The organism is Halolactibacillus miurensis (assembly GCF_900116255.1).
In the GTDB taxonomy this organism is placed as follows: Bacteria; Bacillota; Bacilli; order Bacillales; family Amphibacillaceae; genus Halolactibacillus; species Halolactibacillus miurensis.
Window position 1 is genome coordinate 1 of sequence record NZ_FPAI01000018.1, and the last position, 57671, is coordinate 57671.

The following is a 57671-nucleotide window of genomic DNA, read 5'->3' on the forward strand; positions in this document are numbered from 1 at the left end:
GCGCGTTACGGTAAGATGACCATTTCGGGACGGAAAGACGCCAAATCAGGTAACTTTGTCTTTCATTATCACCCAGAGACGCATACCCTTACCTTTAAAGCGATCGACCAATGCGTCATTCGTCTCACTGACGTTTTTTTTTCTTATGGTCAAGATCTTGTCAATCGTGCCATTCAAACACAAATGAACCTGAAAGATAAGAAAAAGTACGGGAAGCCTATTGGATGGTCGCTTGAGGACCATGTTGACTACTATATCGTTAAATGCTTAATTGATGTGCCGGCTACACCCTATCTGAATACCTCAACATCAACGGGTATGGTTGGTGTTGATTTGAATGTGAATCATCTCGCTGTCGCCAATGTCAACGACATTGGTCAATGTGTGGATGCCTTTACTCTTCCGTTTAACTTAGAGGGTAAAACCAGTGGACAGGCAACGAAAATAATAGAAGCAGAAGTTATTGCCCTTGTTGACTATGCTGTTAAACATCATAAACCACTCGCCATCGAAAGATTGGATACGACGCGGTCCAAAGTGTCGCGTCCTTATGGACATAGGAAAGCCAATCGTCGAATGAGTCAGTTTGCTTATCAAAAGATGATACTAGCAATCAAGTCAAGAGCCGAAAAAATGGGGGTTGCTGTCTACGTTGTTAATCCTGCTTATACCAGTCAAATTGGCAAGATGAAATATATGAAGCGACTCGGTGTGTCCATTCACATGGCAGCCGCTTATGTCATTGCCCGACGGGCAATGGGTTTTAAAGAAATACTCCCACCGATGTTGTATTCACTTGTTCCAGAGCAGAAACAAGGTCTACATCATTGGGCGCAATGGGCGTATATGATGCGTACCCTATCTTTTGTTAGAACCCATGCGTTCTACCAGACAGAACGATTCGACCAAAGCAAGTTGTGTTCCTGGGACACACTATTTCCCCAACATGCTTTAACAGATGTTGAGAAAATAGGTTTGCAGCGGTTGGAGAGTAGAAAAACCTATGCTTAGTTGAATGAGCATAGGTCGCCTTTAGGGTGTCCTTATGGAATCCCCTTTCTCAAACATTCGTTAGAATGTTAGGTGGGGGTAGTTCAATGGTTCGATATTTTCCGGCAATTGAAGGGTCAATTCCCTGCAAAACAATGGCATGTATATCTTTAATTGTTCGTTGATTCATAGGAGTATCTTCATTAACTAACGCACCTAAGCACTCCAGTGCCTCTCTATGGTTATTTGCTTCGGCATGTTCACGAAAACTATTCCCAGCAATCGTCACACCATCTTCTAATACGGTTTTTGTTTCATAAAGCGTTAATGTATTACCTTCAATCGCATTAGAATGATACGTATTTTTAATATGGCAGTCTTGTCTAAGATTTTCCGCAACGGATCCCGGTAAGGGTCTAATGGCATCTAATTTATCTTTTAAGGCCGTGGCTTTAGTTAATAAATCTTGTATATTTACCATACGTTTATCCCTCCTACCATTGACATTTTTTGAAGTAATGGATTTCTATACATTGATATGAGAAATGAATATGAGCCCGACTTATGATCACTGAATCATTAACTTTCATGTTCATTATTCTTAATATGTTCCACGGTGCTACTAACTTGATCGTCAAACCCTAAGTTCTTTAATAGCTGTTCACAATAGTCTTGTCCTGCCCCAAATGTGTCTATCAAACGTTCTTTTAATCCTTTATCATATTCCTTTAATCCCGTGATATAAAAATCCCTATGTTGATCAAGAATAATAGAGGGCATTATATTGTTTTTCAAACATTCCTTAAATACGATCAATCGCCCTACCCGTCCATTACCATCAGCAAAAGGATGGATCTGTTCAAACCTCACATGAAAATCAACAACGTCTTCTAAACCGATACGTTCTCGTTCATGATAACACTTTAATAAGCCTTCTATTTCACTCTCTACATCCTTTGGATCTGTTGTGTTAATTTGGTTAAATGCGCCAATAACATTTTTATTTGTCTTAAAATCACCTACTGGCGTTAAGGGATTTTTCTCATCAGATGTATGACTTTTTAATATATAGTGCAGGTGCTTAATCATATCCTTATCTATATCTTCATGTGCATGGTCTAGTATATAATCAAACGCCGTAAAGTGATTCATCGTTTCATTAATATCATCTAAAGAAATACTTTCACCATTTTCCGAATAGATCTTTTCTTCATCAAATAAGTGCTGCGTTTGTTCTTCGCTCAACTGACTACCTTCTATTTTGTTTGAGTTAAACGCCATATTGATTTGAAATAACCAGTAAACGCCCCGCACTTTACCCATTCGCTCGTATTTCATGTGATTAATTAGATCCATCATTCCACTCCTTCGATGATTTGTCTCTCCCACTATTATACCTTATAATCATTGAAATCATAATGTATTCATACCTTATCTCTTATCCTCACAAAACAAAAAATCTAGAACACACGAGGGGGCACCCCGGATATGTTCTAGTTTTTATATTTATCATTCTAAAATTAATTGCGATTTATTCCCACTCAATCGTCGCAGGTGGCTTAGACGTAATGTCATACACGACGCGGTTAATGTGATCAACTTCATTCACGATACGTGTTGAAATCTTCTCTAATACATCCCACGGAATCCGGGCCCAATCTGAAGTCATCCCATCAATAGAGGTTACCGCACGGATACCAATTGTGTAATCATACGTACGTTGGTCACCCATGACACCCACACTACGGATATCGGGTAAGACAGTGAAGTATTGCCAAATATCACGGTCAAGACCAGCTAATTTAATTTCGTCACGTAAAATTGCATCAGATTCACGGACGATTTCTAATTTTTCTTCTGTAATTTCACCTAAGACACGAATACCAAGACCTGGTCCTGGGAATGGTTGACGCCAGACAACCGCTTCTGGTACACCAAGTTCAAGACCTAATTCGCGTACTTCATCTTTAAAGAGCGTACTTAATGGTTCAATGAGTTCAAACTGCATATCTTCAGGTAATCCACCTACGTTGTGGTGTGATTTAATCGTTTGTGCGGTTTCTGTACCAGATTCAACAATATCCGTATACAGTGTCCCTTGCGCTAAGTAATCCATATCTTTTAAACGTTCTGCTTCATCATCAAAGACATAAATAAACTCATTACCGATAATTTTACGTTTTTGTTCTGGGTCACTGATGCCTTTTAATTTTGATAAGAAACGTTCTTTTGCATCAATGCGGATAATGTTCATATGGAACCCATCACGGAATGTCTCCATGACCATGTCGCCTTCATCTTTACGCAGGAGACCGTGATCGACAAAAATACACGTCAGTTGATCGCCAATCGCTTTATGAATCAGCGCAGCAACAACAGATGAATCAACGCCACCACTAAGGGCACATAATACTTTCTTGTCGCCGACTGTTTCTCTAATCTTTTCAATTTCTTGTTCAACAAAGTTCGCCATCGTCCAGTTACCTTGACAATCACTAATATTGAAGACAAAGTTTCTTAATAAATCATTACCATAGATAGAATTTCTTACTTCTGGATGGAACTGAACGCCGTAGATCTCTTTTGATTCATGACGCATCGCCGCAATCGGTGTTGATGGGTTTTCTGCCTCAACAGTAAAACCTGCTGGTGCCGCGACAACTTTATCACTGTGGCTCATCCAAACCGTTTGCGTATCTGGTGTACCAAGGAACAGTTTAGCCCCTTCATTGACCGTAATATCTGCCTTACCATATTCACGGTGTGTTGAACGTTCGACTTGACCACCAAAATGTTTCGTAATTAACTGCATACCATAACAGATGCCCATAACTGGAATACCTAAATCAAAGATATCCGGGTTTAACTGAAAGCTATTGTCATCATAAACACTGTGTGGGCCACCTGAAAGAATAATCCCTTTCGGGTTCATCGCTTTAATTTCTTCTGTTGTCAGACGGTGTGAGTGAAGTTCACTATACACGCCAAACTCACGAATACGGCGAGTAATCAATTGATTATACTGACTACCATAGTCTAATACAAGAATCATTTCATTGTTTAATTCCAAATCGTCACGCTCCCCTTATTGTTTGTCTGTAAAAAAATAACCTCTGTCTATAAAGACAGAGGCAGAATAATAGCAACACTTATCCTGCCTCTATAGTCAGGAGTTTTAAGGACTCCCGGTAGAAACTCTCGAACCATATTATCGAGGATATACAGAGGTTAACGGCATTAATAATGTTTCTATTCTATCAGTGCTCTTATAGTCGGTCAAGATAGAATTGACTTTAAGACGAATAGATAGAATTTTTCGATAGCTTGAATCGTTCCTTGATCCGTTAATGCCCCGTAAAGAAAGTCTTCATATACATGAAATAACTCACTAAATTTGTTTGTTTCATAGCGTCGATCAAGCCTTTGACCATACAGGGTTAATGTCTCACCACTAAAACGCGGACGTTTACTTAATCTCAATAACCAAAACAAACGTTTCATCGCCATCATGACGTCTTTTTCGGTTGTGATTGGTAAGTAATGTTTCGTCATCATAAACAGGAGTACCCGGCGCCAAAAAACAGCCAGGCATATCACCCCTACACTACTTAATATACCAAAGACAATGACTACCATGCGCCAATCGACGGCAGTATTTGCCTTGTTTTGAGTCGTTTCTTCTACTGCGACTTCCTCATCACTTTGTTCAGGCTCCTGTTCTGTTTCAGGTGTGTCTGTCTCTTCTTCAAGGTCTTGCTCACTATCCAGTGGTTGATCATCTTCTGTCGTTTCTGATTCATCAACCATGACTTGACGTGGTGAACTAAAACCAACCGTCGGCTCAAACGGCATCCAGCCAATATCTTCAAAGTACACTTCTACCCAGCTATGGGCATTATTTTGTCTCACTTCATAATAACCTTCACTATTTTCTGTCCCCGTATTAAACCCCTTTACCCATCGGGCAGGAATACCGACAGATCGTAACATCACGACCATGGACGTTGAGAAATTATCACAATAACCGACGCGACTTTCAAATAAGAATTGATCGACATAGTCTTCTCCAGGTTCTGGTGGTTCTACTTCCGTTGTTTGATAGAGGAAACCACTCTGTTTAAAATAACGTTCCATCCGCTGAGCAATGCGGTAAGGATTTGTTTCTTCTCCCTTAATCTCATCCGCTAGCTGATGAACGCGATCAGGCACAGCATTTGGTAATTGAATGTACACTGGATCTATCTCCCAGTAAGGCATCTCTAGCTGATCAAGAATGACTTGTTCATAAACTGGCGGTTCATAAAATATATTAACCCGTTGATTATTAGTAGTGTCAATGGCGTCAAATAAACCGATACGCTGATCGTATAAATACTCTCGGTCGTCGTATGTTAATCCTGCTAAGTTGTAAGGATAAGCGATGCGATTGAAATTTGTTCCTTCGTTATAATACACCTCGGCCATTTGCATACCTAATGCACTTTGTTCGTTACGATACGGCAGGTAAGTAGGCTCTTCAGCTCTTTCCCACCCCGTACCGGTATAGACTTCCTTCGCGTCTACACGCCAGTAATTAGGCTCTTCAATCGATGCGGTAAATACAAGCGCATCATTGTCTGCAAGACTACCACCTAACACAGAATCATCTTCACCGTAACCGATCCGTCGATTCGTCTCACCATCTGAAAAGCCCTTTGTTAGAAACGGTACAGGATCAGGCCAACTTGGTTCTTTTACTGGCAAGTCATCAGATAGAGCGATAAATAAAGCAAACATTAAAACCAGTGGAAAGAGAAGCCGGAGGAAAAAGTGTCCGCCAGTAAAAGTTAGACGCTCTTGTACCATTTTCTTTCTATGACTGTTCAACACAAGTATACTCACTACAAGAACAATCGTAATCAAGATCATTGGTTGTAACTGATAGGGCGTAAACGTATCCATGACTGTTAAATAGATCAATGTGAGCGCAGTAAAAACAAAGACGCGCTGCCGTTTCACTAACCAGTAATCCATAAGATAGCTGATTGTCATAATTAAAAGCAAGACGAGAAGCATCTCACCCAGCGGCGTCACAGCATCAAAATCTCTCGAGATTAAAGCATCGAGATTAACTTGAAGTACGTGATAAATCTCTTCAAACCATTCTTTTGTAAAAATTGCCTTTGCTACATATAAATAGTCCAGAACAAATAAAGCGGCAACTACTTTAAAGAAAAGCGACAGCCATGTGGGTAACCTCAACAAACTTAATAAAAAAATAACCGCACTAAATAAGACAAGGACCTCACCAAAAGCAACGACCTCAAGTGAGATGAGTGGGTGCAACCATAATAAATACATTAGGAATCCGGTGACATACACCATACCCCCAAATATACTATCCCAAAGGCGGCTATTATTAGGTCTCATGTCGATCACCTCCAAACACCATGTCTGGTGTAAGATGGTAAGAGATTATTCCTGACGGGGGCTGTTCAGTTGTTGACGTTAATATCAGTAGACCGTTTTGCTTTTTTAGTTGATACACCAAAGCTTCTGGTAAATTGTTTGACTCACGACTTGAGATAACAACAGGGGTCACCCCTTTTTTTAAAACAACGTGCGATGCATCATAATGAGAGACATCTAGTTGTGCAAGCTTTTGTAGTTTTTGCTTGGCGGGTAGTGATTGATCAAATGACCGTTCATGAAACGATGCTAAATTGACGTAAAAAGATCGCTTATGGATATCAAATAAGCGCATAAAACTATACAAGATCGCAACCGCCCATTCATCATCACGAAGATTAGCGTGAGGATCTAAAAAAAACATCACTTTTTCTTCTGGTTTAGGATCAAATTGTTTAGTGAAAAGCGTGTCTTGTTTTGAACTTTTTTTCCAATCAATTTGACTGATTTTATCGCCACTCACATATTCTCTTACCCCAGCCATATCTTCACGCCGTTTATGATAAGGGTGCAATTTCTTCGTTACCGCTTGAAATGCCCAGTTCATGCTACTTTTCTCAGCAGGGATAAGGATAGGGTAGCTATAGATCGCTTGATTAACCTCGATCTGGGTTGCTTTCTTTGTGAATAGAAACATATCTTCAACGGTGACATTGACCCCTTCTAGGATATGCTTTCCTCTAGGAAGTTGATGTAACGTAAAGGTCAGCTTTGTTTCACGCTTGAAACTGACTAGAACTGTTCGCGTTGGTTTCTCTGTCCGCGTTGGCCACGTCTCATCAAGAAAAGCCTTTACGCCGGTAAACGTTGTGTTTAACGAGTGTGGCAACGAAAGTTCAACAGTTAAAAACATCAGGGGGAGTGGCAATGGTCGTTTTAATTTGACCGTAACAACAGCACTCTCGCCTGCTTCTAATTCATCGTCATCAACGGTTAACGTCGCTCTTATCTGGTTGATGGGGTACAGCATCATAATAAAAAGATACACTAATATACCACACACCGCATAAAATAACGTATAGCTCACCGCCCCACCTTGAAACATCGCATAGCTATAAAACAGAAAACCAATCAACAACAGTTGGACGGTCTTAAAGATATAACAGCGTCGCCTCATACCCGGTCATCCTCAACCGGAATATCAACTTGACTCATGATCTCTGTAATGACGTGTTCAACGGTAAGTTGTTGATACATCGCTTCATCCGTTAACAACATCCGGTGACAAAAGACCGCGGGCACCAGTGTCATCACATCATCTGGTGTCACATAGTCACGTCCCATTAAATAAGCATATGCTTTCGTCGCTTTTAATAAATTAATGCCTCCCCTTGGGCTCACACCAAGGGCGACTTGATTGGCTTTTCGTGTCGCTCTTACTAATTCTAAAATATAACGTTTAACGATGTCGGACACATGAACTTTTTCTACTTCTTTTCTAATATTCAACACATCTTCTTGCGAAAGAATAGCAACCAATTGGTTAAGCGGTTGGTTTGTTTCATTCATCGACAACAATAACAATTCTTCCTCAAATGTCGGGTATCCCATATTGACCTTCATTAAGAACCGGTCTAGTTGTGCTTCTGGTAAAGGATAAGTGCCTTCATATTCTACCGGATTTTGTGTAGCCATAACAAAGAATGGTTCATCAATTGACATCGTTGTACCATCAATCGTCACACTATGCTCTTCCATTGCTTCAAGTAAGGCCGCTTGTGTTTTAGGACTCGTACGGTTGATCTCATCGGCAAGAACAATATGACTCATGACAGGTCCTTTCATGTAGGTAAACGCGCCTGTTTTCGGCTGATATATAGACACACCTAACACATCACTCGGTAGTAAGTCAGGGGTAAACTGAATTCTTGAAAAATCACATCCGAGTGTTTTCGCCAGTGCTCTCACAAGCATCGTTTTACCAACACCTGGTACATCTTCAATAAGTAAATGTCCGCCACTTAAAAGACTCGTAAGGCTCATCATAATCATGTCACGTTTCCCTACAATCACCGTTTCTATTTGATCGATACATTTGGTTAGTTGTTCATGGTATGTCGTCATCGAGATTCCTCCATCTATAGTTAATGAGTAAATATTTATATAAAAATAGCCTGCACATAGTCATTTGCGATAGAGTGATTATCGCTACTATCTCCCTCTATATTACAGAAAGACAGCAGTTATTGGAAGTTTTTCAACTGAATTTGAAGAAAAATCTACCCAGTGCTGTGAAAGTGATTCATACGTTCTTCAGTATACGGTTATTCTTGGAGATTTAAACGCTCGCATCACGCAAAAAAATAGAAATAGACGATGGATTGAACCACCGCCTATTTCTATTTTTTTTGCTCATGCTTATTCATCTATTTTTCACTTGAACCCACTAGCCAATAATCATTTTTGCCTCTGGATACTTATACATATCTTTTGTCGGCTTCCCGCGAATGATAAAGAGGAAGGAGAAAATCCCGATTCGGCCAACAAACATCATAATCATAATGACGATTTTACCAATCATCGATAACTCACTGGTAATGCCTAGGCTAAGACCCGTTGTACCAAAAGCAGAGAATACCTCAAACGCAATAGCCGTATTAGAAAACGGCTCAGTGATCGACATCACAAAGATGGCCATCATACACAGCATAAAAGCAGTTGTTATAACGATAAAACTTCTTAAGACATCTTGTCTTGAAATTTCACGTTTAAACACTTTGATATTAGTATGACCTTTGGCATAATGAAAAATCGACAGTAACATAATCGCAAAAGTGGTTGTTCTGACACCACCGCCAACGCTACTAGGTGAGGCGCCTATAAACATAAGTAACGATAACACCATCCACGTCGGTGATTGAAACTCACTCACATCCATCGTACTGAGTCCACCGTTACGCGTCGTAATCGACTGAAACAGGCTGTAAAAGAACGCGTCAACCCCTGAGACATCTTGAAAGAAGTGCGTCCGCTCAATCAAGTAAATCATACCAGCACCGAAGATCACCAATAAGAAAAACGTTGTGGTTGTTAGTTTAGTGAATGTTGAAAATCGAAACACCTTCCGACGTTCTTTCCCTCTTAATGCCCATTGTTGTAGTTCGATGAGTACTGGAAAACCAATCGCACCAAGAACGAGTAACACCATATTAATAATTTGAACATAATAATCACCCGCAAATGGAATGAGAGAGTTACCGGTAATATCAAACCCTGCGTTCGTCGTTGCACTAACTGCCGCAAAGAACCCTTGTACCCATGCTTCTTGCCACGTATCGAAGTAAGCTAAATAGCGTAAACTGAGTAAAATGGTTCCAATCACTTCAATAATTATCACGGTTCTTAAAATAGTTAACATTAACTGGACAAGCCCTGATAAGGTTGAACGGTTTTGATCAACTGAAATGAGTTGGCGTTCTCTAATACCAATTTTTTTACCGAGTAAAATATAAATCGTCGTACCTAAAGTCATAATGCCGATCCCGCCAAACTGTAAGATAAACGCAAAGGCAAAATAACCAATCGTATTATACGTCTCACTTACGGAAACGACAGATAAACCGGTCACACTAATGGCACTAATTGAAGTAAAAAGCGTATCAAGTAAACTTACATTAACTCCCGGCATTAAAAATGGAGGAAACAGTAAGATGGCTGTTGATATAAGAATTGCTGATAAATAGTATAAAACGATTAACTGCACCGTCGATAGTTGTTTAAAGGTCTTTAACGGTATTTTAAAAAGGGCCATCGTCTGACCTCCTAAAGCATTTTTGCAAATCAATTATAGTCTAACACAATCGCATAAGAATCGTTAGTGAAAAAAAGTTTTTCTATTATTCCGTCTGATTACAGTAACATTAATATTTCCATTGATTTCTTCATAGTTTCATGACATAATTTTTGGTAACAGGAGGTTTTTTAACTTATGATTAACGAAGAAAATATTCATCTATTTCAAGCAGCACTCAATCATACACATGTCGGTCTCGTTATTACAGACCCATCTTTAGATAATCATCCCATTATTTTTGTCAATGAAGGCTTCACCCAGCTCACCGGCTATAGCGCTGAGGAAACTATCGGGAGAAACTGCAAGTTCCTTCAAGGAAGCGAGACGAGTGAAAGAACCACCCAGGCAGTTAGAGAGGCCATACAAAACCGCGAATCTATTACGGTACAAATCTACAACTATACGAAATCGGATCAAGGGTTCTGGAATGAACTGACGATTGATCCAATGTGGGTAGAAGAACAAGGCGAAGAGAAACTTTACTTTATCGGTATCCAAAAAGATGTGACTGAACTAAAAGAAAAAGAACGCCTGTTACAAGCCGCCTTAGACGAAATGGAACACTTATCGACACCGATTGTCCCGATTACGCGTGAAATTTCTGTCTTACCGTTAATCGGCACGATTACCCAATCTCGGTTAGAACAACTGACCAATACCATCTCAAGTTACTTAACCACATCCAAGAATGATTACCTCATTCTTGACTTGTCTGGCTTATTTGAAGTAGATACCTATGTTGCTGCCTCATTGCTGAAACTTCACGATCTTACAAAACTCGTCGGGACACAACTTGTCTTAACTGGTATCCGCCCGGAACTAGCCATTAAAACACTTGATTTTGGTGACCACCTTAAAGGGTTGACAACTTATCTTACAGTAAAAGACGCGATTAAATCTTTAAAAATTTAATACGTGAAACAGTAATGAGCGAATAGATATTACATCTACTCGCTCATTATTATTCGTCCTTAAGTAACCTATTATTTCTTAGTAAACCATTCCGTGATTATCTTCATTTGTAACACACTTATCCAACTAAACTTAAAGTGTTGTCCGATGAAGTTATTCATAACGGCAAACTTTAGGTGGCAGACCTGTAGCTTCTTCATTGCAGGTGTCTCGATACGATTTAACTCTAACATGTGTTTTCTTTTGACCAATGTCTGAGAGCGACTAAACCGATGAAGATAATCTAGTCTTAATACACCCTCACGTATGGCATAACCTTTTAATCGATATTCAAGATAATAGAAGACTCCTCGACCTATTAATAGACTAACCACAGCTAAAATCAACCACCAACGCACATAAAAAAAGAAGCCAATGATGCTTGGAATGAGTATAAGCAGTGAAAAGCGGACCATTCGGTAAAAATAACTGATGGCATCCGTTCTTTCGAGCTTAACATCTTTCATGTCATATTCAGGTACACATTGTTTTAAAAATGTATTCACTTCACGACGCCTAAGCAGTGGATACAACAATAATCTCCCTTCAGATTTAGCGTCAAATTCACCGCCCGCAAAATCAACATAACAGCCAGACCAACCAAAGGGCATCCGGAACAGGTTTTGTTTAAACGTGATGGCTTGGATCCGGTTAATATGTAATTGCGTCTCTTTTTTCTCAATCAGGCCATGTTTGACGACTAGATAATCACCTTCACGGTGCAAAGAAAACTGACCATACTTTAATAGAAAACTGATGACACCAACAGCAATCATCATCGTAATATATACCGATACAAGCACAATCCAAACAACCATCGATTGCTTTAACACCCATGATTCTGACGCTTGATAGATATCTTCTGGGAGATAGTTGCTTAATTCAGGGGGGATAACAGCCGCAATGGCTAATAAGGTCCCGATTCTCCCCGTTGTCACACCCGCGGCAAGTAAGCGGTAAATACTACTATGCCAATCATCTTTTTTATCGCCCTCCATTAGATGTGACGGTGTAAAGTCAGTGACATTGCCCAGTGGTAAATCATTCGTGAATTGATACTTTAATCGCCTCGCAAGTTCAAGATCAATCGCTTTTAATTCCCCGTCAACATTGACATCACTACCGGCTGTTTCTATTTTTAAGTTGGCGAGATTGAATACTTGATGAAAAATATGTTGATTCACATGCATTGAATGGATATTTTTTGTTTTAATGGTTCGGTCATGACGCACAATAATACCTTGGGTGATTTGTAACGCATCCGGATGAATCATGTAACGGAACCGGTGCCACTTAAACCAACTTATCCCGGCAAATACTAGTATGATCACTAAGATAAATATCAGGACAAAGATAACAGAGGAAGTATGAAACCGTTCCGGCAACAACGTATTAATATCAGATGAGCCTATGAAAATAACACCAGAAATCACCAACCAAACACTGTCTTTCATTAACTTAAGAAAAAATAACAATATCGCCAACGGATGCAGCTTATGTTGTTCATTCATCTTCTATCACCCTTGCACGCACGGCAATGTCATTTCTCAACCGATCCGCTTCTTCACTCGGTAAAGCCGGAATCTCATGTGTCGTTGCGGCCGTTGATATCGTGACCGTCATCAAGTTATATTTTTTCAAGATCGGTCCTTGTTTTGTATCGACATGTTGAATGCGAGTCATAGGCACAAGCGTCCGCGTCACAATGATGAGTCCACGCTGAATATAAATCTCATCTTCTAAAATCTCATAGCGAAACCGTTTAAAGCGAATTTTCGGTATAATAATAACATGAAGTATTAGCTCAATTAAGGGCACACTTGCAGCTATGCCAACAATAAACCGCGGCCAGTCAAATCTAAATACAAGATAAGTTATTGATGCTGCAATAATCATCAGTATCATAAACATGATCATGCCCGCAATACGCCATACGGTGATGGCCTCTTTCGCTAGCTGATATTTTGGTGGTTGTCTCATAATCTCTATCACTCCTTGTTGGTGTTTATCCTTACAAATATACAATGGATTCCCATCACCATATTACTATAATTCAGGCACCATGCAACCTATTCTTATTTTTTGATTCTGCTTTTTAACCTATGTAAAAAAAGCAACCGACGTCTCGGTTGCTTTCTCCCTATCATTTTTAGCTCATCTGAGTCTTGATGGATTATGCCCACCACATATCGGCTGGTTGGTCATAAATCAACACAGATTTTAAGTTCTCAACCGCACGCATAAACCCTTCATCAATCGACATAATGGGATCCTCATGTTCAATACTTACCACATGATCATAGCCATACGTACGTAAGGCGCTAATAATATCACTCCATACTTTTACCGAGTGACCATAGCCTACTGAGCGGAATGTCCAAGCACGTGATTGTACTTCGCTATACGGCTGCATATCAGTTAAACCGTACATATTCACATGTTCTTGGTCAATATACGTATCTTTTGCGTGGAAGTGATGAATCGCATTGGCTTTTCCAAGAATCTTAATTGCTGCCACGGGATCAATCCCTTGCCACCACAAGTGACTTGGATCAAGGTTTGCTCCAATCGCGTTACCTGTTTGTTCACGTAATTTTAGCATCGTATGTGGCGTATGGACTAAGAAACCAGCATGCAGTTCTAAACCAATTTTGACATTGTTTTCTTCGGCAATTGTGTTAATTTCTTTCCAGTATGGGACAAGTTTTTCTTCCCATTGCCACTTGAGTACGGTACTGTATTCTTCTGGCCACGGTGTTACTGGCCAGTTTGGATACTTACCATCTTCCGAATCCCCCGGCGTACCAGAGAACGTATTGACGACCGGAATGTTTAATAACCCCGCAAGTTTAATTGTTTTGACTAACGTTTCATGCGAGTCTTTTCTAAAAGCCGCGTCTGGTGAGACGGGGTTCCCGTGGCAACTAAGGGCACTGATCGTTAAACCACGTGATGTTACCTTTTCTAAAAAGGCTTGTCTTTCTGCTTCACTATTTAGTAACGCATCGAGTTTTAAGTGCGCATCACCTGGATAGCCACCTGTACCAATTTCAACCGCATCTAACCCAGCATTTTTCACATAATCTAACATCTCTTCGAGATTTTTATCCGCAAATAATACGGTAAAGACACCTAATTTCATTCTATTCGCTCCTTTTCATTCACTTTTCATACGCATCGCACCGATTCTAATCAAACACGATCTGATTATTTAGTTTAATTTAATCGTTCGACCTGTTTGACTTGATTCCATCGCCGCTAGAATGATGTCTAATGACTTCTTACCTTCCACACCATCGATTAAAGGTTTTGTATTCGTTCTCACCGATTCAACAAAGTGACTAACGACACCTGTAGCTGTTTGTTGACCTTCTTCATTCGATTGGATTTTTCCAATTTCATAGTTAACTTTACTGCCATCCGTATACGTGGCAATCAAGCTATAATTTGGATCATCTTCAAGACGTAACACACCTTTTTCCCCGTAAATAACAGTGGCATTACTTTCGTTCACTTTATATGCCCAACTCGCTGTTAATGTGCCAATCACTCCTGAAGTACTCTTTAAGAGACACACAGCGTTATCATCTACCGTAATATTATCTTTCGCATTCGTTTCAACCATCGCTGATACATCGGTAAACTCTTCACCTAGAATATAGCGAATAAGGTCAGCTTTATGGACGCCTAAATCTCCCATCGCACCAATTACCGCGTCTTCTTTTCTAAAGAACCATGAATCTTTACCGTCAACACTCCAACCTTCTGGACCACCATGCCCAAACGTCGTACGGAAGCTATATACTTTTCCAATCGCTCCTTCTGCGATCAGTTCTTTTGCCTTTTTATGCGAGCGAACAAACCGTTGATTGTGAGCAATCATTAATGTTTTACCGCTCTTCTCACTTGCTTCAATCATCGCTTCTGCTTCTTCTTTCGTTGTTGCCATCGGTTTTTCACATAACACATGAGCGCCACTTTCAAGCGCCGCAATCGAGACTGGTGCATGCAGGGCATTTGGTAAACACACACTGACAAGATCAATTGTTTCATTCTTTAATAGTTCCTTATAATCGGTATAAACTGTACCGCCGTATACTTCCTTTACCGCCTCTGCACGTGAGGCAACGATATCACATAATGCCACAATTTCGACTTCGTCATTCTGATGATACTCTGGAAGGTGACGATGTTTACTAATACTCCCACAACCAATGACTGCTACTTTTAATTTACTCATATTCAAATCACTCCTTCATATTTTAAAAACGTCATACTTGTTTGAATGGCTTCAAATGGATCGCCTTCGGTTTGATCTTGTTCAACAATCCAAAAATCAGGTGTTGCTGTCGTTAAGATAGTAGATAAGTCTGTCCGACCGGTACCTAACGGTGCAAAGGTTGCTCGTTCATCTTTGGTCATATCTTTTAAATGAACCAATTCGAGTTGGTCTTTATATTTGTTGATCCACTCAATCGGATCTTCATTCGCTTTTTGAATCCAATAGACATCTAACTCTAGTTTTAGCCCATTGACTGTTCTTAGTAAGTATTCGAGAACGTTCTCACCGTCATTATAAGGTTCTAACTCAAAATCATGGTGATGATACAGTAAGTCCATGCCATGTGATTGAAGTTCCAGTTGAATCGACTGTAAGACTGATGGTAAATCTTGATAAAATTCATGGGTTCGGTCTTCTGGTAAGATAAACGGACAAACCACGCGGGTATTCCCTAATAATTTTTGTTCGTCAATGACTTTATCTAAATGATTAATCAAGTCTGTTAGCGGGACGTGGCTCCCCGCGACTTCTAAATCTAAGTCATCAAGCGTTTCTTTTACTTCCTCTACCGTTAAATTACCATAACCGGCAAGTTCGACGCCTTGAAAGCCGATGGCTTTCACTCGTTCTAATGTCTGTTTCATATCTCGTTCACACGCTTCACGTAAAGTGAAGAGTTGGATTGCTACTGGTATCATATCCTCATCCCTTCTTTGAAATAGATTCTAGTGGCTCGCTGTTACCATATGTCGGCTGATTTGTGTCCGTTACGTTCAACCATTGAACGGCATTTTTAATGACGGTTTGGATCTCTTTATTATGGTACGTCGGATACGTCTCATGACCTGGTCTAAAATAAAAGACTTTCCCACGTCCACGTTTATATGTCGCCCCGCTTCTAAAGACTTCCCCGCCTTCAAACCAACTCACAAAGACTAATTCATCGGGGGCTGGAATATCAAAATGCTCCCCGTACATTTCTTCTTTTTCAAGCTCAATATAACTCCCTAACCCAGAAACGATTGGGTGAGTCGGATCAATCACCCATAGACGTTCTTTATCATCCGCTTCACGCCATTTTAAATCACAACTGGTTCCCATAAGCTTTTTAAAGATTTTGGAGAAGTGACCTGAGTGAAGGACTAATAAGCCCATGCCATCTAATACACGTTGTTGAATCTTTTCTACCCACTCATCCTTTACTTCATCGTGAGCAAGGTGTCCCCACCAAATTAATACATCCGTTTGATTTAATAAATGATCGGATAACCCATGGTTTTCTTCATCCAATGTGGCCGTTGTGACCTCGTGACCTGCCTCTGTCAAAAAGCTTTTAATTGCCCCGTGAATACCTTCCGGGTAAATCTCACTGACTTTTGGATTTTTTTGTTCGTGTCTATTTTCATTCCAAACTAAGACTTTCATCCTAATAGCCTCCCTTTTATCTTTTCTCATGTTATATGATACAAATGACTGTTTTTAGAAATTTACACGTTGTCTTTCTTTTCCTGATTGATACACCGCATTGATCATTTGTTGCGTCTTCAATGCTTCTTCAGCTGGGATGTATAATTCTTTGGCTTTTCCTTGGAGCACATCATAATAATTATTGATCTGTTTTACGTGACTGACACCCCAATACCCTTTCACACCAGAATCATACGTGAATGTTTCAAGGGGGTTATGATCCGCAATAAAAGTACGTCCATCATGTAAAGTTACCGTTGCTTTATCCGCAACCATCTTCGCCACACCTTTTTCACAGTGCAATTCAATTTCAACGGGGGCGTCATACGTATAGTAATTAATCGCATGGAAGGCTGTTACAACACCATTTTTATAAGCGATAACGCCTTCAGCCGCATCTTCCACCTCAATGATTTCATGCGCACGGTTACTGATTGAGGCATCAACATACTTTAATTCACTATCAACGAACCAGCGCATTAAATCCATTGTATGAATCGCTTGGTCAATAATGACACCGCCGCCTTCTTTATCCCATGTTCCTTTCCAATCACTGTTTTGATAGTATGCATCCGATCGGTCCCATGTGACTTGTAATTTACCAGACTTCACGGCACCTAATTCACCTGAAGTCAACATATTCTTGATTAATTGTGAACCTGGGTTGTAACGATTTTGGAAAATAACACCGAGCGTGACGCCGTTTTCCTTTGCACCGTCGATCATGGCTTTGGCATCTTCATAATTGATCGCCATCGGCTTTTCTGTCATCACATGAATCTTTCTTTTTGTCGCAGCTAATGTTGCTGGTGCGTGTAAATAGTGCGGCAAGCAAATATGCACAACGTCAAGCTGTTCAGCATCCATCATTTCTTCGTAATCATCATATGCTTTTGTATTTAATTGCTTCGCTTTTTCATCCGCACGGTCTTTTTTCACGTCACACACCGCGACAAGTTCTGCATCGTCTCTTTCCATGACACTCGCTGCGTGCATCGGGAAAATGTTCCCGCATCCAATGATACCTACTTTTAATGTTTTCATTAGTATTCGCTCCTTTTTATTAAACGTTTTCATTATCTGATTTCACTTACGTTTTATTTGATTAACTTTATCTTACCGTCTCTTTCTCTTTTTTCATATAGATGATATGATGAATTCATATCCTATCTTGCTACAAATGGAGGAATCTTTTTATGCACATTGATCACTGTAGTTACTCATCACACACAGATGGTTACCACGACTTGCGTCGTGACGGTTTTGATCACTTTTTAATTCGCGTCCAAACTGAAGGAAAAGGTGAAACAACGATTCGTAAGAATACGTACCAACTAGAACAAGGATCCATCATCTTCGTCCCGCCCAACACGCACTATGAACTCACGATTGAACCGAATCAATTAAGCGGGGATTATCATTTGCTTGTTACGGGGGATTGGTTACAGCGTTGGTGGGAAAAGCTTGACCGACCGGATTTTGCTGCGCTATCATCAACCGATACGATTGTCACATTGTGGCGCTTATTATCAACGGAAAATTTACGTCCGAGTCATGAACAAAATCACGACTTGAACACGCATCTATTTAAAAGCATCATGTTGATGATTGAACAAGAAATAAAGGCGCGTCACTCGATTCAGCGGCCATTTATTGTGACACGGATGATGCGTTATATAGAAGAACATGCGCTTGAACCGCTGACACTTGAAGATGTCGCGTCGGCAGTCGATTTAAGCGTATCCCGTGCCAGTCATTTATTTAAAGACCATACGGATAAGACGATGATCCAGTACGCTCAACACATCAAATTAGAAGCGGCCATCAATCAAATGAAATATACGAATATGACCCTCGAGCAAATTGCTTTTACGTGTGGCTTCGGAAACTATCCTTACTTTCATCGCCTTTTCACCAGGGAATATCAACTATCACCGAGTAAATACCGGAAAAGCCATTAAAAAAGACATGGAGTAAGGTTAAGCCCGCTCCATGTCTTTTTATCTTTTTATCTTTTCTTCATCACATTCCTTTACTTCACCGCTCCATCTGCCACACCTTTAATGATATGTTTTTGGGCAAAGAAGTAAATAAGAATGACCGGAATAATCGCAAGCGTTAAACCAGCCAGCGCTAGATGCCACTGCTTCGTATATTGTCCGAAGAAGAAGAACATGCGTAGTGGGATCGTTGCGTAAGCTTGACTTAAGACAAGCGACGGCAAGAGATAATCATTCCAAATCCAAATGACGTTTAAAATCATCACGGTCATCGTAATTGGCTTAAGCATCGGGAAAATAATTTTCCAGAAGATTGTCCAACGTGAGGCGCCATCAATCATCGCTGCTTCATCAAGCGATACCGGAATCCCTTTCACTGCTCCGTGGTAGAGGAAAATAGATAAACTCGAACCAAAGCCAAGATACATAAAGATTAAACCTGATGTATTCAGCATGTTAACCTTACCGAAAATAGAGATTAACGGAATCATCACCGATTGAAACGGAATCAACATCGCCGCGACAAAAATCAAGAAGATCCCGCCACTAAGTCTGCTTTTATTTCTTGAAAGGGCGTAAGCTGCCATCGATGAAAAGATGATGATAATCAGAATGCTGGATACGGAGACGATTAATGAGTTGGTTAGCGCATTAAGAAAATCTAAATCAATATAAGCCTGTTTAAAGTTATCGAGTGTGAAAGCCTCAGGTAAAGCAAGCACATTATTAAAGATGTCAAACTTTGTCTTAAAAGCATTCACAATCATGAGATAAAACGGTGAGAGCCATATAAGCGCAATCGTGAGACCGATGATTGTGAGCCACATTTTATAACGTTTCTTTTTCTGATGCATTACATGTCAACCTCCCGTTTTTTATTCCAGTACACTTGTGTTACCGCAACGGCCGCGACTAAAATAAAGAAAATCACCGCTTTTGATTGCGCAAAGGCCATTTCATAACGCGAAAAAGCTGTTTGATATATTTCCATCGCCAACATTTCAGTGGAACCATAAGGTCCACCGTTCGTAAGGGCTAGGTTTTGGTCATATAATTTAAAGGCATTCGACAGTGTTAAAAAGAGACTGACTGTAAATGCTGGTGCCACAAGTGGAAACTTAATGCGCCAGAACCGTTGGAAAACACTGGCCCCATCAATTTCAGCTGCTTCTAATAATTCCTCAGGCACACTTTGTAAATACGAAATATAGATAATCATTATGTAGCCGGCATATTGCCAAACATTTAAAATCACAAGACCCCAAAAACCAGTCTCTGTGGTGGCAAGCCAACCTTGTAAAAACTCCAGGTCCAGTAATCGACCAACCGCATCAAAACCACTTTTAAAAATAAACTGCCAAATGAAACCTAAAATCAAGCCACCGATTAAGTTCGGCATAAAGAAAATTGTCCGAAGACCATTATTAATTTTCATCTTTTGCGTCACGAGTACGGCGAGACCTAGACCAATAATATTCACTAAAATAATCGACACAATGGCAAATTTAATTGTAAACCAAATTGCATCGGTGAAACTTTCATCTTGAAACACCTTGATATAATTTTCAAACCCTAAAAATGTCGTCGCTGTTAAGCCGTTCCAATCGGTGAATGTATAATAAAAGCCATACAAGAATGGATAAAAAACAACGACAGATAGTGCAAATAATGCCGGCAATATAAAGAGCCAAAACGATATATTTTTATTTGTCATGAGCTGATCCTCCCTTTTAAACCTAAGCGACTGGCATATTTTTTCAATATGTCAGTCGCTTAGCCATATCATTATTGTCTAGAGCTTGCCCAGCTTTCTTTCGCGACTTCTAACGCTTCATCAAACGTTGTGTCACCTGCTAAATATTTTTGGAATTCTGTTGCTAATACATCTTCATTCCAACCTACAGGTGTCGCCATAAATGTCCAACCAATCGTTTTCCCATCCACTGAATAGCTGTAAACATCTTGTGATAATGGATCAGCAATACGACTGGCATCATAACCATCGTATGCTGGAATAAATTTAAATTCATCTAATACAAAGTCTTTACCTGTGTCAGATGTATACATCCAGTCAAGGAAAGCTTTTGCGGCTTGGATTTCTTCATCCGAAGCATTTTGATTCACAACCCAGTATTGTGGCACACCTACAGGTAAGTGACCTTCATAATCCCCTTCAAATGGCATCGCCATCATACCAATACCATTTTTCGCGAAATCTTCATCCATTTGTTCAACCGTTGGATAAATCCAGTTACCTTGTTGAATCACCGCAACTTTACCGGTTGAGAATAATTGCTCAACTTGCATAGAGTAATCTAAACTAAGTACCGGTTGAACAGAGTACTCATTTTGTAGATCTAACATACGTTTCATTTGATCTGCATATTCAAATGAGATTGACTCTGCTTCAAATGCCGTTAAAATATCATTGTTAAATTCCGGAGCAATATAATTGTTAGCTAAGTGGTTACCCATGACCCATAGCTCTGAAGCAGGTAAAGCGACAACTGCTTCTAAACCTAATTCGTCTTTTTGTTCATCAATTTGTTTAAATGCGGCTTCTAATGCATCAAATGTTGTGAGTGTTGACGCATCAATACCCACAGCATCAAAGATTTCTTTATTATAAATAAGACCATAACCTTCTTGTGCAAATGGTAAACCGTAAACAGCACCATCTTCCTCTACGCCATTTAGTGTGCCATCTAAAGCAAGGGAAGCTGCCTCAGTATCAGATAAATCCGTTAAGTACTCACGATATTCATCTAACTCTGTCGGGCCACCAATGTTAAAGATGACAGGCTCATTACCTGATGCCATTTGTGCCTTAAGTGAGGCCGCGTAATCATTCCCACCACCGACTGTTTGGACACTTAAATTCACATCTTCATTTTCGTTCATGTACAATTGCACTAATTCTTCAAATTGATCTTTGAATTCTACTTTGAACTGAAAGATATCAACATTGACTTTATCGGTTGAATCATCACCTGAATCAGATCCTGAACCAGTGCCTGTTTCATTTCCCCCATTACCTTCATCAACCGTGTCTGATGCGCATGCTGTTAATACCAACATAAATGCCACCAAACCAACCAATAACAGTTTCCAATTTCCTTTCATGTGAACACACTCCTCTTATATTGTTCGCCAAGAAACCGCTTGCACAGATATGTAAAAAAATATCCCTCTCAAAATATTACCTGCGCAAATTTGCACAGCGATACTTTTTCACTAAAGAAATATTCTATGCGCTTTAAATGCAAGCGATTGCATTAACGTTAACCATATTATAACACCACACTTTTGTTATGTAAACGTTTTCTTTATAAGTTTTTACGACAGCATTTTTATATAGCTCTTGTTGTCATGACGATACACTTACAGCCCCATTGAATTTAACTCGTTTCATCCGCTAGAATTTCCCCAAAAGAAAAACACGCTCAAATTAATGAGCGTGCTTCTCTTTTGTGTCTCCCTTTATACGCTAGGAGACGTTTGCGGAAAATTTGTTGGTTTCCTATTCAATTGTCGAGGTGCGTGTAGCATTTACTGCTGACGTACTAACCCGTCACAATTGAAGGCTTCTTTTAACTGTCTTACCCTATTCTGTGGGTTGAACATGTTTGCGATTCAATCCGCAACATTACCTTGACAGTTTTCACGTGCACTTTCACGAAAATGAGTCTTCTTTTGTCTACGATGTCTCATTAGTAAATCTTTTTCACCTAATGATATGTCATCACAATCTGACGAGTCTTTTGACGCCAGTATGGTCAAATTTTCCGCCAAGGCTGTGCAGATCGCATCTCATTCTAAATGTTTCTTTACACATTTAGCTGTTATGTCTATTCTGTATGCCATCATAGAAATAACAATAGATGCATTTGCCTTGTACTAATCTATTCCCGCTTTAAGTTTCAATAAACCTTTTTTACCTCTTTTTTTAAAATTTATGATGTGACTTTATAATTCAAGAAAATTATTTTCAAATCTGATTAAAAAGGTCGGAAAATCCCTTGAGATTGGTATTTTTGTTCGTATTTTTTTGTGAAGTAAGCCAATAGGCGTGTTAGGCAATGTATTTGCATTGATTAACACGCCTATTGGCATATTTTCTTATTTGTTGATATTTAGTTCTTTTGCTGCCTCACCAAATGCTACTTCTTGTTCACTGATGACACTGCCCTCTCTTGTTGTCATATCATAGTGACCTTCAACCAGTTGATAAAAGACGAGGTAATTCTCACCCTCCTTAACGTAAGCGGGCAATTCCAGTATTGTCTTTTTTTCGAATTCAAACGTAACATCATCAGTCAAATTAATTTGGTTTAGAATATTCGCATCTAAAACGTTAAAATATTTATGGTTTTCCGAAATATTGTCAACTTGTAAATAGACAACAAAATCTGATTGAGCCATTAAATAGTCAATGGTTGGATTCTTTACTGTACTGTTTGTTCTATTTTCCGATGGTCGTTCACGAAGTGGATGTGGCGCGTCAATGAATTCCGATTGAGCGATTTCTTTTATTAGTTCAGGTAGGGGTAAATCATTTTCTAACTGTGGATTATTGTGCGTCACTTTATTATCTTCTGTAATGAAGAAATGTCCTTCACCTACTAAGGCGTGGAGTGGCGCCGGATAAAGGTTGCTTACATTTCGAGATAAAAACATTAAACGTTCTTGTCCCTCACTCAGAATCCCATTAACAGTATAAAGATTAATATGCGTATCTGAATGTCCTCTGAGTTGATCTTTAACTTCCACTACAGCCTCGTCAAATCCATTATCCATATACGAAACATCAACCACACGACCAGTCACAATCACATCAGAATGTAGGACATAATCATCAATGGTCTCAAACTCCATTATAAACTGTGCAGCATCTGGGGAATGACTAGAATCAGCCACATTTTCTGCTGTTTCCATCTCTCTAGGCACTGTTGATTCATCACCTCCGGTCTTATCTGTGGTTTCCATTATGAAAAAAGCTATCAGACCTACAGTGGCAAGAACCATGATCGTTTTTTTAAATGTCATGATTAAACCTCCTTATTTTAATATGCATAAATCGGACTTAAGTGCTGGATATTCCTATTTGTAAGAATGGTTCTTGTAGAATTTGTCGGAGACATGATGTCTGTTGATGAACCGGAATGCCCAAACCATCCTAAAGCATGTCCAAGCTCACGGGTAATCGCATTGCGATATTGATTAGTCGAATGACCAGGCCTGTATGTTCAGACGATATGCCGGAGAATTGGCTCAGTAAACCTTGAAGACTTCCACCATACATTTTAAGTGTGGCATTATTGATGTTAGTTGTGGTACCGATTGTAATATTAGCTCTTCCCCACTGATTCCTAGCATGATTTACATGACTTAAAAGCGCACTTGTAGTGAAATCTTGGCTATCTTGTATCCCTAAAACTCTGTATCCAGTTAATGGTGCAGTTCTCCACCTACCAATCGTATGATTCGTTGCAGAATACCAATGACCTAGCGACCCTAATTGCGAAGCACTAACAGCGTACTGGTTACTAAAGAAGATGGAAAATACAAGTATAGCAAGAACAATTTTTTAAAATGAAATACCTTCCATTATTATTTTTTAGACTGATAAATCTATCATGTGAATATAATCTAGATGTACACAGAATCAATTAAGCGCTTACAAAATTTTATAAAAAGTATATAACACGTTATTTAAATTAAAATAATTGTCAATTATGATTATAACACTTACTTACAATTATGCATGCGTTTTTCTAACATTACTATTTTATGCGCAACTAAACGAAACAGAGCGTTTGCGTGCTTTAAGTGACCAATTCTTTTCTCAGAATCTTCGAAAAGAGACGGATCTTGGGTCAATCAGTTTTTTTGCAATGAGGATATCGATTTAATAAAGGGGAAAGAGCTATTTTGCTCTTTCCCCTTTTTGTCTTATTCAATTAAGCCCTAATTATTCTGTTCGAAGAGCAACAACAGGATCTTTCTTCGCTGCCATGCGTGATGGTATGACACCTGCAACTAATGTAAGAATCATACTACCTACAATTAATACTGTTGCAGCTGTTGGCGCAAGTGAAGCAACATTCGCTGTATCCGTCACTTGTTCAATCAGTTGATTAATAGGGATAATCAAGAGATAACTTAATCCCACCCCGAGTGAACCAGAGATAAAGCCAACAATTAGTGTTTCAGCATTAAAGACACGAGAGATATCTTTTTTACGCGCACCGACACTGCGTAAAATACCAATCTCTTTCGTTCTTTCAATAACAGATACGTAAGTAATAATGCCAATCATAATCGTTGAGACAACTAAAGAAATAGCCGCAAAACCAACAAGCACGTAAGTGACTGTATTAATCAAATCGGTCATAATATTACCAATTAATTCTGCTAAATCATTATAAATGATTTGTTCCTCTTCTGGTAAGCCTTCATTGTAATCGTCTAAATAAGCCTTGATATCGTCCTTGGCTTCAAAATTCTTCGGATAAATATCAATCCCTACCGGACGTGACACCGCTCCTAAGTAAATCAAGGCTGTCTCTTTTGCATAATCATCTTGGAATGCTTGATTCGTTAAAACATTCACGTCGCTCTCTTCTTGAGCTTGAGCAATTTCAGAGTCATTTGCTTGTTCAAGTAAATAATCTGTTAAGGCACGGGTATACACAAAGCCTTCATCAAAGATACCTGATTCTTCTCCTTCTTTTAGCCGGAGAATACCTGTAACCGTTAATGTTTTACCTGCGTCTTCATTATAGACATCTTCATATCGGGTTGGCGCAATCTCTCTAAAGATTGGGCCTTCTTCAACATAAAAACTATCATTTGGAATAACTTTTAATACATCTTGGCCAATAAAATCAGTGAGTGCATAATCCGCTTCAGGATCCATTCCTAACTTATCAAAGAATGACGTACTTAAACGATTGTATTCATCAATGACCAGTAATATTTCATTTTCATTTTCTGGTAGGCGTGAGCCTTCACCCATTAAGTCATACACGTCCAACACAAAATCCGTGTTCGTCGGCATCTCTTGCCAATGCGTACTTCCTATCATTGGCGGTCCAAAGCCCTGGCTTTGTTGCGCTGTAGTATCAAATTTTGTGATACCATCATCACCACTAGTAAGTAGATTAACCCCCACACCTTGGCGATAACTGATACTGTCAACCGCATCAGGGAACTCGTCTTCCATTGCCTCTACATGAGCTAAGAAGTCATCTGTTAGAACGTTTTTATGCAGTTGCATACTTTCTGACGGGTCATATGTGACTAATTCATCGGAGTCAGGAAAAGCCGTTAAACCATCGGAATCGTCCATTGTGCCCGGAGGACCTGCTTGTGTTAAATCAGCTAGTTGTTCATTTGTATCTATCATAATCGGGAAGTTACTTAACGCCTCACCTTGCACAACGTCAAGTTCTTCCGTTAAACCATTTGAGAGGGCAAGTACTAACGCCACACCAATAATCCCAATACTACCCGCAAAAGCGGTTAAAATCGTCCGCCCTTTTTTCGTTAACAAGTTTTTAAAAGAAAGTGACAAGGCTGTTGTCATTGACATCGATGTCTTTTTATTCTTTTTGTTAATAATTACTGGTTCATCCGTCAAATCATCCGTTAATGGATCACTATCTGACTGAATATGACCATCTAAAAAGCGAATAATTCGCGTAGAATATTCTGTGGCAATATCTTCATTATGGGTCACCATAATAACGAGACGCGTTTTAGCCACTTCTCGTAAAATATCCATGACTTGGGTACTTGTGGTTGAATCAAGTGCCCCTGTCGGTTCATCCGCTAAAATAATATCAGGGTTATTGACAAGCGCACGGGCAATCGCCACCCGCTGCATTTGTCCTCCTGAGAGTTGATTAGGCTTTTTATTAATATGATCTTCTAGCCCGACCTCTTCTAATGCTTTCTTCGCTCGTTGTTTCCGCTCATCTGCTGATACACCTGAGAGTGTCATCGCAATTTCTACGTTCTGCAAGACGGATTGGTGACCAATCAAGTTATACGTCTGGAAGACGAAACCAATGGAACGGTTGCGGTAACTATCCCAGTCTTTATCATGAAAATGCTTGGTTGATTGGTTATTGATGATCAAGTCACCTGAATCATAATGATCCAGACCACCAATCACGTTAAGTAACGTTGTTTTACCAGAACCCGAGGGTCCTAAAATAGAAACAAATTCACTCTCTCTAAATTCTAACGATATTTTGTCTAAAACATGCAGATACCGGTCACCAGTACGGTAACTTTTATCGATATCCACTAACTTTAACTTACTCATCTTTGTCGTTCCCCTTCGTTATAAAGTCTGTATTTTTTAATAACCCGCGTTTAAGCATGGTTAATTCCAGTTGGTATTGTTGGCATGCTTCATCAATCGATATCTGATGGGCAAACGTTTCAATAAAGTTATGGAAGGTCACCGCTTTAATTATTTTAAGTAAATGGAAGAGTTCCTCTCTTGTATCAACGAGTAGGATTGAGTAATCAACATATTGAACGAGTTCTTCCATATTTCTTTTCATATCCTCTTTAACCTTATCACTCGTAAAGGCTTGCTCAATTTTATGATTCATATTAAGAAACGCATGTCGAAACAATTGATAGTGCTCTTTTGTTGAATAATTTTCCAACAAACGTCTGAATAATAGCGCTGACGTCTCAAATAGATCACCATTTGTCTCTTTTAAATAGGCTTTTAACCACTCCTTATTAATTTTACCGTAGCTTTCTAACACATACAAAAAAGCATCTTCTTTATCCTCGAAATATTGATAAAAGCTCCCCCGAGGAATACCGGCATGTTTGACGATATTACTAATTGAAGCCTCGTGCACATTCGCGCGTGAAAATTCTTTCTTTAATGCTTCAATTAATGTCTCTCTTTTATCACCATCTAAATTAAAAAATGTCTGTTTGGGCATAACGTTCTCTCCTTATCACATTAAAATGACACCGTGTCACTTTAATACTGTTAAAGTATATATGACACGGTGTCATAAGTCAAAAATTATGCTTTTCGTCTCGTCGACACTTACTCGCAATGATTCCATGACAACCTAATACCTCTACTTATTATTACTTATTCAATCCACGTGCGGAAAAGGAAGACAAAAAAATAAACAGTCAAACGAACCGTGGCGACACAGATTCGTTGACTGTTGCTCTTACGCTACTTTTTTTACTTTTGCTGGTTTTTTAAATACGCCAAAAGGTTGGCCGACAGGTAAAACAACTTGACCAAAGTGTGTATTTAAAACAACAGCGGCACTGCCATAGAATGATAATAAAGCAATTAGTAATTCACTGACGGCCGCAAGCATATGTGTGCCTTCGTACCAGATACCAAAGCTACTTAATGATAAACCAATAAATAAGAAATCAATAAAGACAAAAATAAAGAATAATACTTTATGTGTTTCCATTGCACCAACGGTCATGAAGACACTAAAGATCAGGTAACCAATAAAGGCAACACCGAGTTGGCGTGGATCACTTTGTGCCATCAACGCTTCACCAAACGCCCCCATATCAATTAACCACGTAAATCCAACGCCAAACCAAAATAACCCGAAAGCGCCAAAAGCTGTCGTACCGAAAATATTATTGTGTTTTGCATCTTGTGTCGCCGCAAAGAGTTGCGCTAATCCACCTAAGAAAAATGCCCACGGAATAATGTTTGATACTCCTTCAGTTAAACCTAACTTTTGTGATGATGCGACAAGTGTGACCATCGCCAAACCGAATAAACCTAAGGCAGACGGATCAGCCGTTGTAATTTTTACTTCTTGTTTGTTCAAAATCGTTATCCCCCTAAAAATTCACATATGATGATACTTTACGCTGATTTCAAAGGGAAGTCAATAGTTATTTAACGAACTTAGGCAAGAAGTCTCCTTCCTCAAGCTCCGTCAGGAGCTAGGTGGGAGATGAATTGCCAATTGTTGTTATGATTTTTCACTGTCACATCTTTGAAACCGACTTGTTTGTATGTCTTTCCCGGTTTTGTGATATATACATTGTGGGTGTCTTTGATATAAAGACCCGAGGTGGTAAATCCGCTAACAAAGCCAACTTTTCCAAAAATGCGTACAGTGTTATTCAAATGAATACCTTTCATTTCTTTTGTATTTTTTTTGTTGCGTTTTTTTGTTAGGTTCTTGTTCTTTCGACCTTTTCTAGCTGTCGCTTCGTGTAAAGAACGTTTTTTCTTTCTGAATTGTTTGATATAAAACATAGAATTTGGATTTTGTTTGATTTGTTGGATGGCCGATATGGCAATCGCGTCATTATAATGTGTCTTCTCTAGATGAAGTTCTTTTCTTCTTGGCGTTGTTTCAGAACCGTAGATGATTCTAGCATCAGGATATCTACGAAACGTGCGTATTCTTAGGGTATTCATGAATGGCGGTTCTTTATAGGTGGGTACTTTTTTTCTTTTCTCCATCCAGTGCCAAAGAATGTGTCCTCTTTTGTGATTGTCGCTTGTGTGACAATCTGTGCATACGCTAATTAAGTTTGAAGGTGCATCGCTTCCACCATGGCTTCGATAGATAATATGATGCATGTTAAGAATGTTCCCTTTTTTCTTGCACACTTGACAGGTGTAGTTGTCACGCGCAAAAACAAAGTAACGGATATTATGATACCCAAAGGTATCCCCTTCTTGATAAGCTTTTCCTTGAATGTCTGGATTTTTCATCTTTTGGACATCAAACTTCCCAACTTCAATATGCACTTTTACCTTCGGTAAAAGGGAAGTAAAGGTATCAATCCAAAAGAATAGGTTTTGTGTACGACTTTCAAGACTAGGTGGTAGCCACCCCTTCGGTCTAGGGCTTGTAAAAGAAAGTTTTTTCTTAACCCATTTCCCTTTCTTGTTCGAGAAAACACGCGTTGTTTTATGTTTGAATTTACATTTTCTATAACGTGTTTTACGAGAGCGTCTGCTTCTTCGGTAGATTTTTTTAGTTTCAAGTAGTCCCTTTACATTTTGGCGACATTCAATGTCGCCTTTTGCTAAGACTCTATCTTCTTGCGTAATCGCAACACCTGTGTACTTAGCGCCTAAATCAATACCGACATGCGATTCATGTGTTGTCTCTCCTGTCGGTATTAACATTTGAATCGTAAAAGGTTTGTAGCTTATAATTTTGGCTTTCTTTTCTTTGAGTAACTGTCTTGCTTTTTGGTTTTTACAAGGGTCCAAATTGGACCCTCGCATTGATTTGACGAATACTCTCAAGATTCGTCCTCCTTTTAGAGTTAGTTTCCCTTCGCCAATGTTAGAAAAGCTTCGTGCAACAGGTTGACCACTCCTACCTCTCAGAGTTGTTACAGCGCCTGAACGACAAAATGTACTAGGGAATCATACAAAGCCGTATTCACTTTTCTAACGTAGTCCTCGAAAGACTTAGGCTAGACAATTAGGGCTTTTACAAGCCCCCACTTCAAAACGCGTTAGCGTTTAAGTGGGGGGTAATTGACATATGTGGTTAAAACCTTTGATGCACTATTTTGATCACCCGATATTCTCATGATAGGATTGGGTAAATTAATTGGGATGTTAATCATAACGATAAAAATCTACCGCTAATTGATCTAATTGCTTTTCAGTCACATTTGTTAAACTCATAATCATTTGATATTTAAATCCTTCTTTAATCATATTGGTTGCAATCTTACTTCTTTCCGCCCATGCACCTGTTTGTTTGCCGAGTTTTAAAAGCTTTTGGTCATGCCCAGATTGGTTTATACTTGGACGGTCATGGACCTCTTGTGTATCATTAAATGGCATTTGGGTTATAAGTTGGTAACTTTCATAAATAAGTGCATCGTCCTGCAATAGGTCAGGTAAAGGCCTCTCAATATCCATCGAATGCAGAATATGTTTGAATAGGCCCATCCAACGTTGTAGTGGCGAATCAAGGTGGGGGTCATTAAACTTTGGCAACTCTAAATAATGCATTTCTTCTACATCTTTTAGCGTCGTATGTGCTTCAAAGTCTTTATAACGATAAACAGTATGATAGTGAGGACACTCTTGAAGTAAATTGAAATTGGCAAGCTTAATAAAGTAGGTTTTCTTGATGAGGTGAAAAGGTGTGTTAATAGTAAATTGTTCGTATGTCGTTGGATGCTCAAACAGCTGAAATTGGTTACTATATGTTTCATGTTTAACATAAAGATAAATATCTAAATGTTCTTGTTTTGTCGTTCTTGCTTTGACATGGAGCTGTGTCTCTAAATGATGCGTGTCTTCCGGTCTTTGGTTTTGACGAATATAGACAATCTCACTAATAGGACCACTCAATGTCTCTTCTAAAATGCTGTTCAAAAAATAGTTAAGACGTTGATGTGAATGCGAGATCGATCGACAAAACAGATGGTTAACGACAGTAGCTAATGTAATAGATGAACAATGTGGTGAACTCGACAAATTTCTCACTCCTTTTTCTTTAAATTACCACATAACTCCGACTTTGTAAACGCTTTATTTGTGTATTTATTCACAATTTTCAGTGAAACTCAACATTTTATTCAAAATTAAGTCATTTTCCTGTATCTTTTCATACATTTGATCCGCCGTAATTAAAAAGCCGCGCTTCTAGCAAAGATAATGTTAGAAGAGCGGCTTGATATATTAACTTAATTTTTGTATAAACACCACTTTTAAGTAATGGCTTTCTTTAAAGGTTTCATCATACGGAAAATCTTCCGGCTGTGAGTACGTTTCTAAAATTTTATAAGTCGCCTGTTGATTATGAAACGCACGTTTAATAAATTGCTTAAATTTTTTCATATCAAATCCACTGTAATTCGTTGATGCGACAATGACGCCACCACTCTTTGTTAACTGGAGGGCTTGTTCTAGTAACGCGACATAATCTTTTTGTACACTAAAGACGCGCTTTTTCGACCGGGCAAAGCTCGGTGGGTCAAGGACAACAAGGTCATAGGTGAGGGCGTGTTTTAACGCATAATCAAAATAATTAAAGACATCCATGACCCGAATGTCCTGTGCTTCAAAGTCAATACCGTTCGCACTAAACTGCGCAATCGTCATCGGCAGGCTACGCTTAGCTAAATCAACACTCGTCGTTTTATCTGCGCCTCCTAGTGCCGCATAGACAGAGAAAGCACCCGTATAAGAGAAGGCATTTAACATCGTCTTTCCTTGACTGTACTGCTCTCTAATCCGCTCTCTTACTTCGCGTTGATCTAAAAAGATACCGGTCATTGGTCCATCATTTAAATCCACATTAAACCAAACCCCGTTCTCTTTAACCATAATCGGAAACTCCACACGTTCACCTCTTACGAAATCATCCGCCTCAATATATTTACCCCCTTCACGGAAGCGTTTCTTTTGATAAATGGCTTTGACGGGATAAGCCGCTTCTAAGGCGTCTAAAATATTGGCACGATGTTCATAAATCCCCAAGCTATACCACTGAACGAGCGCACAATCATTGTATAAATCAATGCTGATCCCCCCAAGCCCATCACCTTCTCCATTGAAGAGACGAAAAGCCGTTGTTCCTTCATCACGAAACAGTTTTTGACGTTTGCCAATCGCATCGCTAAATAACTGTCTTAACCAATCTGTCGTTAAATAGACAGAGGCGTCTCGCGTAAAGACCCAACCATAGCCTTTATTTTGATGACCGTGATACCCTCTGGCAATAAAGACACCTTCCGGTGTCATTAAATCTAAATAGACACCTTCTGTTTTAAGATCCTCTAATACTGGACTTAATGATTTCGGAATATGTTGGTACCCTTCATAATATTGTTTGACCAATCGATGATCTATCTTTATTTCTACTGTCTCTGTCATAAGTTTACCTCTTTCTTTTCATTGTTAGTATCGTCACTTCATGTTCTTTGCGCTCATTGCTCTTTACCTGACACATGTTTTTCTACAGTTGATAAGTCATTAACTTTAAAATAGATAGCCCGACAAGTAAATAATCACACTAACCGTCACTGAACTACATAACGTGGAGACAAGAACGACTTGTGAGGCATAATCTTTATATTGACTATACTCTTGTGCAATAATGGCACTGTTTACGGATGTTGGCATCGCTGAGCCAATAAACAAGGCTTGTGCCATCACACCGTCTAGACCCGTTACGAGAATAATGAGATAAGCCACCATTGGACCAATCAATAACCTTAAGAGCAAACTCATATACACATCAATCATCGCCGACTTTACATTAATGACAGCTACTTGTGCTCCTAACGTCGTTAAAGCAAAAGCGACCATCGCATTCGCAATATAATCGGTTGGGACAATAATCACATTAGGCAAGTCAATATTGAAATAATTAAACAAAATGCCAGCTAGTAGCGCGTACAAGACAGGCATACGAAAATAACCTAACAGAGCTCGCAGTTTACCCTTTTGATTTTTATTCAGCGAAAATATTCCATAGGAAAACAAAAAGATGTTTTGAAACGTCAACATCAATACTTGAATCGACATCGCAAATGGGTCACCTTGGAACACTAAATCATTCACAGGTATGCCGTAATTACCTGAATTTATAAACATCCCACTGTTTGTAAAAATCGTTTGCTTTTCTTTTGGCATATGTAATACTTTCGCCAACAGTTGACTGATGATAAACACAATAAAAGCAAAAACTATCAAAAAACCAATCACCGTGCCAAATAGCTCAAGATTTAATTCTGTATGATACAGTCGATTAAAAATAAAACCTGGGGCAAGTAAATAAATATTGAGTTTTGCTAGTGTGGATAAATCTAATTTGAATTTCAATTGGACTAAGTAGCCTAGTCCAATCAGAATAAAAATCGGTGCAATAATATCGATTAAAATCATCAATAGCGCTTCGATGATTGTCATCCCCTCTCTTGTGGCCATCATTTTTCTGTTTATATAAGATGGTTAAGTTCCGTATTTAGTTTAGTCTTATTTTAAAACACCCTGAAGATAACGTGCATAATAATCCTCTTGTTGTTTAGTCGGCTGTTGCGTGATTATTTGAGCATCCTCTTGTTGTTCTATATCAACAAGTAATCTTAACGCGCCTCTACTCGTTTGTTCTAGCGTCGTTGACTCAATCACGGAGACATTGAGTACCTGGCTTATTAGCACTTTAAATTGTGGGACTTTAAAAAATCCCCCTGATATATGTACGGTATGAATGTCTCCAGTGACGTTCTTCAACGTATCAAATACATGACGTAAATTAAACATTATTCCGTAGACGACCGCTTTCACCATGTCTGCTTTTGAGTGACTCATTTTTAAACCATTTAATTGACCGGTCCGTCCCGTATCCCAAAACGGCGCTCGTTCACCGTTAAGATGGGGAATAAAGATTAATGACGGATCAAACATCTCAAAATCGAGTGTGTCGATATAAGCATAAACGGCTGTTGTTCCATCAAACAATAAATCATCTAACCATTTTAAAACATTACCGCCATTGTTCACAGCACCACCAATAACCCAGTGCTTATCGTCAAGGTAATAGCAAAACAAACGCCCCTTCTCATCAACGTACGGCTTTGGTACAGTCATCCGGATAGCACCGCTCGTACCAATCGTGAGATGCACATCTTGTGTATTAAGTCCTTCTGAAATATTCGCTAACACACCATCACTCGATCCAATCATGACACGATGAGAAAACCCAAGCGCCGCTCGTATTTTTTCAGTCACCATTCGCGTATGAGTGACTGGGACGAGCTCAGGCAATTGATCTACTTTAAGATCAACGTAAGCTAAAATCTCATCATCATAAGTTAGCGTATCACTATTAAATAGACCTGTCGAAGAGGCTAAAGAAAAATCAAGTTCATGATAACCGGTAAGGTGATACCAAAGATATGTTTTCATATCAATCCATAAGACATTGGTCAGTGTTTGTTTTAACGCTTGACCTGCCTTAGTTTCCTTCAGCCATAGTAGCTTAGCGAATGGACTCATTGGGTGAATCGGTGTTTTAGTTTTAGAAAAAAATGTTTGTGCCTTCGGTGTCTCTTTAAAGATATCTATCACCGTACTTGCTCGTTGATCAGCCCAGATCATCAACTTAGTTTGAGGTTGAAAATCTTGGTTTACAGCCATCAAACTATGCATGGCCCCAGACAGAATAATGGTGTCACTTTTTGTTAGCTTGAGTTTTTGTAAACAACCAAAAACAGCTTCAATAATGGTGTCTGGATCTTGTTCAGCTTGACCATGATCTGTGTACATCGTTGGATAGGTTTGTGATTGTTCATCGATCACATAATGGGCGTCATTAAACTGCAGCACTTTCACGGCTGTTGTTCCTACATCAATTGTTACTGTCATTATCATCCCTCGTTTCAATGCGTTCGCTTTTATACACTCGTTTATTATATTTACCCATTCTACCTTAAACCAATAAAAAACGCACATGGTGTTATGTGCGTTAAAAACGTCCCGATTTAAAGATGGCATAGATAAGCCAAAGAAACATACCAACAGCCACAAACGACCCGATCTCAATCACAGGTAGACGCCAGAGAATCGTCGTCTCTCCTGTTAAAGCCGCTCCAACAATTAAACCGACCATAATGATACTAAAAGCCAGTAAAATAATCGCAAATGACAACTGATTGCTCACACGATCCAACTTTTTTAAGATTAAATCAATATCAGGCATCGAAATATCTAGACGAACTTTGCCTTTTTTCACAATCGACCGCAGTTGTTTTAACTGATCAGGTAAGTCGCGCCATAGGCCGTACCAATCAAGCCACTGATTGACTATCCCGTCTTTCATACGTTCCGGTCGGAATCGGTCCCGTAATAGCTTTTCTCCGAACGGTTTAGCCATTTCAACTAAACTAAGCGTAGGATCGAGTTGCTCGATCGTTCCTTCAAGGGTTAATAATGTTTTACCGAGTAAGGTAAAGTCACTTGATAATTCAATACGATGTTTATAGGCAATCTGAAATAATTCACGAATCGCATCAGCCAGACGAATCTCTTTAAGTGATTGACGATAATATTTCATCATTAATCGGTCGACATCATTCGTCAGTGCCTTTTTATTAATATCATCTGGCGCCATCCCCATATCTAGCAAGACTTCTACCATTTGATTGGTATCTTCCTTTGTCATCGCAATAACAAGTTCAGAAAAAGATTGTTTCATCTCCGGTGATAGTTGTCCGACCATACCAAAGTCCAGTAAGACTAAACGGCCGTCTTCTAGACGCATAATATTACCTGGATGTGGATCGGCATGAAAGAAGCCATCGATTAACACTTGCTTAAACGTCGCATCCACGATTTGTTCGGCTAGCCGTTTTTTGACTGCATCATTTGTATCACGAGCGATGACATCCTTTAATTTTTCACCACTGACATAGTCCATCACAAGTACACGCTTCGTCGTATAATAGTGATAAGCATCTGGAATGTAAATATCAGGGTCTCGTCTAAATTGAGCTTTAATTCGCGACATATGATGGGCTTCAATTGTATAATCAAGCTCCATCTTCAGTGTTTCTTTTAGTTCTTCCACAATCTCTTTTAATTGATAACGTTTAGCCCAATCTAAACGCATTTCAGCAAGCTGCGCCATCTCCATCAAAATGTCAAAATCAATATCGATTTTTTTTGAGATTTCTGGCCGTTGCACTTTTACTGCTACTTCTTCACCAGACTGAAGCACAGCCCGGTGTACTTGACCAATAGAGGCGGCTGCCAGCGGGACTTCTTCAAACACATCAAAGACCTGAAGAAGATCTTGGTCCAACTCTTCCTCAATAATGTCTTTGACTTGGCTATAAGGAAAATGAGGCACATGTGACTGTAGTTTCTCTAACTCTAAAATCACATCTTCCGGAAACAGATCTGGACGGGTACTCATCACTTGCCCGAGTTTAATAAACGTCGGCCCTAGTTCCTCTAGAATCCGGCGAATGCGCACGCCTAACGTTTTCCGGTCATCTTCTTTTTTCTCTTCTTTTAAAGCGGATTTTTTAGGTAAGATATGTAAGTCGTTGAGCCCGAGGTCTTTAATGACATACCCGAGCCCGTTTCGTGAAAAGGCAATGACAATATCTTTATAACGATTAAGATGTCGTATATGTTTTCCGATCATGTGTCATCACCCTTTCTCTATCCGTTATTCTTCACGACTAAAATCATTTAACCGTTGTTCTAACACGGCTAAGCGTGCTTCAATTTTCTTCACATCTTCTTTTGTGGCAATGTTTAATTTATTCAGTGTCTTGTTTTGGGTATCTTCACCTTTTTCGTAATACTTATCAAAAAATTCTTTTGCCTCTGCTTTTGTCATATCGCCTTTTTCTACGAGTTGATGAATGACCTTTTCTGCTTGTTCCACACCTGTTTGCGCTAACCCTAAACCAACGGCCAAACCTTTTTTAAATAAATCTGCCACTTCACTCACTCCTTCTTATTAGTCTAGTTCATATTTTCCCTAATCACTTGAAAGTAAACACCAATCAATAGGGGTTAAACCATTTGCTTTTAAGAACTGATTTGTTTGACTAAAAGGCTTACTACCAAAAAAACCACGGTAACTTGACAAAGGACTCGGATGAGGAGCGGTTAATATTTTATGACGGGAATCAATGCGCTTGATTTTACTTTGAGCTGGTTTCCCCCATAAGATATAAACTACCGGAGTCTCTTTCTCATTTAGAAGGTCAATCACGGTGTCGGTTACATGTTCCCAACCGATATTTTTATGACTTCCAGCTGATTTTTCTTCCACCGTTAAAACGGTATTTAATAATAGCACGCCTTGTTTGGCCCAAGCCGTTAAGTTACCTGAATCAGGTAACGGACAACCGGTATCATCGTATAACTCTTTAAAAATATTTCTTAACGACGGCGGCAGTTTAATACCATCTTGGACAGAAAAAGCAAGTCCATGTGATTGATTCGGTCCATGATAAGGGTCTTGTCCTAAAATAACCACCTTTGTTTCTTGAAAACTTGTGAAGTTAAGCGCTTGAAAAATCACCTCTTTTGGTGGATAGATGATTGTTTCTTTCGATTGATTGACTAAATAATCGTCTATCTCTGCTAATAGATTTTGATTCAGACGTGTAACCAACAAATCGCGCCAGTCAGTTGTGATTGACTCTATTAGTGACATATGCCTTTCACTTCCTTTTCATTCTTATTGATTGTTTATGACTTATTGTATCATACCGTTTTTTCCATTTATATTTCTTTTCTAAGCTTGAAGAGCTAACCATACGTTCATAAACAATTTGACACAACCCTTGTATTTCGTCTATTTTTAAAACATCATCATATCTGTTATAATAGTAAGGTTAAATATATTGAAAAAATCACACGAGAGGGGAGTGGTTAGTATATGGAACAGATAGAACAGTGGATTATGACAATTAAAGACTCACACTTGCTGATCGCTTCTTTTTTATTCATTTTTGTTCATGTCGTGCGCCCTATTTTCTTTATCCCTGTTATACTAATTTTAATGACCGGTGGTGTTATCTTCGGTTTTGTACACGGCACCATTTTATCGATTGTGGGACTGATGCTTTCGAGTATTATATTTTATTACTTAGCTCAAAAAATGCCGTGGTTTACTAGACGTTTGATTCAAATGAAACAAAAATTATTTGGTGAAGATAGACATATGACCAAGCAACAGGTTATGTTATTAAGACTTGTGCCGTTCATTCATTATCATCTTTTGAGTTTCCTGATTTACGAACAAGCAACTGATTTGCGTGATTATAATAAACTCTCACTCTATACGGCTATTCCGATGGCGTTGATTTATACGGTGATTGGCCAATCGGTGGCCCAGTTTTCTCCAAAAGTCATGACCATGTTCGTCTTATTGATCTTAACCGTCTCCTATCTTGCGAGAAAAGATACGAGACAAAAAATAAAACAGCTGTTGACATCGACGTAACAAAAAAGAAGGCCACATGTGCCTTCTTTTTTGTATTGAGTCTTTCTTATATTTCTCTTTAGTATTTACTTAATTTCCTCTAATAAACGATAGGCTTCATCTTTTGATTGTGCTTTAATGAGATTCTCTCTAAATGAATCGTCCATTAACTTGCGTGACAATAATTGCAAGATTTTTAAGTGTTGGTCACCTGCTTGAGATTTAGGTACGGCAATCATAAAGATGAGTTTTGATAATGTGCCGTCTAAACTTGACCAATCTACACCGTCTTTACTAATGTAAAAAGCAATCCGTGGTTCAGTGACCACATCTGATTTTCCGTGAGGAATCGCAACTTCCATCCCAATCCCTGTTGTGGATTCACTTTCACGAGCCATAATGGCCTCTTTAAATGCATCATGATCCGTTACTGCGCCATCTTTTACTAAGTCTTTAATCATCGCATCAATCACATCATCACGTGTTGATTGTTTACTATCTACATTGACTAATTGTTTCGTCGTAAGATTTGTTAGATTTGTAATGTCTGTTGTCTTTGCTGATTCTTTTACTGGTGTATCTTCCACCGCTGTCTCTGGTACCGGTGGAACCGTTGCGAGCTCAACATCTTTTTTCAGTACTTTGATCATGAGCGCGACAACAATCGCACCGACCGCAATCGCAACAAAGAACATCACAACGTTACTCACCGCTCCAAGTAAACCGACAATCGGTCCACCGTGAGCAACACGGTTACCTACGTTCGATATCATCGCAATCACTGAACCGGCCATTGACCCAATCATAATACTTGGAATGACGCGCAGCGGATCTTGTGCCGCGAAAGGAATCGCCCCTTCAGTGATACCGAAGAACCCCATCGTAATGGAGGCTTTTCCTGTTTCACGTTGTTCTGGTAAGAATTTATCTTTAAACATCAAGGTCGCAAGACCCATACCAATCGGTGGAATCGCAATCGCTGCCGCAATTGGCCCCATGATTTCATAGTTTCCTTCCACGATCATCGCTGAACCAAACATAAAGGCTACCTTATTTACCGGGCCACCCATATCAAAAGAAATCATCGCACCAAGAATAAGAGCGAGAATAATTTCACTTGATCCTTGCATACCACTGAGCCATGTTGTGAGTGACTCAAACACTTGCGCCACAGGCGCGCCAATAAGTAAGACAAAGACAAGGGCAACAATAAGTGATGCCGCCAGTGGAATAATAATAATGGGCATAATCGGTTGAACCATCTTCGGTACTTTAATTTTCTTAATCCATAAAGCAACGTAACCCGCGATAAAACCAGCAATGATCCCGCCTAAGAATCCAGCACTTGCTTCTGAATTATAGAAACTACCATTTGCGGCAATGAAACCACCAATCATACCTGGTGCTAAACCTGGCTTGTCCGCTATACTATAAGCAATATATCCGGCAAGGATTGGAACCATAAAACTAAAAGCGGCCCCACCAATGGCCTCGATTGTCTTCCAAATCGAATCTTCAGGAATTTGTAATCCTGCTTCCGTTGGTTCCCCGCCGATTGTTAACGCAAGGGCAATCAATAAACCACCAACAACGATAAACGGTACCATAAAGGAGACCCCGTTCATTAAGTGACGGTAAATCGGATTTTGTTTACTATTATTTGACGTTTGTTCTTCTTTTCCTGTTCCGCGATACGTACTCACATTATCTTTTTCAAAGCGCTCGATTAATTCTTCTGGTTTTCTAATTCCGTCTTGTACACCCGTGTTAATTAAACGCTTTCCAACAAAGCGCGCTTTATCGACTGCTTTGTCTGCGGCAATAATCACCCCGTCTGCTTCTCTAATGTCTTGTTCTGTTAGGGCGTTTTCTACCCCTACGCCTCCCTGTGTTTCAACTTTTATTTCCACACCAAGTTTTGCGGCGGCTTTTTCTAAATTTTCCGCTGCCATATACGTGTGAGCTATACCGTTTGGACATGATGTAATCGCTACCAACTTCATCATTAAAACCTCCTTATGATTTGTTCTAACTATAGTATAGCGCTGATATTTTGTCCTAAACTAAAAAATAATTGCCGGGTTTCCGGCAATTATAAATTATTTAACACGTCTTTGATTGTTTCTTGCTGCAATATAACGGTTTGTTTCGCCGGTTGTTCTGTTAAAAGACCCAGCTGTTGATAGATCGCACGGTGTTTCGCCTTATCTTCTTGCCTTAAGGCTAAAACAAACACAAGCGAGACGGATTCCCCTTCCCAGTTCATCGGTTCTTTTAAAGTCACTAGCGCAATCGTTGATTGCTTGACGAAACTCGGGTCACCGTGAGGAATACTCATACCACCACCAATAGCGGTTGACGCTTTTCTTTCACGCAACAATGCTTGATGTGGGTAGTCTTGTTCGACAACACCCGCTTGGACCATACGATTCGTCACATACTCAATGAGTTCATATGGGTGTTCAAAAGATGGATGAATAAACACAAAACCTGGATGAATATAAGTTTTTAATGAGAGATGTTTTTCCGCTTGATGTTGCTCAACTTTATCTGCCCACATTCTTAAATTGGCTTGATCATCTTCATTAAGAAGAGGCGACACAATAACACTTGGTGGTTCTTTAATTTCTAGTGGCACAGTTGACACAATTAAATCAACCGCTTCTTTTTTTATATAGGCTTTCAGTTCCCGTTGTTGGAGGGTTGCTTTAATCACTAGTGTAGGAAAGGCACGAGATAAACGCACCTTTAAAATTTCTGAGACGCCGATCCCCATGTGACAAACAATCACGACAGCGTGTTCTTTTGGATGATCTTTATCTAGTCGCTCTAACGCTGCCTGAAAATGAAGGGTTAAATAGGCAACTTCTGCTTCTGGAACGAGAATACCGAGGGTTGGTTCTAATTTTGTGACAATCTCAATCAATAAGTCAAATAAGAATGGATATAATTGCTTAATTTCTTTCGTTAAAGGATTTGTCACTGGTAAATCGTAACGTAAGCGATGAATCGTTGCATAAATATGCACTTGTAAGCCTTCTTTTAAATGCACATCATGATGAAAATCCATCATTGTCTTTTCTGATAGTTGTTCAATTAAAAGGTCCGTTAATTGTTCGGCTTGTTTTTCACCTTCTAAATGGAGAAAGTTATTTAAATGCCAAGGTTGATTTTGTTTTGACCCTAAAATATGCATAGCTAAATAAACAACTTCATCATCCTTTAGTGACAAAGAGAATAAAGATTCGATCGCTTGTTTTAATTTCAGAATAATCGTATAAACCTCTCTATTTTGCATGGTGACCACATCTTCTTTAGGTAGATGGAGTGTCTGTTTAAGCTTCACTCTTTTGACCATGAGCAGAATATGTACCAGTAACCTTCTCAGACTCTCATCAGTAAAAGTAAAGGCATATTCTTCACTAAAGCTTACAAGTAAATGTTTAAGCGCATTCACTTCGTAAGGGCGCATTTCCTTTTCAATTAATCCCATCTCGCCTTCTTCATGAGAGAGTGACGCCAGTGCCCGGCGTTTATTGATCTCACTCCCCACAATAGAAATACCGACACGTGGCTTAGCTGACAACTCAATATCAAACGGATGCAACCAATCTACAAGTTCATCTAGTAGCAATCTCAACGCTGTTGTTGATAGAAAATACCGTGATCTTAATTGAGACATCGGTGTTGGTTCATGCGTCATCAATAGATCAAAACCAATCGTTGCCATTGAAATCTTATGACTATTTACTATTTCCTTATTAGCTTTTAGATAATGTGCTTTTTCCTTCTCGTCATGAACGGTGGCACTGATGCCTTTACCGGGTTCTCTTAATATAGTAAACCACTGCTCTTTTTCACTTTTCTCTTCCAATACAGTTAAATCATTTCTAATCGTTCGCTCAGAACAATGCACTTTTTCTGCCAGTGTTTTGGTGAGGAGATAGGTGTCGGGTGAAGCGAGTAATAATTCTAACAATTGTTGTTGACGTTCGTTCATTATAGCCCTCCTTTCTGCGGATCAAACATGTCTTTAATCTTAGTATCACGATTATAATGACTATATTAGCGAGTACAAGCGATTTCTCGCAAGCTTTTTCTTTAAACCACACCAAAATTGACAATCAAATCATCTTTATACACGGTTATGTTACATCCAACACCACACTCGGGGTACGCCAAATAGACGATTCTTCTAACTGGAAACTTAATTGAATGAGTAAATCTTCTCTCCCCTTTGGCGCCATAAACTGACAACCTAATGGTAACTGCTGACTACTTAAGCCAACAGGAACACTGATGGCTGGTTGGCCAGTTAAATTAGCTAATTGCGTAAAAGGGGTATAAGTTAAACTCGGTAAAAACATATCATAAATAAGTGACAGGCGCGCGTTTTTATTTAAGTGTGACACATTTTTAATTTGACTTAACATGGCGCTTGATGGAGCTAATGAGCCGATTTCTGGTGCCTGATCAGCATTTGTTGGTGTTAAATATAAATCATACGTGTGATGGAAGTGATGCATCTTTTGGCTTGCTTCATCCCAGCCATCGAGACTGATACTGTAATCGGCCGCTGTTATCAGTTTACCCGTTTCATGTAGCGCATAAGTGAACGGATCTAAATCTTCTTGTGTGATCTGTTTTTGTAAACCACGTTCTAGTTGTTGGATCACTTTATTCATTTCACCTGCATTCATCACGTAATAATGATGCATTAAATCAACCCCATTGATAGGGGGCAATGTCTCTTCGACCTCATGCCCCAAATCAGTTAGGAGGTCTACCATGGCTAAAACCGCTTCTTTTGCTTCTTTGGTGACCGGTGTGCCAACAGGTGACGTCGTTGAGTAGGCAATGGCGAGCTTATGCTTTATTGGGCGATCCTTTAAACTGAGATAATGATCGTGATAGAGTGGGACATTAAAGGCTGCTTCAGGTTGATACACTTGTAAGTGGTCCAGCATGCGCGCTGTGTCTCGCACAGTTTTACTCAACACAAAATCAATCGATGCTCCTTGCCACTGCCGGCCTGCACCAGGACCAACCGGTGTCCGCCCTCTCGTAGGTTTTAACCCGATCAGTCCCGTAAATCCGGCAGGAATACGAATTGACCCCCCGCCATCACTCGCACCGGCTAATGGTACTATTCCTGAGAGGATGGCACTGGCTGCGCCACCGCTTGAACCTCCTGGTGAATGATTGAGATTTATTGGATTTCGGGTCGGACCATAGTAATTAGGTTCGGTAATATTCTTTAAACCAAATTCCGGCGTATTTGTATGTCCAAGTAGCTGAAAACCAGCTTGTCTTATTTTTGTTATGTAATGACTATCTCGTTGTTGCCTGTTATTGTCTAACAAGCGCGAGCCTGAACTAAGCACCTCGCCTTTAATCGCTTGAGAAATATTCTTCGCTAAGAACGGCACACCGTATAACGGCGCAGATTGATCTAAGTGAGGTATTTCTTCATACGCCTTAGCTTCTCTTGTTCTTACTACCGCATTCACTAACGGATTGACGACGTTCATCCGTTCCATACTTACTTGTAGTAATTCTTGAGCAGAGACCTGTTTTTGTTTCACTAATTGAGCCAATCCTGTCGCATCATACGCTTGATAGTGTTTAAAATCCATTCATTATCTCCTCTTTTCTACTTGTGTTTATCTTAACGTTTGTTTTAAATCACCTTTACTCCTAGTATAACGAACTTTTAATAGGAACGTTAGTCATTGATTGAGTATACGACGAGGATAATAAGCCATCTCACCACTTACGTCTGTTGTCATATTCTATAGAAAAGGGGAAAGGAGGAAGATAATATGGAAAAAGACGCACAGTGTCATCGAGACACAAAATTATTGAAGACAAAACGACATTTATTAAACTCGATTGCAAAAGAAGAAAAAGCACTCGGTCGTCTATTGAACGCTCAAGCTAAGCAACTAGAACATATAAAGCCTTGTTCGAAAACGACACAACTCACAGAAACAACGACACAGCTTGTTGAAACGGTCTTAATGAAGGAATGGCTACTGCTAAGAAAGTTAGAACACGTTCTAACAATCGAATCAAAAAACAAGCAAAATGATTCACCGCCTTGCTTATTTGATGATCAATAAGTAAATAGCCGCCGCCAAATCATTATACACTCATAAACTAATCATATAGAAAGGAGGTGATATATTCGTGTCCAATCCATTACAACAAGCAGTTATTCTGCAGCTGCTTGAGTCCATTGCACAAACAGAAACCTCTCTCGCTTATTTAATTGAAACAGAGGCAGATAAATTACAAACAGCCATCACACTCGTTGAACGAGATGAAGAAAACGTCTCCATTGATCCTTTACTAGAAATGAACCAGTCCGTTAAAAAAATGCTAGAAACGATTATCAAAAAAGAAATGTTGTTGGAATTCGAGTTAGATGACTTGCTGGATCTTTTAAAACAACCGTCACCAACGACGTGTGATACAACCATCGGTATTGTTAGAAATCCAGAGGATGCTAATGAGGTCTGGTTTATCATTGAATGGCTCGGAACAACTTTAAACACGTGGGAATATCGTGTGACTAACGTAAGCGCCCCATTTGGTTTAAGTCATTTCAGTTTTTATGTCCCTTGTATCAGTGAAGAAAATACCAACGGTTTATCTGTCATTTCATCTACACCAGTTGAAACAGAAGTAAGAGAAAACGATTTTTGTCCAGACGGTAATCCACTGACATGTGGCAATCCAGAGGGTTTTAACGGTATAAAGTTTAACTATCAACTAGAACAAGGAGAATCAGAAACCTTTACCTTCACACTCAATCAATCTACTTCCCCAGTGGATATTTGTGTCCTGTTTAAATTCGGTACGTTAGCGCGTTGCACAACCATCTGTGGTCCATCTTGTTAGTGCATCTATTAGGGAGCGATTGCTCCCTTTTCTAATGTTTTTTTGATCTTATACACATTACATTGAAATATATTACATTTATATATACGTTTTTTTGTATAACTTTCGATTGGAAAAATACCCATAAAACTCCCTCAAACCTATGTCTATACACTCATCTTTACATAATATACGCTAAAAATGTTTTGAAATCAAAATATGATGGTATTAAGAGTAATGTAAACCACAATCGTTTACACCACACAACAAAAAAGGAGAGGAAAAAAATGAAGAAAACGAAAGGTTTGGTTATTTTATCACTTGTCGTCTTACTCTTGTCACTTTTACAACTCCCTGTTTTTGCGGAGGGACATCACGCGATGGTTCGTGTCCTTCACGCTTCACCAGATGCACCGGCTGTTGATGTTTTTGTTAACGGTGAGGTGGCTGTCGAAAATGCCAGCTTTAAAGATATTACCGGCTATCTTGAATTAGAAGAAGGTACGTACCAAATTGCTATTCATGCAACTGGTGCAGAAGAAGCTGTCTACGAACAAGAAGTTTCAGTAGAAGCTAATACGCGTTACACTGTCGCAGCTGTTGGTTTACTTGAAGATGGTTTCCGCTTAGAAGCGTTTGTGGATGACTTAACGGTTGATGAAGGAAAAGCCAACATTCGTGTCGGTCACCTTTCACCTGGTAGTCCAGCGGTTGATGTCGGTTTAATCGGTGGCGATGCTCTTGTTGAAGGCGCTGAGTTCTTTGCCGTTACAGATTACTTAACACTTGACCCTGGTACGTATGATTTAGAAATTCGTGCCGCAGGTACAACAGACCAGGTCCTTGACTTGTCAGGTACAACACTTGAAGCAAATAAAATTTATAACGCTTATGCTGTGGGAGCTGATCCTAGCTCACTAGATGTAGTATTAGTTGTAGATGATGCCGAAATGGCACCAGAAGCTATGCCACAAACTGGTTTTGAAACAACTGAATCAATGACATTGCCATTCCTTGTAGGTGTATTATCTCTTGGGGCATTAGGATTATTTGTGACAAAACGCCGTGCGGTTAAGCGATAAAATTATCGTAATAAGTTTAAGTGTCATCACCCTCATTAGTTTTGGTCATATTGGGGTCAATGCTTATCAATTACGGACGAATCCATTAATGAAAGTGAGTGAAGCTGTCATAGATGACAGCTTCACGCCTTATTTTAAATCTAGTCATCTTTACCGGTCTAACGGTTTTAGTGAACCGAGAAAAATCACTCTGAACCCGATTCAGTCGGGACCTATCGGCCTTACCCCGACTCAGCTGACGATTCCAAAAATCAATGTCGATGCGTCCGTTGAATTTGTTGGTGAAACAGCAAACGGTCAAATGGGGGTACCTGAAAATGTCGATAATGTTGGCTGGTATAAATATGGATCAAAACCTGGCGCTCAAGGCCAAGCTGTCATTGCTGGTCATGTCAGTGATCGTAACGGTCCAAGTGTTTTTTATGACCTCGACAAACTAGAACAAGGTGATACGGTGACCATCACGGATGATACTGGCGAAACACGTCAATTTACTGTTGTCGGTAAAAAACGTTATCCTTATGACACAACGGCACTTGATGATGTTTTTGGCCCCACCAGTAAACAACGCTTAAACTTGATTACGTGTATCGGTGAATTTGATCGAAATGTTGGAACACATAGTGAACGTCTGGTCGTTTTTACTGAACAAATGAATGAAACCGAGAGTCAGAAATAATACAACCTTTACTTTAAGCATAAAGAAAAAACGCCAGATAACAGCATTGTCACTGTTATCTGGCGTTTGTTTATACTCTTTATTACATCATTCCTGGCATGCCGCCCATACCACTCATGTCAGGTCCCGCATTATCTTCAGGAATTTCTGCGACAACGGCTTCTGTTGTTAAGAACATCGCCGCTACTGACGCTGCATTTTGTAGCGCTGAACGTGTAACCTTCGTTGGGTCTACAATACCCGCTTCAATCATGTTTACCCATTCATCGGTTGCCGCATTATAACCCATACCAACCGCTTCGCCTTTTAGACGCTCAACGATGATAGAACCTTCAAGACCTGCATTGATCGCAATTTGACGTACAGGTGCTTCAAGTGAACGAAGAACGATGCTTGCACCAGTTGCTTCATCACCGACTAAGTCAAGTGCTTTCACACTGTTGTAGACGTTCATAAGGGCTGTACCACCACCAGCGACAATACCTTCTTCTACTGCCGCACGTGTTGAGTTTAAAGCATCTTCGATGCGTAATTTACGTTCTTTAAGTTCTGTTTCTGTCGCCGCTCCAACTTTAACAACAGCAACACCGCCAGCTAATTTCGCTAAGCGTTCTTGAAGTTTTTCACGATCAAATTCAGACGTTGTTTCTTCAATTTGACCACGAATTTGTTGGACGCGTGAGCTAATCACTTCTGGATTACCTGCACCTTCAACGATGGTTGTGTTTTCTTTAGTGACAACGACTTTAGAAGCACGACCTAATTGCTCGATTGTTGCACTCTTAAGATCAAGACCTAAGTCCTCTGTAATGACTTCAGCACCAGTAAGTGTCGCAATATCTTCAAGCATGGCTTTACGACGGTCACCAAAGCCTGGAGCTTTAACGGCAACGGCGTTAAATGTACCGCGTAATTTATTGACGACTAATGTGGCAAGTGCTTCGCCTTCAACATCTTCAGAAATAAGTAAGAGTGGCTTACCTTGTTGAACGACTTGTTCTAACACTGGTAACACATCTTGAATCGTATTAATTTTTTTATCCGTCACTAAGATATATGGATCTTCTAAGACAGCTTCCATCTTATCTTGGTCTGATACCATGTAAGGTGATTGGTAACCACGATCAAATTGCATCCCTTCGACTACTTCAAGTTCCGTTGAGAAGCCTTTTGATTCTTCAATCGTAATGACACCATCGTTACCCACGCGTTCCATCGCTTCAGCGATTAACTGACCCACTTCTTCATCAGCCGCTGAAATTGATGCGACTTGGGCAATGGAATCTTTGCCTTCAATTGGCTTAGAGATTGCTTTTAATTCTTCAATCGCGACTTTCACCGCTTTTTCAATCCCGCGACGTACACCCACTGGGTTTGCACCTGAAGCAACGTTTTTAAGTCCTTCTTGAATCATTGATTGCGCAAGTACTGTAGCGGTTGTAGTACCGTCACCGGCCACATCATTTGTTTGTGAGGCCACTTCTTGCACAAGTTGAGCACCCATGTTTTCAAACTTATCTTCTAATTCAATTTCTTTTGCGATGGTCACGCCATCATTCGTAATAAGGGGCGAACCAAATTTTTTATCTAATACAACATTACGCCCTTTAGGTCCAAGTGTGACTTTCACTGCATTTGCTAATGTATCAACACCACGCATCATTGAGCGACGTGCGTCTTCACTAAATTTAATTTCTTTTGCCATCGTAAAATTCCTCCTCAAATGTTTCTTAAACTGTTTCTTATGTTCTGCTTTTCAGATTGGTTATTAGCCAATAATCGCTAAGATATCGTCTTCACGTAAAATAAGATAGTCTTTGCCTTCATGCTTTAGCTCAGTTCCTGCATACTTTTGGAAGACCACTTTATCATTTTCTTTCACATCTAATACGATCACGCTGCCATTATCTGCTACGCGACCTTTACCTACCGCCACCACACGTCCTTGTTGTGGTTTTTCTTTTGCTGACTCAGGTACAATAATACCACTCGCTGTTTTTTCTTCCTCTTCAACACGTTCGATAATGACACGATCTCCTAATGGTTTAAGCATTTAGAAATCCTCCTCCATTTATTAAAAAAGTTATTTAAGTTATTTTTAGCACTCGACGTTTTAGAGTGCTAACACAATTATTATAATAATGAACTCGCGTCTCTTTTTCAAGTATTCTGATTAATTTTTTTAAAATATTTTTTGTCTTTCGATTTAAATGACATCAGTTAAGGTTCTCACAAAAGTATGGTAGAATACGTATATTGGTCTTACGAAGGAGTGAATAGTTATGCCGAAACGTTACATTGGCATTATCGTTACGTATGTTATTGCTCAGTTTTCTGCTTTTTTTGTTTTAGCACTTGCTGAGTTACAAAATTTTAGTGATAGTTTCACCCAACAACTATTGATTTATTGGCAAGTATTTAGCTTTATTGTGGCGCTACTTGTTTCGTTATTACTACTGAAACGCGAACGTCACTTACCTCGACATCCAGAAAGAACAGATCTACCTCTAACCATCATTTGGTCAATTTCCGGTGTTTTCTTAGCCTTTTTAGGGCAAGCTTTCGCCAATATTATTCAACAGCTTGTCTTTGGTATTACGGAACAATCCCAAAATACGATAGAAATTATGGCGATTGCGTTTAATTTTCCCGTCTTTATTATTGTCGTTAGTGTGATTGGTCCGATTCTTGAAGAATTGATCTTTAGAAAGATTATTTTTGGTGAGATGAATAAACGGACGAACTTTTTAATCGCCGCTTTCGTTTCATCCTTAATTTTTGCGCTTGTTCATGCGGACTTTACACATTTGCTTGTTTATTTTATTATGGGGCTTGTGTTTAGTTTCCTATATGTCCAAACGAAACGTATTATCGTTCCGATTTTTGCTCATGTGGCTATGAATAGTATTGTCGTCCTTATACAATTTACTTACCAACCAGCAGAGCTACAAGAACTATTGGAACAACTAGAACAGCTACAGATTATTATATTTGGGGGGTAACATCATGCGTATTTCACCACTCATGCATGCTTATTTATATTTATTTATCGGTTTATTATTCATCTATTTTGCCTTTGAGGCCATTGAAGATACTGTCTTAAATCCATTAACGATTTTCTTGACCGTCCTCGCCACCTTTGATTTAGGTGCCAGTTATCGATTATTTAAGCTACACGTGAAGATCAAAAACAAGAAAAAAGATCAAAAAAAATAGACGTTTTTACGTCTGATGTTGCTTCAATATGTTTAAAAAAAGAACAGCCCTTATCGGGTTGTTCTTTTTTAATCTTCTGTTATCAAATAAAAGTATAGGCTAGGCCTATTCATTTTAATCACCTATTAAGCGTTAGGATAGTGTTTCATAAAGTATATCAATGATTGTAACTCAACCGATAAATCAATGTGGTGCACACGCACCTCATCTGGTACGGTGATACGCGCCGGTGTAAAGTTTAAAATACCCGTAATGCCAGCAGCGACCAGTCGTTCAGCAATGTTTTGTGCGACTGCACCAGGCACGGTTAAAATAGCCGCTTGCACATCTTCTAAATGGTCTTCCATATCATCGATTGAATAAATCGGTACGCCGCCTGATTCTGTGCCGATTTTATTCGGATCCAGATCAAAGGCCATTTCGATTTTCGTATTATTATTTTTAGTAAAGTTGTAATGCAGAAAAGCTGTTCCTAAATTACCTACCCCAATCAAGGCAACTTTTGTCGTCTCATCTTGATCAAGGGTTTTTCTAAAGAAGCCAAGTAAGTATTCAACATTATATCCGTAACCTTTTTTACCTAATGCGCCAAAATATGAAAAGTCACGACGAATCGTCGCTGAATCAACTTTGACTGCTTCACTTAACTCTTTAGAAGACACGCGTGATTTGCCTTGTAAATGTAAATTATTTAAAAATCGATAATACAGTGGTAACCGTTTCGCGGTTGCTTGTGGAATTTTGTTTTGTGATGCCATTGTCATTCTCCTCTTTTACTAATATCTATCCCTATTCGCTGTAAGTATATATTGATCACTCGTCGATGGTTGTTATCTTTTTTATCTTTATCTTTAGTGTACCAAAAAAAAACTATCTTGTCTGTTTTCTGAATACGACACCTAGTATATACAATTATATCACAAACCCCTAGTAATTTGCTTGCAACATCTCTGCCTGTTGCGATACACTAGCTTAGATGAGGTGAAATAAATGATATTAATGCAAATAAATCAACTAGTAAAGCGTTTTGGTGCTGATACGATTCTAGACAATATTAAACTAGAAATCCAAACGAAAGACCGGATTGCGGTTGTTGGACGTAACGGTGCAGGGAAATCAACGTTACTAAAGATCATGGCAGGTGAATTATCATACGATGAGGGTGAGATTCACCAGGCAAAAGACGTCTCGCTCGGTTATTTATCGCAACATACCGGACTTGAATCAACAGACACCATTTATAATGAAATGCTAACCGTATTTGAAGGATTAATTAATGAAGAACGCGCGTTACGACAAATGGAACAGAAAATGGGCGATCCAGCCTTTATCCAAGATCAACCAAAGTATCAACAATTACTAAATCAGTATGACCAGCGACAAATCGATTTTAAACATAACGGAGGCTACCAATACCAATCAGACATCCGCAGTGTTTTACATGGCATGAACTTTTATGAATCCGACTTTGACACGCTGATTCATACACTGAGTGGTGGTCAAAAGACACGACTGGCTCTCGCCAAATTATTACTACAAAAACCAGATATTTTAATATTAGATGAACCAACAAACCACTTGGATATTGAAACATTAACATGGCTTGAAAACTTCCTGAATAATTATGCTGGGGCGATTGTCATTGTGTCTCACGACCGTTACTTTTTAGATAAAACCGTTAACACGGTCTATGAACTGTCTCGCACACAATCAAAAAAATATCACGGGAATTATTCATACTACTTAGACCAAAAAGCACGTGACTATGAACAAGAATTAAAAATATTTGACAAACAACAAACAGAAATCAAAAAATTGGAAGACTTTGTGCAGAAGAATCTCGCTAGAGCATCAACAACAAAGCGCGCTCAAAGTAGACGTAAACAACTTGAGAAAATGGACAAAATGGATTCACCACAAGGGGATGAGAAAAGTGCGCACTTCTCATTTGACGTAAAGCGCAGAAGTGGGAATGATGTTTTAAAAGTAGACAATCTTAGTTTTTGTTATCCTGATGATCCTACCCCTATTTTTGAAGCTGTTTCATTTAATATTAATCGCGGCGACAGATTAGCACTTGTTGGTCCTAATGGGGTCGGGAAAACGACATTATTAAAAATCCTTATCGGGAAATTAAACGCTTCTAGCGGAGACATTCAGTACGGCGCAAAGCTAGACATTGGCTACTATGATCAGGAACAAACTGAACTTAGTCAACGGAAAACGGTCTTAAATGAATTATGGGATGATTACCCGATGATGAATGAAAAAGATATTCGGACCATCCTTGGTAATTTTTTATTTAGTGGTGATGACGTATTAAAACCAGTTCATGCGTTAAGTGGAGGAGAAAAAGCACGCTTATCACTGGCTAAATTAATGATGCAACAAGCGAATCTATTAATTCTTGATGAACCGACGAACCACTTAGATTTAGATAGTAAAGAGATTCTTGAAGCCGCTTTACTCGACTACCCTGGGACGATCATTTTTGTTTCACACGACCGTTATTTTATTAATGAACTAGCGACGACCGTCGTGGAACAATCAAAAAACGGGGCCACCATCTATCTAGGTGATTATGATTACTATGTTGAGAAAAAGCAAGAAATAGCCGAGATTAACGCACTTACTAATAAAGATCATACCAAAACGATTGCAAAAGAAAAAACGAGTTTTGAAGAAGAAAAACAAAAAAAGCAACAAGAGCGTAAGAAAATTCGCCGTATCGAAGAAATCGAACAGCTCATTCATGACCATGAAGCTAAAATAGAGGAAAATGAAGCATTGTTGTGTGAGCCCGAAGTCTTTCAAGACCATGAGCGTTCACTCATTTTAACAGAAGAAAACGGAACATTAAACGATACGATTGAATCGCTGATGGAAGAATGGGAAACCCTACATCAGGACGAGGAGTCATAATCGTACGCAGAAAAAAATCATTTGTCACGTGAGGCAAATGATTTTTTATCGTCTTAGAGCGAGAAGACACCTTCCTCAAACATTCGTTAGAATGTTAGGTGGGGGTAATTCAACTTGTATATAGGAATATCATCCAGATTCTTATCCACAGTTAAAAGATTGCTATAATAGTTATCAACCGACTTATGCACACTATCCACAAGATTTCATATATTTATCCACATTTTTGTGTGCGTATTCATCATTGATCTACCGCCTATTGAAAAAGTTACCCACATTCCGCTAATAACTTGTGGGTAACTTTCTTTTATCTCTTTCCGTATTGTTCTAAATCTAATCCTGGATTCGCATTTAAATCTAAACCACGAAACGCTTGTTTTTGATAATCATTGTAGGCAGCTGCCCCAATCATCGACGCATTATCGGTACATAAAGCTAGCGGGGGAATCGATAACGTCACCTCTGGGTCATTAAACCGCTCACGAAGCGCCTCTCTCAAACGACTATTGGCGGCCACACCACCCGCGACAACCACCTGTTTCACGCCATATTCAACACTGGCGCGGTACGTCTTTTCAACCAGCACTTCAACAACACTTTCTTGGAAGCTACAGGCGATATCTTCTTTCTTTAAGGCTATGCCTTTTTGTTTTGCATTATGAACTGTGTTAATAACCGCAGATTTCAAACCGCTAAAACTAAAATCATAACTATCTTCTTCTAAATAAATACGCGGTAGGTTTAATGTATCGTTTCCAAGTTTGGCGAGTTTATCAACATGCGGACCACCTGGATACGGAACATCGAGTACTCTGGCGACTTTATCGTATGCTTCTCCGCACGCATCATCTCTTGTTTCACCAATCACTTCAAACTTCCCGTGTTCTTTCATTAGGATAAGTTCCGTATGACCACCTGAAACAACAAGACATAGTAGCGGAAATTTAAAGGATTCAACGAGTTGATTGGCATAAATATGCCCGGCGATATGATGGACACCGATGAGCGGTAACTGGTGACTGAAAGCTAACGCTTTTGCGGTTGCCACACCGACTAAGAGCGCCCCTACTAATCCTGGACCCTCTGTTACTGCAACAGCATCAATCTCCTCCATCGTGAGTGACGCTTTTGTTAAGGTCTCTTCTAATACTTGTGTCATCTGTTCCACATGATGTCTTGAAGCAATCTCAGGAACAACACCACCGAAACGTTTATGACTGTCTATTTGTGTCGCAACAACTTCACTCAAGATTGTATGACCATTCTGAATGATTGCCGCGGCTGTCTCATCACAACTTGTTTCGATTGCTAAAATATTGATTTGATCTGTCTTTTTCATAATTCCACCCACATAACAATGGCATCCTCATTATTATCGGTATAATACCGTTTTCTAATGCCAGCTTTTTTTAGTCCAAATGATTGATATATTTTTTGTGCAGCTAGATTACTTTTACGTACTTCTAAGGACATCAATCGTCCACCTTTTAGTAAAGCTTTATTAATTAAATATTGAAAAAGCATACGGCCATAGCCTTTTTTTCTTTCACTCGGTAACACGGCGAAATTTGTCACTTGAATTTCATCAAAAATAATCCAAGCTCCGATAAAGCCGACAACACCCTGATCATTCTCAATGACATAGTAATGCGCAAAATTATTCTCTGTTAGCTCTTCTCTGTAGATATTTCGTGACCAGGGTGTCGGAAATGACGCCTTTTCTATTTCAGCTACAACATCGAGATCTTCCACCCGCATCAGTCTCATATTAACGGTCATGTTGATCTGCCTTTTGTTTTTCTAACCATTTCGCTTCTGCTTCAACCAAACGTAAATAGTTGGGCACAAGTAGATGAGGATCGGTTGGTCCGAAGTCTTTACCTACTTCAGCTAATAATCCGGCGCGCATTAAATGATGTCCATTAGGTTTGTATAGAGCCCGGTCACCTAAATGCTCCCCGATAAGTGATTGAAACTTATCTAAGTCTGGGCTAACAAAGGTCACCTGCTTGTTGAGTGCCGCTAATTTTTCAAGCCACTCGTCCATTAAGATGTTCACTTCAGGTAAGACCTCGTTGCCGGCTTTATCGTATAGTCCCGCATACACAAGACCGCGTCTCGCATCGAGGAAGCTACACACATAGTCATCTCCCGCTGCTTGTAAACTAAGGGCTCGTAAGCTTGATACACCAACGACAGGAATATTCAATGTCCAGGCCATTGTTTTAGCTGTAGATAAGGCAATCCTTACCCCGGTATATGAACCTGGACCCATCCCGACAACAATTTTCGTTAAATCTTGTGGCGTAACTTTGGCTTCTTTCATAATACGATCAATAGCTGGCATTAATCGTGTGGAATGCTTATTTTTATTTTTGGAACTGTATTCTTCAATAATCTCCTGACCGTTGTGTAAGCTCACACTCAACACATCAGTCGATGTATCCATAGCTAGAATCATATGTGAGGGATCTCCTTTATAACATAATCAAAATAGGCACTCGTCGATGTTAGCGTAATGATGCGCTCATCACTCTCATCTACTTTCTTAATAGTGATATCAAGTCGTTCATCAGGTAAAAATGAGGCAATGTACTGAGGCCATTCAACAACCGTCACACCGTCACCGTAAAAATAATCATCAAAACCAATATCTTCTTCCTCATTTTCTAAACGATAAGCATCGATATGATACAGTGGTTTTTCACCTTGATATTCTTTAACAATGGTGAAAGTTGGGCTATTAATTGTCCGTTTGACACCAAGGCCCATTCCTAAACCTTTCGTAAATGTTGTTTTACCAGCGCCTAAATCACCACTTAAAGTCAGGCAATCATTTGGTCTGAGTAGTAAAGCAATTTTTTCACCTAAGCGTTTTGTTTCTTCTGGTGTAGATACGTGATATGTTTTTTCTGTCATTTATTTCACCTAATTTTTATGGGTATAACCCGTTTTTTTTAATCGCTTCAGTGTACCTTGCTTTTTTAGATACACCTGTCCATTTGTTTGTTCACTATCTTTCACATAGCCAATTTGACGCAGCGGTAAGTGATGCCGACGTGCTGCCTCTACGACAAAAGGAAAGTCTTGTTCTGAAACAGTTCCCAATAGTTCAAAGTCTTCACCACCTGAATACTTATAATCATGAATAAGCTCATCAGGTAAACTATACATATCCTGATGTACAGGCACTTGATCATCATCAATAAAAAGCGTCATCTGTGAAGATTTGGCAATTTCATGTGCTTCACTCGCAATCCCATCACTGACATCGTTTAATGCTACGCGCCTTAGTGACTTTAGAGCTTCTGCGAAATCTACTCTAGGTGTTGGTTGTTGATGCCGGTTAATAAAATAATCACGATCAATCTTATCAAGTCGATCACGATAGGATTGATCTTTGTATTCGTCTAACAATAGGCCAAGACCGAAACGGCTATCACCTAATGTGCCTGTCACAAAGACAATATCCCCATCTCTCGCATGACTTCTTAGTCTAGCCTTATCTTTCTCTACTAACCCATGAATCGTCACTGAGACGACTAATTGATCGCCTGTGACGGTGTCTCCACCGATCAAATCCATATGATACTTGCGACTTAATTGGTCCATCCCTTGATAGATCGCTTGAAGTTCATTATCTGAATAATCTTTTGGGACAACAAGAGAGATCATATAAGACGTCGGTACGGCTCCCATGGCGGCGATATCACTGATGTTTGCGGCTAACGTACGGTATCCAATATAAAAAGCGGGGACTGTTTCTTTTGAAAAATGAATCCCATCGACCATTGTATCAACTGCCGTCACAAGATCATGGTAAGGGTGCCTGAGAACAGCTGCATCATCACCAATGCCTTTAATGACGCTACTCTGTCGATAATAACCTTGTGTAATTGAATCAATAAATTCAAATTCATTCATAGTAGACCGTCCTTCATTTACATATTTGCTACAACCATCATAGCAAATATTCCAAAAGAAATCGAAGA

At 39.4% G+C, this 57671-nt stretch carries 51 protein-coding genes, 1 pseudogene and 1 riboswitch; of the genes and pseudogenes, 11 read left to right on the forward strand and 41 right to left on the reverse strand.

Features of this window, described 5'->3' with window-relative positions:
- On the forward strand, positions 1-1011 hold a 1011-nt coding region (locus tag BM390_RS15515), incomplete at its 5' end, for an IS200/IS605 family accessory protein TnpB-related protein (RefSeq protein WP_177220711.1).
- A 49-nt stretch (positions 1012-1060) separates the two neighbouring features.
- On the opposite strand, the gene BM390_RS10775 is transcribed toward BM390_RS15515, so the two are convergent.
- The 7 genes from BM390_RS10775 to BM390_RS10805 form a co-directional block, all read right to left on the reverse strand.
- The gene (locus tag BM390_RS10775; RefSeq protein WP_089854745.1) at positions 1061-1471 is read right to left on the reverse strand and encodes a Fic family protein; all 411 of its coding nucleotides are present in this window, start codon (positions 1469-1471) and stop codon (positions 1061-1063) included.
- A 98-nt stretch (positions 1472-1569) separates the two neighbouring features.
- Positions 1570-2346 carry a Fic family protein gene (locus BM390_RS10780; RefSeq protein WP_062322304.1) on the reverse strand — a complete coding sequence of 259 codons (777 nt, stop codon included), beginning with the start codon at positions 2344-2346 and terminating at the stop codon, positions 1570-1572.
- Between the two features lie 175 nt (positions 2347-2521).
- Positions 2522-4042 carry a glutamine-hydrolyzing GMP synthase gene (gene guaA, locus BM390_RS10785; RefSeq protein ID WP_089854795.1) on the reverse strand — a complete coding sequence of 507 codons (1521 nt, stop codon included), beginning with the start codon at positions 4040-4042 and terminating at the stop codon, positions 2522-2524.
- A gap of 91 nt (positions 4043-4133) precedes the next feature.
- A riboswitch (purine riboswitch) is annotated at positions 4134-4235 on the reverse strand.
- Between the two features lie 31 nt (positions 4236-4266).
- Positions 4267-6399, reverse strand: a complete 2133-nt coding sequence (locus tag BM390_RS10790; protein WP_089854748.1) for a transglutaminase TgpA family protein — start codon at positions 6397-6399, stop codon at positions 4267-4269.
- Positions 6389-7555 carry a DUF58 domain-containing protein gene (locus tag BM390_RS10795; protein ID WP_062322296.1) on the reverse strand — a complete coding sequence of 389 codons (1167 nt, stop codon included), beginning with the start codon at positions 7553-7555 and terminating at the stop codon, positions 6389-6391. Before BM390_RS10795 ends, BM390_RS10790 begins: the two co-directional genes overlap by 11 nt.
- Positions 7552-8502 carry an AAA family ATPase gene (locus tag BM390_RS10800; RefSeq protein WP_062322295.1) on the reverse strand — a complete coding sequence of 317 codons (951 nt, stop codon included), beginning with the start codon at positions 8500-8502 and terminating at the stop codon, positions 7552-7554. Before BM390_RS10800 ends, BM390_RS10795 begins: the two co-directional genes overlap by 4 nt.
- 322 nt (positions 8503-8824) lie before the next feature.
- Positions 8825-10189 carry a TrkH family potassium uptake protein gene (locus BM390_RS10805; protein ID WP_062322293.1) on the reverse strand — a complete coding sequence of 455 codons (1365 nt, stop codon included), beginning with the start codon at positions 10187-10189 and terminating at the stop codon, positions 8825-8827.
- Between the two features lie 177 nt (positions 10190-10366).
- Here BM390_RS10805 and ytvA point away from each other — a divergent pair, with 177 nt between their 5' ends.
- The gene (gene ytvA / locus BM390_RS10810; RefSeq protein WP_062322291.1) at positions 10367-11143 is read left to right on the forward strand and encodes a YtvA family blue-light photoreceptor; all 777 of its coding nucleotides are present in this window, start codon (positions 10367-10369) and stop codon (positions 11141-11143) included.
- Positions 11144-11214: 71 nt separating this feature from the next.
- Here the strand turns inward: ytvA and BM390_RS10815 are convergent, their stop codons facing one another.
- From BM390_RS10815 to BM390_RS10845, 7 genes are all read right to left on the reverse strand, one after another.
- Positions 11215-12693, reverse strand: coding sequence for a PH domain-containing protein (locus BM390_RS10815; RefSeq protein WP_062322289.1), 1479 nt, complete (start codon positions 12691-12693; stop codon positions 11215-11217).
- Entirely contained in the window at positions 12686-13162 is a 477-nt protein-coding gene (locus BM390_RS10820; protein WP_062322286.1) for a PH domain-containing protein, read from the reverse strand. Before BM390_RS10820 ends, BM390_RS10815 begins: the two co-directional genes overlap by 8 nt.
- 193 nt (positions 13163-13355) lie before the next feature.
- Positions 13356-14324 carry a sugar phosphate isomerase/epimerase family protein gene (locus tag BM390_RS10825; RefSeq protein ID WP_089854751.1) on the reverse strand — a complete coding sequence of 323 codons (969 nt, stop codon included), beginning with the start codon at positions 14322-14324 and terminating at the stop codon, positions 13356-13358.
- A gap of 69 nt (positions 14325-14393) precedes the next feature.
- A complete protein-coding gene (locus tag BM390_RS10830) occupies positions 14394-15422 on the reverse strand; it encodes a Gfo/Idh/MocA family protein (RefSeq protein ID WP_062322284.1) in 1029 nt (342 codons plus the stop codon).
- Between the two features lie 2 nt (positions 15423-15424).
- Positions 15425-16162 carry a sugar phosphate isomerase/epimerase family protein gene (locus tag BM390_RS10835; protein WP_062322282.1) on the reverse strand — a complete coding sequence of 246 codons (738 nt, stop codon included), beginning with the start codon at positions 16160-16162 and terminating at the stop codon, positions 15425-15427.
- 4 nt (positions 16163-16166) lie between these two features.
- Positions 16167-16889, reverse strand: a complete 723-nt coding sequence (locus BM390_RS10840; RefSeq protein WP_062322279.1) for a ThuA domain-containing protein — start codon at positions 16887-16889, stop codon at positions 16167-16169.
- Positions 16890-16943: 54 nt separating this feature from the next.
- On the reverse strand, positions 16944-17975 hold the full coding sequence (locus BM390_RS10845) for a Gfo/Idh/MocA family protein (RefSeq protein ID WP_062322277.1): 1032 nt from the start codon (positions 17973-17975) through the stop codon (positions 16944-16946).
- A gap of 152 nt (positions 17976-18127) precedes the next feature.
- Between BM390_RS10845 and BM390_RS10850 the strand changes: the two genes are divergently transcribed.
- Positions 18128-18892 carry an AraC family transcriptional regulator gene (locus BM390_RS10850; protein WP_089854754.1) on the forward strand — a complete coding sequence of 255 codons (765 nt, stop codon included), beginning with the start codon at positions 18128-18130 and terminating at the stop codon, positions 18890-18892.
- A gap of 71 nt (positions 18893-18963) precedes the next feature.
- On the opposite strand, the gene BM390_RS10855 is transcribed toward BM390_RS10850, so the two are convergent.
- The 15 genes from BM390_RS10855 to BM390_RS10925 form a co-directional block, all read right to left on the reverse strand.
- Positions 18964-19785 (reverse strand): carbohydrate ABC transporter permease, encoded by an 822-nt coding sequence (locus BM390_RS10855; protein ID WP_062322273.1) that lies wholly within the window; start codon positions 19783-19785, stop codon positions 18964-18966.
- On the reverse strand, positions 19785-20645 hold the full coding sequence (locus BM390_RS10860; protein ID WP_062322271.1) for a carbohydrate ABC transporter permease: 861 nt from the start codon (positions 20643-20645) through the stop codon (positions 19785-19787). Before BM390_RS10860 ends, BM390_RS10855 begins: the two co-directional genes overlap by 1 nt.
- 71 nt (positions 20646-20716) lie before the next feature.
- On the reverse strand, positions 20717-22054 hold the full coding sequence (locus tag BM390_RS10865) for an ABC transporter substrate-binding protein (protein WP_089854757.1): 1338 nt from the start codon (positions 22052-22054) through the stop codon (positions 20717-20719).
- A gap of 996 nt (positions 22055-23050) precedes the next feature.
- Entirely contained in the window at positions 23051-23977 is a 927-nt protein-coding gene (locus BM390_RS10870; protein WP_062322269.1) for a hypothetical protein, read from the reverse strand.
- Between the two features lie 925 nt (positions 23978-24902).
- Complete coding sequence (locus tag BM390_RS10875; protein WP_089854761.1) at positions 24903-27263, reverse strand: ABC transporter ATP-binding protein/permease; 2361 nt, start codon at positions 27261-27263, stop codon at positions 24903-24905.
- Positions 27256-27906 (reverse strand): TetR/AcrR family transcriptional regulator, encoded by a 651-nt coding sequence (locus BM390_RS10880; RefSeq protein WP_062322267.1) that lies wholly within the window; start codon positions 27904-27906, stop codon positions 27256-27258. The genes BM390_RS10875 and BM390_RS10880 overlap by 8 nt, the downstream gene beginning before the upstream one ends.
- A 243-nt stretch (positions 27907-28149) precedes the next feature.
- Positions 28150-28782: an acetate uptake transporter gene (locus BM390_RS10885; RefSeq protein WP_369813841.1), complete on the reverse strand. Its 633-nt coding sequence runs from the start codon at positions 28780-28782 to the stop codon at positions 28150-28152.
- Between the two features lie 101 nt (positions 28783-28883).
- Positions 28884-30227, reverse strand: a complete 1344-nt coding sequence (gene iscB, locus BM390_RS10890; protein WP_089854764.1) for an RNA-guided endonuclease IscB — start codon at positions 30225-30227, stop codon at positions 28884-28886.
- A gap of 321 nt (positions 30228-30548) precedes the next feature.
- Positions 30549-31421, reverse strand: a complete 873-nt coding sequence (locus BM390_RS10895) for a PD-(D/E)XK nuclease family transposase (protein ID WP_062322263.1) — start codon at positions 31419-31421, stop codon at positions 30549-30551.
- Positions 31422-31625: 204 nt separating this feature from the next.
- The gene (locus BM390_RS10900) at positions 31626-32822 is read right to left on the reverse strand and encodes a class I SAM-dependent rRNA methyltransferase (RefSeq protein ID WP_089854767.1); all 1197 of its coding nucleotides are present in this window, start codon (positions 32820-32822) and stop codon (positions 31626-31628) included.
- A 105-nt stretch (positions 32823-32927) separates the two neighbouring features.
- A complete protein-coding gene (locus BM390_RS10905; RefSeq protein ID WP_231631496.1) occupies positions 32928-33878 on the reverse strand; it encodes an AEC family transporter in 951 nt (316 codons plus the stop codon).
- Positions 33879-33926: 48 nt separating this feature from the next.
- Positions 33927-35318 (reverse strand): gluconokinase, encoded by a 1392-nt coding sequence (locus BM390_RS10910; RefSeq protein ID WP_177220713.1) that lies wholly within the window; start codon positions 35316-35318, stop codon positions 33927-33929.
- A gap of 100 nt (positions 35319-35418) precedes the next feature.
- Complete coding sequence (locus BM390_RS10915) at positions 35419-37101, reverse strand: ABC1 kinase family protein (protein WP_089854774.1); 1683 nt, start codon at positions 37099-37101, stop codon at positions 35419-35421.
- A gap of 24 nt (positions 37102-37125) precedes the next feature.
- A complete protein-coding gene (locus BM390_RS10920) occupies positions 37126-37404 on the reverse strand; it encodes a phasin family protein (protein ID WP_089854776.1) in 279 nt (92 codons plus the stop codon).
- A gap of 39 nt (positions 37405-37443) precedes the next feature.
- On the reverse strand, positions 37444-38127 hold the full coding sequence (locus BM390_RS10925; protein ID WP_062322255.1) for a uracil-DNA glycosylase: 684 nt from the start codon (positions 38125-38127) through the stop codon (positions 37444-37446).
- Positions 38128-38352: 225 nt separating this feature from the next.
- Between BM390_RS10925 and BM390_RS10930 the strand changes: the two genes are divergently transcribed.
- The gene (locus tag BM390_RS10930) at positions 38353-38919 is read left to right on the forward strand and encodes a TVP38/TMEM64 family protein (protein WP_062322253.1); all 567 of its coding nucleotides are present in this window, start codon (positions 38353-38355) and stop codon (positions 38917-38919) included.
- 65 nt (positions 38920-38984) lie between these two features.
- On the opposite strand, the gene BM390_RS15885 is transcribed toward BM390_RS10930, so the two are convergent.
- From BM390_RS15885 to BM390_RS10945, 4 genes and pseudogenes are all read right to left on the reverse strand, one after another.
- Positions 38985-39548: a PTS sugar transporter subunit IIA gene (locus BM390_RS15885; protein ID WP_439895611.1), complete on the reverse strand. Its 564-nt coding sequence runs from the start codon at positions 39546-39548 to the stop codon at positions 38985-38987.
- Positions 39522-40901: pseudogene (locus tag BM390_RS10935) on the reverse strand (PTS fructose transporter subunit IIC); the annotation flags it as partial. The gene BM390_RS15885 and the pseudogene BM390_RS10935, both read right to left, overlap by 27 nt.
- A gap of 89 nt (positions 40902-40990) precedes the next feature.
- A complete protein-coding gene (locus tag BM390_RS10940) occupies positions 40991-42898 on the reverse strand; it encodes a BglG family transcription antiterminator (RefSeq protein WP_089854781.1) in 1908 nt (635 codons plus the stop codon).
- A 145-nt stretch (positions 42899-43043) separates the two neighbouring features.
- Positions 43044-44534: an amidase family protein gene (locus BM390_RS10945; protein ID WP_089854785.1), complete on the reverse strand. Its 1491-nt coding sequence runs from the start codon at positions 44532-44534 to the stop codon at positions 43044-43046.
- 186 nt (positions 44535-44720) lie between these two features.
- Here BM390_RS10945 and BM390_RS10950 point away from each other — a divergent pair, with 186 nt between their 5' ends.
- The 4 genes from BM390_RS10950 to BM390_RS10965 all read left to right on the forward strand — a co-directional run bounded on the left by BM390_RS10950 (position 44721) and on the right by BM390_RS10965 (position 47541).
- Positions 44721-45020: an alpha-helical endospore appendage domain-containing protein gene (locus BM390_RS10950; RefSeq protein ID WP_062322247.1), complete on the forward strand. Its 300-nt coding sequence runs from the start codon at positions 44721-44723 to the stop codon at positions 45018-45020.
- Positions 45021-45087: 67 nt separating this feature from the next.
- Complete coding sequence (locus BM390_RS10955; RefSeq protein ID WP_062322245.1) at positions 45088-45801, forward strand: alpha-helical endospore appendage domain-containing protein; 714 nt, start codon at positions 45088-45090, stop codon at positions 45799-45801.
- 266 nt (positions 45802-46067) lie between these two features.
- Positions 46068-46862 (forward strand): DUF4397 domain-containing protein, encoded by a 795-nt coding sequence (locus BM390_RS10960; protein WP_062322243.1) that lies wholly within the window; start codon positions 46068-46070, stop codon positions 46860-46862.
- A complete protein-coding gene (locus tag BM390_RS10965; RefSeq protein WP_062322241.1) occupies positions 46846-47541 on the forward strand; it encodes a class F sortase in 696 nt (231 codons plus the stop codon). The genes BM390_RS10960 and BM390_RS10965 overlap by 17 nt, the downstream gene beginning before the upstream one ends.
- Before the next feature lie 82 nt (positions 47542-47623).
- Here BM390_RS10965 and groL read toward each other — a convergent pair whose 3' ends face one another.
- On the reverse strand, positions 47624-49246 hold the full coding sequence (gene groL, locus BM390_RS10970; protein WP_089854788.1) for a chaperonin GroEL: 1623 nt from the start codon (positions 49244-49246) through the stop codon (positions 47624-47626).
- Between the two features lie 63 nt (positions 49247-49309).
- A complete protein-coding gene (gene groES / locus BM390_RS10975; protein WP_062322238.1) occupies positions 49310-49594 on the reverse strand; it encodes a co-chaperone GroES in 285 nt (94 codons plus the stop codon).
- Between the two features lie 229 nt (positions 49595-49823).
- Here groES and BM390_RS10980 point away from each other — a divergent pair, with 229 nt between their 5' ends.
- Together BM390_RS10980 and BM390_RS10985 are read left to right on the forward strand one after the other, a co-directional pair.
- Positions 49824-50543, forward strand: a complete 720-nt coding sequence (locus BM390_RS10980) for a CPBP family intramembrane glutamic endopeptidase (RefSeq protein WP_062322237.1) — start codon at positions 49824-49826, stop codon at positions 50541-50543.
- Between the two features lie 4 nt (positions 50544-50547).
- Positions 50548-50757 carry a DUF4305 domain-containing protein gene (locus BM390_RS10985; RefSeq protein WP_062322235.1) on the forward strand — a complete coding sequence of 70 codons (210 nt, stop codon included), beginning with the start codon at positions 50548-50550 and terminating at the stop codon, positions 50755-50757.
- A 125-nt stretch (positions 50758-50882) separates the two neighbouring features.
- On the opposite strand, the gene BM390_RS10990 is transcribed toward BM390_RS10985, so the two are convergent.
- Positions 50883-51515 (reverse strand): redox-sensing transcriptional repressor Rex, encoded by a 633-nt coding sequence (locus BM390_RS10990; protein ID WP_062322233.1) that lies wholly within the window; start codon positions 51513-51515, stop codon positions 50883-50885.
- A gap of 232 nt (positions 51516-51747) precedes the next feature.
- Here BM390_RS10990 and BM390_RS10995 point away from each other — a divergent pair, with 232 nt between their 5' ends.
- Positions 51748-53679 (forward strand): ABC-F family ATP-binding cassette domain-containing protein, encoded by a 1932-nt coding sequence (locus BM390_RS10995; protein ID WP_062322231.1) that lies wholly within the window; start codon positions 51748-51750, stop codon positions 53677-53679.
- 307 nt (positions 53680-53986) lie between these two features.
- Here the strand turns inward: BM390_RS10995 and tsaD are convergent, their stop codons facing one another.
- The 5 genes from tsaD to thiL are packed head-to-tail and all read right to left on the reverse strand — an operon-like array spanning position 53987 to position 57603.
- Complete coding sequence (tsaD, locus tag BM390_RS11000) at positions 53987-55018, reverse strand: tRNA (adenosine(37)-N6)-threonylcarbamoyltransferase complex transferase subunit TsaD (protein WP_062322229.1); 1032 nt, start codon at positions 55016-55018, stop codon at positions 53987-53989.
- Complete coding sequence (rimI, locus tag BM390_RS11005) at positions 55015-55458, reverse strand: ribosomal protein S18-alanine N-acetyltransferase (protein WP_231631493.1); 444 nt, start codon at positions 55456-55458, stop codon at positions 55015-55017. The genes tsaD and rimI overlap by 4 nt, the downstream gene beginning before the upstream one ends.
- Positions 55448-56140 carry a tRNA (adenosine(37)-N6)-threonylcarbamoyltransferase complex dimerization subunit type 1 TsaB gene (gene tsaB, locus BM390_RS11010; protein ID WP_062322228.1) on the reverse strand — a complete coding sequence of 231 codons (693 nt, stop codon included), beginning with the start codon at positions 56138-56140 and terminating at the stop codon, positions 55448-55450. Before tsaB ends, rimI begins: the two co-directional genes overlap by 11 nt.
- Positions 56137-56598: a tRNA (adenosine(37)-N6)-threonylcarbamoyltransferase complex ATPase subunit type 1 TsaE gene (gene tsaE / locus BM390_RS11015; RefSeq protein ID WP_062322226.1), complete on the reverse strand. Its 462-nt coding sequence runs from the start codon at positions 56596-56598 to the stop codon at positions 56137-56139. The genes tsaB and tsaE overlap by 4 nt, the downstream gene beginning before the upstream one ends.
- A 9-nt stretch (positions 56599-56607) precedes the next feature.
- Positions 56608-57603, reverse strand: a complete 996-nt coding sequence (gene thiL, locus BM390_RS11020) for a thiamine-phosphate kinase (RefSeq protein ID WP_062322224.1) — start codon at positions 57601-57603, stop codon at positions 56608-56610.
- Positions 57604-57671: the final 68 nt, after the last annotated feature.

What these genes read in the sequence shown, in the direction of transcription:
- thiL (WP_062322224.1), bottom strand. Translation starts at nt 57,603, where the DNA reads ATGAATGAATTTGAATTTATTGATTCAATTACACAAGGTTATTATCGA.
- groES (WP_062322238.1), bottom strand. Translation starts at nt 49,594, where the DNA reads ATGCTTAAACCATTAGGAGATCGTGTCATTATCGAACGTGTTGAAGAG.
- BM390_RS10995 (WP_062322231.1), top strand. Translation starts at nt 51,748, where the DNA reads ATGATATTAATGCAAATAAATCAACTAGTAAAGCGTTTTGGTGCTGAT.
- BM390_RS10865 (WP_089854757.1), bottom strand. Translation starts at nt 22,054, where the DNA reads ATGAAAGGAAATTGGAAACTGTTATTGGTTGGTTTGGTGGCATTTATG.
- BM390_RS10925 (WP_062322255.1), bottom strand. Translation starts at nt 38,127, where the DNA reads ATGTCACTAATAGAGTCAATCACAACTGACTGGCGCGATTTGTTGGTT.
- BM390_RS10775 (WP_089854745.1), bottom strand. Translation starts at nt 1,471, where the DNA reads ATGGTAAATATACAAGATTTATTAACTAAAGCCACGGCCTTAAAAGAT.
- BM390_RS10950 (WP_062322247.1), top strand. Translation starts at nt 44,721, where the DNA reads ATGGAAAAAGACGCACAGTGTCATCGAGACACAAAATTATTGAAGACA.
- guaA (WP_089854795.1), bottom strand. Translation starts at nt 4,042, where the DNA reads ATGATTCTTGTATTAGACTATGGTAGTCAGTATAATCAATTGATTACT.
- BM390_RS15885 (WP_439895611.1), bottom strand. Translation starts at nt 39,548, where the DNA reads ATGATCAAAGTACTGAAAAAAGATGTTGAGCTCGCAACGGTTCCACCG.
- BM390_RS10835 (WP_062322282.1), bottom strand. Translation starts at nt 16,162, where the DNA reads ATGATACCAGTAGCAATCCAACTCTTCACTTTACGTGAAGCGTGTGAA.
- BM390_RS10820 (WP_062322286.1), bottom strand. Translation starts at nt 13,162, where the DNA reads ATGAGACAACCACCAAAATATCAGCTAGCGAAAGAGGCCATCACCGTA.
- BM390_RS10985 (WP_062322235.1), top strand. Translation starts at nt 50,548, where the DNA reads ATGCGTATTTCACCACTCATGCATGCTTATTTATATTTATTTATCGGT.
- BM390_RS10850 (WP_089854754.1), top strand. Translation starts at nt 18,128, where the DNA reads ATGCACATTGATCACTGTAGTTACTCATCACACACAGATGGTTACCAC.
- BM390_RS10780 (WP_062322304.1), bottom strand. Translation starts at nt 2,346, where the DNA reads ATGGATCTAATTAATCACATGAAATACGAGCGAATGGGTAAAGTGCGG.
- BM390_RS10860 (WP_062322271.1), bottom strand. Translation starts at nt 20,645, where the DNA reads ATGACAAATAAAAATATATCGTTTTGGCTCTTTATATTGCCGGCATTA.
- BM390_RS10790 (WP_089854748.1), bottom strand. Translation starts at nt 6,399, where the DNA reads ATGAGACCTAATAATAGCCGCCTTTGGGATAGTATATTTGGGGGTATG.
- BM390_RS10880 (WP_062322267.1), bottom strand. Translation starts at nt 27,906, where the DNA reads ATGCCCAAACAGACATTTTTTAATTTAGATGGTGATAAAAGAGAGACA.
- BM390_RS10910 (WP_177220713.1), bottom strand. Translation starts at nt 35,318, where the DNA reads ATGACAGTAACAATTGATGTAGGAACAACAGCCGTGAAAGTGCTGCAG.
- BM390_RS10900 (WP_089854767.1), bottom strand. Translation starts at nt 32,822, where the DNA reads ATGACAGAGACAGTAGAAATAAAGATAGATCATCGATTGGTCAAACAA.
- BM390_RS10845 (WP_062322277.1), bottom strand. Translation starts at nt 17,975, where the DNA reads ATGAAAACATTAAAAGTAGGTATCATTGGATGCGGGAACATTTTCCCG.
- groL (WP_089854788.1), bottom strand. Translation starts at nt 49,246, where the DNA reads ATGGCAAAAGAAATTAAATTTAGTGAAGACGCACGTCGCTCAATGATG.
- BM390_RS10990 (WP_062322233.1), bottom strand. Translation starts at nt 51,515, where the DNA reads ATGGCATCACAAAACAAAATTCCACAAGCAACCGCGAAACGGTTACCA.
- ytvA (WP_062322291.1), top strand. Translation starts at nt 10,367, where the DNA reads ATGATTAACGAAGAAAATATTCATCTATTTCAAGCAGCACTCAATCAT.
- BM390_RS10940 (WP_089854781.1), bottom strand. Translation starts at nt 42,898, where the DNA reads ATGAACGAACGTCAACAACAATTGTTAGAATTATTACTCGCTTCACCC.
- BM390_RS10905 (WP_231631496.1), bottom strand. Translation starts at nt 33,878, where the DNA reads ATGGCCACAAGAGAGGGGATGACAATCATCGAAGCGCTATTGATGATT.
- BM390_RS10825 (WP_089854751.1), bottom strand. Translation starts at nt 14,324, where the DNA reads ATGAAATTAGGTGTCTTTACCGTATTATTTGCGGATAAAAATCTCGAA.
- BM390_RS10830 (WP_062322284.1), bottom strand. Translation starts at nt 15,422, where the DNA reads ATGAGTAAATTAAAAGTAGCAGTCATTGGTTGTGGGAGTATTAGTAAA.
- BM390_RS10805 (WP_062322293.1), bottom strand. Translation starts at nt 10,189, where the DNA reads ATGGCCCTTTTTAAAATACCGTTAAAGACCTTTAAACAACTATCGACG.
- BM390_RS10815 (WP_062322289.1), bottom strand. Translation starts at nt 12,693, where the DNA reads ATGAATGAACAACATAAGCTGCATCCGTTGGCGATATTGTTATTTTTT.
- BM390_RS10800 (WP_062322295.1), bottom strand. Translation starts at nt 8,502, where the DNA reads ATGACGACATACCATGAACAACTAACCAAATGTATCGATCAAATAGAA.
- rimI (WP_231631493.1), bottom strand. Translation starts at nt 55,458, where the DNA reads ATGACCGTTAATATGAGACTGATGCGGGTGGAAGATCTCGATGTTGTA.
- tsaB (WP_062322228.1), bottom strand. Translation starts at nt 56,140, where the DNA reads ATGATTCTAGCTATGGATACATCGACTGATGTGTTGAGTGTGAGCTTA.
- BM390_RS10875 (WP_089854761.1), bottom strand. Translation starts at nt 27,263, where the DNA reads ATGAGTAAGTTAAAGTTAGTGGATATCGATAAAAGTTACCGTACTGGT.
- tsaD (WP_062322229.1), bottom strand. Translation starts at nt 55,018, where the DNA reads ATGAAAAAGACAGATCAAATCAATATTTTAGCAATCGAAACAAGTTGT.
- BM390_RS10795 (WP_062322296.1), bottom strand. Translation starts at nt 7,555, where the DNA reads ATGAGGCGACGCTGTTATATCTTTAAGACCGTCCAACTGTTGTTGATT.
- BM390_RS10945 (WP_089854785.1), bottom strand. Translation starts at nt 44,534, where the DNA reads ATGGATTTTAAACACTATCAAGCGTATGATGCGACAGGATTGGCTCAA.
- BM390_RS10855 (WP_062322273.1), bottom strand. Translation starts at nt 19,785, where the DNA reads ATGCATCAGAAAAAGAAACGTTATAAAATGTGGCTCACAATCATCGGT.
- BM390_RS10915 (WP_089854774.1), bottom strand. Translation starts at nt 37,101, where the DNA reads ATGATCGGAAAACATATACGACATCTTAATCGTTATAAAGATATTGTC.
- BM390_RS10960 (WP_062322243.1), top strand. Translation starts at nt 46,068, where the DNA reads ATGAAGAAAACGAAAGGTTTGGTTATTTTATCACTTGTCGTCTTACTC.
- tsaE (WP_062322226.1), bottom strand. Translation starts at nt 56,598, where the DNA reads ATGACAGAAAAAACATATCACGTATCTACACCAGAAGAAACAAAACGC.
- BM390_RS10930 (WP_062322253.1), top strand. Translation starts at nt 38,353, where the DNA reads ATGGAACAGATAGAACAGTGGATTATGACAATTAAAGACTCACACTTG.
- BM390_RS10840 (WP_062322279.1), bottom strand. Translation starts at nt 16,889, where the DNA reads ATGAAAGTCTTAGTTTGGAATGAAAATAGACACGAACAAAAAAATCCA.
- BM390_RS10980 (WP_062322237.1), top strand. Translation starts at nt 49,824, where the DNA reads ATGCCGAAACGTTACATTGGCATTATCGTTACGTATGTTATTGCTCAG.
- BM390_RS10870 (WP_062322269.1), bottom strand. Translation starts at nt 23,977, where the DNA reads ATGACATTTAAAAAAACGATCATGGTTCTTGCCACTGTAGGTCTGATA.